Below are 48,466 nucleotides of genomic sequence, written 5' to 3'. Positions count from 1 at the left end.
AGATAATTCCGAGTCGCCAGGTTTTACGACTGCTGCGCAGCCGATCGCAGGCAAGCCAGCTCCTACGGCCTACGGCCAGAATCAAAAACCTCAACCGCACTGCGATCCGCTTCTGCCGAAGGCGTGGGAGTTGGCTTGCCTACGATCTGCCGCGAAGCGGCAGCAACTCCTGTGTAGGCGGTAGGTCAGATAATTCCGAGTCGCCAGGTTTTACGACTGCTGCGCAGCCGATCGCAGGCAAGCCAGCTCCTACGGCCTACGGCCAGAATCAAAAACCTCAACCGCGCCGCGATCCGCTTCTGCCGAAGGCGTGGGAGTTGGCTTGCCTACGATCTGCCGCGAAGCCGCAGCAACTCCTGTGTAGGCGGTAGGTCAGATAATTCCGAGTCGCCAGGTTTTACGACTGCTGCGCAGCCGATCGCAGGCAAGCCAGCTCCTACGGCCTACGGCCAGAATCAAAAACCTCAACCGCACTGCGATCCGCTTCTGCCAAAGGCGTGGGAGTTGGCTTGCCTACGATCTGGCGCGCAGCGGCAGCGAAACCTGCGCATGCGGTATTGAGACTTTTATATCTTTTTAATCTTACGGAAGCCGCAGATCACACCTTTCGGACTGCCTTACAGCAAATGGGGAACCGCGCGTAATGAATATTTCCTTATAAATAAATTACTTACTTCCCCTTGCCCCATAACAGTTTTCCGTATCCCCTCGCCAAAATCCGGCAACAATCCGACGCCAAACATTGAGCGCGCGCGGGTCATTGACACTCAAAAACTTCCCGCCTAGCGTAAGGCCAGTGATCGTTTTCTCCTGCCTGGATCACTGCCGCTGCACTTCAACAAGACCGGACGTATCCAGCCTTTTCAGTCCTGCGCTTTCACAGAACAAATCCTGTACATCGCCACGTTCGGCGACGCTTTCGTATGCCTGGGTTCAGCTGTCGTCTACCTGACGCGTTCACGCGGCCTGCGCCCGTGGCTGCGAAATGATTTCTGCATGCTTGGCCTTGAGGTACTGGAATGACCAATTTATCGATCGAGCCGATCTCGATGACGTCCGGGGTGCCTGCCAGGCCGCGATTTTTCACGCTGTCGCTGCTGCCCCGGCTGGTGGGGTTCAGCGTGTTGTTCTTCATCGTCTGGCTGCTGTTTTCCACCCTGTTCCTGCCGCTGCTGTCCTCGTCCGCCACCCGGGCGATTCTGAATGCGCCGGTGATTCTGCTGACCACGCCCATCGACGGCGTTGTCAGTGCGCTGTCGATCAAGCCCGGCGAGGCGTTCGCCAAGGGGCAGACCATCGCCACGATCGAAAACCCACGGGCCAATCAGGAAACCCTGCTCACCTTACAGACCCGTCGCCTGACGCTGGAGCAACAATTGGCCTCGCTGAAAAGCCAGGCCGAACACGATCAGCAGTTCTACGACGCACTCGACAAAACCAGCCAGCAATACCAGACCGCCTACCACACGCGGCAGCTGTACGCGCAACGGGCGCTGCGGGCGGAAAGCGTGGCGGCCGACGCCCGTTTGCAGGATGCCCAAGCCACGTTGATGCGCAATCAGGAGCTGTTTCGTCAGGGTGCGGTGAGTGAAGCGGCGGTGGCCTCTTCCAAGGCGCAACTGGCGTCGCTGCAAGGGGCAGCCGAATCGATTCGCTCGCAGCTGCGCATCAACAGTGGCGACGTGTCGGCGGCCAGCGAACAGGTGTACCTCGACCCTGATCAACTGCGCATGTTCGACCTGCAAGCGCAGATGACGACGCTGCAACTGAGCCTGGCGAATCAGGCGAAGAACCGCGCCACGCAACAGGAAGAGCTGGACAACCTCAATCAACTGATCGAGACCGAGCAGAACCGGGTCAGGTTGATGGCGGCGTACAACGTGGTGGCCTACGCCCCCGGCACGGTTCAGGAACTGGTCGCCCCGGAAGGCACGTTGGTGCGCGCCGGTGCCACGCTGGTGCGGGCCACCCATTGCAATCAGAGCAACGTGATTGCGGTGTTCCCGGAGCGCATGGCCAGCAAAATCAACCGGGACACGGTGCTGATCGTGGATGTCGCAGGGCTGAATCAGCCGCTCAGGGCGCATGTCGTGCAGCTGCTGTCGAAACCCAGCGACACCCTTTCCGCCAATTACAGCGTGCCCTTCCCGTTCGCCGAGCAAAACGCTGTGTACGTGGTCGGCGCGTTCGATGACAACCTCTCGGAAAACGAACGCGCGCGGACCTGTAATCCGGGCAATTGGGTGACGGCCAAGGTGTCAGGATGAAACGCCTCGGGCTGGCCGGTTGCAGCGTGTGGCTGCTGACGCTGTTCAGCGTTCCGGTGATGGCCGATCAAAGCCGTCCGCAACTGGAACGGTTAACGTGCGCGGCGCTCGACCGTGCCGTGTTGTCCCTCGCCGACGGCCCCGTTTTGCTGGCGAGCTACCCCGCCTTCGAAGGCCATCCTCCCGCGATCATTGCCCTGCGCGGCGTGGCGTTCACTTACGACAACGCGCTGGCGAGCATCGCGCTGTTCGGCTGTGGCAAACCGCAATCGGCGGAGCGTATCGCTGACGCGCTGACGTACGCGGTGGACAACGACCCCGACTATCACGACGGCCGTCTGCGCAACGCCTACGCTGCCGGCTCCGTGAAAACCAGCGGGCCGATTCTGCTGCCCGGTTATTGGAGCCAGGAGCGCAACGCCTGGAATCAGGACGCGTATCAGGTCAGCAGTGCGACCGGCAATCAGGCGTGGGCCGTGCTCGCGCTGCTCGAAGCCTTTCGTCAGACCCAGACACCGCGTTATCTACAGGCCGCCGAAAAAATCCTGCTCTGGACCCAGCGCAACACTTACGACAGCCAGGCCCCGGCAGGCTTCATCGGCGGCTTTTACGGCTACCCGCCGAACCCGGTCCGTCAGGGCTGGAAATCCACCGAACACAACATTGATCTGGCCGCCGCATGGGACGCGCTGAACCGCATCAAGGTCAGCGCCGACAGCGCCACCCAAGCCAGGATCGCCCGGGATTTCGTCGACCGCCAATGGCTCGCCCAGGAAGGACGGTTTCTGATCGGCACCCTCCCCGACGGCCGCACCGCCGAGCATCAGCGCTCGGGGCTGGACGCGCAGATCTGGCCATTGATTGCCGTTCGCCAGCCGCCCGCCGACTGGTCGCGGGTGTTCGGGTTCGTCGACCAGGCCCACCGGTTTGGCGAAGGTTACGGCTTCAGTCGCGACCCCGATGGTCTGTGGACCGAGGGCACCGCGCAGGCCGCAGCGGTCGCGCACCTCACCGGCGCGGCCGACAAGGCCCGCGCATTGTGGCCGGTGCTGATGGCGCAGCAGTCGGCGGATGGATGGCTGTTCGCGACCCCGCAGGATCAGATCAGCACTGGGCTGGCCATCGGCCCGGACTCTACGAGCAACGACTTTTTCTACTACCACCTGCCCCATCTGGGCGCCACGGCCTGGGCGGCGATTGCGGCCAGCGGCGTCAACCCGTTCACCGGCGCACAGGAGGCCAACTGACATGCACGCACTCGATGCCTTGCAACTCTGGCAGTTGAACCTCGGCACGCTGGCGATGGTGGTGCTGTTCGCGGCGCTGACCCACCGCAACCAGTGGTGGGCGCGGGCCGCGTTCGGGCTGGTGACCGGCCTGCTGCTGATCAACTACGTAATCTGGCGATTCCGCGCCACCCTGCCCGACGTTCACTCAGGGTTCGCAGCGCTGTGGTCCTACACCTTTCTGTTCTTCGAAATGCTGGCGATCACCTACACGCTGGTGTCCATTGTCGTGATGCTGGTGCGCACCGATCACACGACCAAAGCGGACGCTGGAGAAGATCGCCTGCGGAGTGCCGGCCCCCATGTGCCCGCAGTGGATGTGTTCATTTGCACGTACAACGAAGGGCTGGACGTGCTGGAAAAAACCATCATCGCGGCGCAAGCGATGGACTACCCCAATTTCAATGTCTGGGTGCTGGACGATACCCGTCGAGACTGGCTGCGCGACTACTGCGCGGAGAGAGGCGTGTATTACGCTCGCCGCGACAACAACGACCACGCCAAGGCGGGCAACCTGAACAACGGCTTGCAACAGTCCGAAGCCTCGACCAACGCGCCGTACATTCTGGTGCTGGACGCGGACTTCGCGCCGCAACAGCCGATCCTGATGCGCACGCTCGGATTGTTCGAGGACCCGAAAGTCGCGCTGGTGCAGACCCCGCAGTTCTATTACAACCCCGACCCGATCCAGCACAACCTGGGCTCGTCGACCTGTTGGGTGGACGAGCAACGGGTGTTCTTCGACGTGTTCCAACCGGCGAAGGATGGGTGGGACGCGGCGTTTTGTGTTGGCACGTCCTTCGTGGTGCGGCGCGATCGGATCAATGAAATTGGCGGCTTTCCTACAGGCTCTGTCTGCGAAGACATCTACACCACCTATCGCCTGTTGCAGCGCGGCTACATCACCCGCTGGCTGAACGAGCGGCTGTCCATCGGCCTGTCAGCGGAAGGGTTGACCGAGTACATCAACCAGCGGGGCCGCTGGTGCCTGGGCACGATTCAGGTGGCGCTGCTGCCCGACGGCCCGTTGCGCGGGCGCGGCTACACGCTCAACGACCGACTGCATTACGTCCATGGTCTGCTGCACTGGTTCTCCAAGCCGTTCATTTTGATGATGCTGGTTTCACCGCTGCTCTACTGGTATTTCGGCATTGCCGGGTTCTACGCGAAGCCGATGGATTTCCTGGCATTCGGCATGCCTGCGCTGATTGCTTTCTGGGGCTACGGGACGTGGGTCACCGACCGGCGCACACTGCCGATTTTCACCGAGGTGACGCAGATCGTGGCCTCGCTGGCGGTGACAGCCACCTTGCTCAGCGCGTTGATTCGCCCGTTCGGACGACCCTTCAAGGTCACGGCCAAGGGGTTGGACCGCTCGCAGACGATGGTCCACTGGAAGCTCTTCGGGTTCTTTTTCTTCCTCACGCTGTTTGCGCAGATCGGCGCGTTCACGGCCATCGCCACGGCGGACACCTTCGACGGCAACGTGCAGTTCAACCTGTGCTGGACGGTGGTGGCGCTGGTGTACAACGTCGCCACGCTGGTGGCCTGTGTCGATCGCCCGAGGCTACATGGCGAAGAGCGTTTCCCGTTTCTCAAGCCCGCCGGGCTGCACTTGAGCGGCCGGATGTTTGCCGGACGCTTGACCGACATTTCCCTAAGCGGCGCGTCTTTCGCCTGTGAATTTTCGGCGCTGATCAGGCCGGGACTGCGGGGCACGGTGTGGGTGAACAAGGTGGGCCGGGTGCCGGTGGAGGTCAAACGCCAGACCGGAGATGGGCGGCTGGGTTTGCAGTTCGTCGATCTGGACGAACCCTTGCGGCAGCGTTTGATTGGCCGGTTGTTCAGTGACGCCAACACCAACGTCGCGGGCCGGGCGAAACCGGGGATCGCCTTCAGCAGCTTGCTGCGGCGTTCGTTGATTGGTGAGAAGCGCCCGCACTTGCTCTCGTATGCCCGTCGCGCACGTCAGCAGCGGGCCGAGCGTCGGCGGCGCCCGATGCCCGGTTTCAAGACCGTCAACCTGCGCCTGCCGGAAGGGCCAGCGCCCAGGGTGTCGGCAACGCGTGGGGAGTTCTGGACATTGCTGCTGGCGCCGTTGCGGGCGCTGTTCGGGATGCGGTTGTAAGGAGCGTCCGGCGACCGCTCTCCACTGGGCCTTCCTTTCGGTCGACTGCACTGCTGCAAACGCGCTTCCCACTGTGGGAGCGAATTCATTCGCGATGCGTCGGTACAGGCGATGGAGATGTGTCGAATGTACCGGCCATTCGCGAATGAATTCGCTCCCACCGTTGAAGCCGAGTCAGGCCTGATGTTTCGCCGTGAGACCGGACCTCGGGGGAATCTGCGCAACACCAAAAATCCCGTCGCCTTTTGAGATTGCAGGTCAAGCCATGTTAACGAGAGCACGCCGATGAACAGCCCACTACGCCTCGCTTTGCTCACCCTTCTGCTCCTGACCGGCTGCTCGCTGGAGCCGACTTACCAGCGCCCCGACCCGCCCATCGATCAGCAATGGCCGAGCAACACGCAAGCGCCGGGCATGAATGATTCGAAGCTGGCCTTTCAGCAGGACTGGCGAACGTTCATCACCGACCCGCGCTTGCGTCAGGTGATCGATCTGGCCTTGTCGAACAACCGTGGCCTGCGTCAGTACGCGGCATCGGTGGCGGAATCCCGCGCCGAATCCGACGGTGCCCACGCTGCGCTGTTCCCCTCAATCGGTCTCAACACCTACGCAGGACGCAGCAAAATCCCACCCTTGGTGCGGACGCAAGGCGGCGGGGTGAGCTCGGGCAGCACAGACAACACCTTTCAGGCCACAGCCGGTTTCACGTCCTATGAGCTGGACCTGTTCGGCCGCCTGCGCAGCCAACGCAACGCCGCTGACGCGCGCTTCGAAGCCACCGAGGCGGATTACCAGACCGCCCGTTTGGGGCTCATCGGCGAAGTCGCCAGCACGTGGTTGAGCCTGAAAGCCAATCAGACGCTGCTCAATCTGGCCCAGTCCACCTTCGATTCCCAGCAGCATTACGGCGAGCTGTTGCGCAGCAGTTTCAACGCGGGTTCCACGGCACGCATCGACGTGCATCAGGGTGACGCGATGACCAACACCGCCGCCGTGCAGGTCAACACGTATCGCATGAAGGTCGCGCAAAACCTCAACGCCTTGCGCGTGCTGGTCGGTCAGCCCGTGCCCGATCAACTGCTGCCGGAGGGCGATCTGGGCGAGACGCTGGCCACCGCCGATGTGCCTGCGGGCTTGCCGTCGAGTCTGATCCAGCGCCGTCCCGACATTCTGTCTGCGGAGGCGTTGTTACGGGCGTCCAACGCGGACATTGGCGCGGCGCGCAGTGCCTATTTCCCGACCCTCTCGTTGACCGGCGCGTTGGGCAGCCTGAGTGGTGACTTCTCGAAACTGCTCACTGGCCCCGCCGAGTTCTGGCAACTGGCGGCGGCCGGGTCGATGACATTGATCGATGGCGGTCAGCGGCGGGCGCTGGTCGATGCCAGCCATGCGCGGTATGACGCCAATACGGCGGCCTACGAAGGGACGGTGCAGAACGCGTTTCGGGAGGCGGCGGATGCCCTGAATGCGCGCCAGGAAATGCTCGCGCAAGTCGCGGCGCAGCAGCGGCTGGTAAAGGATTATCAGGAAGCGTGGCGCCAGTCGCGGTTGCGTTTCGAGGCGGGGCTGGACAGCTATTTTTCGACCATGGACGCGCAACGCTCACTGTTCGCCGCCCAACAGGAATACCTGACGCTGGAACTGGCGCGGGAGGTCAATCAAGTGAATCTGTACAAGGCGCTGGGCGGCGGGTGGACGCCGCCGAAGCTCAATGTGGCGGAGGTGAAGTGACGTTTATCAACTTTCCACGATCTGCGGCTGCTGAAGGCATGGGGGTGGCAACACCGGATTGATTTTTGATTCTGGCCAAAGGCCGTGGGAGTTGGCTTGCCTACGATCTGGCGCGAAGCGGCAGCAAGGCCAGGTACCTCGGTTGTGTCAGGCATACCGTGTGCACAGGGTTTGCTGCCAGTGCCCGGCAGATCGTAGGCAAGCCAACTCCCACGGCCTGCGGCCAGAATCAAAAATATTGATCGCGCCGCAATTTGCTTCTGCCGGAGGCATGGGAGTACCGGGGTGGCGTTCCACCTTGCCTGCGATCTGGCACGAGGCGGCAGCAAAACCGCCGCCTGGCTTTCTATCAGGGTAGAAAAATCCTGAACACCCCACCGCCCAACTCGCCGCCATTGGCAATCTCGATATGCCCCGGCACGCCTTGCCGTTGGTGCTGACGGGCAATGTTGGCGGCGAAGTACAGGCCCAAACCGGTGCTGCCGCTGCTCTGGTTGATGCCGAGCACGTAATCGGTCTGTTTCTCGATCATGTGTTCGGGGAAGCCCGGGCCGTCGTCGTTGACGCTGATGACCAGTTGCTCGCCCACCTGCCCCGCCGTGATCAGCACTTCCTTGCGGGCGTAGCGGACGGCGTTGATCACCACGTTCGACACCACCGAGCCGATCAGCTCGCGGTCGAAAAAACCCGGCAGGCCGAAGTCATCGACCTCGTACCGCGCAACGATGCCACGGCTGGCGAGGACTTCCTGGTGAAACGCCAGTTGCGCTTCGATGAAGTCGTCCAACTCGTGATAATCCGGGCGCAACGGCAGTTGATTAACGCCCAGTTTGTACAGGCCCAGCAGTTGCACGAGCATGCCGTTGAGGTGCGCGAATTCGTAGTCGATCACGCCCTGTTCCGGCGTGCCGCGATGGGCCTCGGGCAGTTGCTTGACCCATTGCCCGTGCGCCTGGATCAACGACGCCAGGGAGTTCTTCATGTCGTGCACGGTGGAGGCGATCACCATGGAAAAATCCAGCCCCGAATCCTCGTCCGTCATTCGCCAAACGCCTTGAGTCGCAGTTTCTGATACCGCTCGTATCGCGGGTCGGTCTCGGGCATCTTGCCCACCATTTTCAGACTGTTCTGACACTCCTTGAGGCTGGCCGCGTCGAGGTTCTGCACGCCCATGTGCAACAGCGACTGGGCCATGTTCAACGCGATACTGATGTTCTTGGGTTGCAGCGCCAGCCCCTGACGGAACAAGTCCTGAGCCTCGCCCAGCTTGCCCGCGCGATAACTGCGAATGCCTTGCATGTTCAGATCGATCGCCGCCTTGCCCGCACCGAGGATTTCCGGGTCGTCGGTCTGCCTGGCGATGTTCTGCATGACAGCCGGATCGTCGCCGTAGATTTCCGCGCAGCTTTTCAAGATCCCGGCACCGGCCGCTTCCTGGCCCAGTTGCTTGAGCTGTGAAGCGACGGCCAACGCCGCATCGGCGCTGAGAAACTGCTCCATGCCGTCGAGCCGTTCCATGGCCTGCGCGGTCAACTTGGCCGCCATTTCCGGATCGGAACTCGCGACACTGGTGGCCTTCATCAAACGCGCCCGCACTTGCAGACCGGCGTCGTTGGTGTGCTCCTTGGCGACGTCGCCCAGGGTCTGGTTGATTTCCACGCGGGTCCGCGCGTCGAAGCCCCGCTCGGCGCCCTTGCTGATCAGCGCCTGCGCAAGACCGAGGTTGGTTTCGGGGTCCTTGAAGCGAGAAAACTGACCTTGCGACACCGCCTGGCGGAACGCACGGGAGGCGCCGTCAAAGTCCTGATTCTCCAACGAGAGCTTGCCCAGCAAACGCTGACGGCGCACGGCATAGGGCGACAGGCGCACGGCTTCTTCGAGCATCTTCTGCGCACGACGATTATCGCCGCTGGCAATCAGCACATCCGCCAGACCGTCGAACAACACCGGCATCGCATTAAAGGTACGAATCGCTTCTTCATAGACCGTTTGCGCTTCGGCATTGCGATTGCGCTTGAACAGCAGCTTGCCCAACGCCGAATACGCCCAGGGTTGCGGGCGGTCAGCGAGGATGGACTTGAGGAACGCTTCCAGCGGCTCGTGCTGGTTCAGGTCGCGCAGTGCGTCGGCCTTGTAGCGCAGGCACAACGGCGCGAAACGCGGGTCCTGTTTGGTCAGGTTGACGCAGGCGGCCAGCACTTCGGCGGGCTTGCCACGGTCTAGGGCCTGGAGGATCGGCTTGAGCAGGTTCTTGCGCTGGACGATTTTTTCCAGACGCTGCGCCAGGCTGGCGCGGTTGAACGGCTTGGTCAGATACGCGTCAGGCTCCCATTCCAGCGCGCTCATGACCATCGCTTGACTGTTTTCAGCGGTGACCATGACGAACACGCTTTCATGGCTGATCAGCCGGTCGGTCATCAGGTCTTCCAGCACCTGCTGGCCGTTTTTCTTGCCGTCACCCAAGTTGAAGTCGTGCAGGATAAAGTCATAGCGCTTTTGCGAGCAGGCCTTGATCGCCTGTTCGCCGTTGTCTGCGGTGTCCACTTCCTTGACGCCCAACTCGCGCAGCATCGACCTGACCGAGCTGCGAAAATCGGAGAAATCATCGACGATCAGAAAGGTTTTTTGGTTCCAGGCCAGCATCGAGATTCCTGTAGCGGGAGATAAATCAGCTCAGAGGCAGCCTCACAAGCATCAACGTCGAAGCACCCTTCACGTGGCGCAGATGATAGCCAACATCAAATTGCCATCAAGCTATTTCACAGGGGCGTTGGCAACTTGCCGTAGGGCAAGAGAGCCCTCGCTTCGGTTATCGGCGGCGCCCAAGTAAAGCTTAGGTGACGCCCGCGATAAAAAGCGACCCTTCCATGACAATGATGCTGCGTGAAACGAATGCATTTGTGACGCAGGTCGTGTGCTTTAAAGCACGCGGGCGTGAAGAAAAGAGTCGGGATAATGGATCCAAACTCGGCAAATTTCGGGGAACGTAAAGTTTCGGCTAGATGTTTCCGGATATGTAAAGTCCCTTCCCTCTCCGCCGATACGCTTGGAAGACGGTGACCCAACCGCGTCTCTTCCTCTCGCCTGAGTATCCCTTCATGTCCTGGCTGACCAACCTGAAACTCAAGTCCAAGCTGTTGCTCGCGTTTAGCCTGTGTGCCCTGATCACCGTGGTGGTGGGTGTGCTAGGTCAGAACGGCATTTCTCGTCTGTACGATTTGTTCAAAAGCACTGTCGAAAACAGCATGCTGTCGGTCACCAAGGTCGATTCGGTGAAGGCCAACGTGATTGCCACCAACCGCGACTTCTTCAAGATCATCGCCCTCAGCGCGCTGAAGGCCAGCCCCGAGGAAGTCAACGCGGTCGTTCAGTCGCTCAAGGAAAACCAGGCGCAGGCAGACACCGATTTCGCGATCTATCGCAAGACCCCTATGGAAGATGACGAAAAGGCAGCGAGCGATGACTTTACTCGCGACTGGCCCGCCTATATGTCGGCGGTTCAAAGTACGCTGAGCGTCATTCAGAGCGGAGACGTCGAACAGGGCGCAAAACTGGCGGCCAGTAACGTCACCCCGACCTACCGCAAAACCATGGGCGAGCTGAAAATCATCATCGAATCCAACGCTCGCCAGGCTCAGGAGTCGGCCCAGGCAGGCGTGGAAACCGACAGCCAGGTGACGTGGATGCTGACCATCGGTTCGCTGATCGCGGTCATTTGCGCCATTTCACTGGGGTTGATCGTGACGCGCATGATCACCCGTCCTATTTATCAATCAGTGGAAAGCGCCTCCCATGTGGCCAACGGCAACCTGACCCACGTCATTGCGTCCGGCGGCCAGGACGAAACCGGGCAGTTGCTCAGGGCCTTGTCGACGATGCAAGGCAGCCTCAAAGGCACCGTGCAACAGATCGCCAGTGCTTCGGATCAACTGGCCTCGGCTGCGGAAGAGTTGACCGCTGTGACTGACGACAGCACCCGTGGGCTGCAACGTCAGAACGACGAAATCCAGCAGGCTGCGACGGCCGTGAACCAGATGACCGCCGCCGTCGAAGAGGTCGCCCGCAACGCCGCCAGCGCTTCGCAGGTCTCGACCCAGACCGCCGACGATGCGGTAAAGGGCCAGCAGCAAGTGCAGCAAGCGGTGGTGGCGATGAACACCATGACCGTCGAGATCAATGATTCGACCCAGCGCGTCGAGGCGCTGGCCGGGCAGATTCGTGACATCACCAAAGTGCTGGACGTGATTCGTGGCATCGCCGAACAGACCAACCTGCTCGCCCTCAACGCGGCCATCGAAGCCGCTCGCGCCGGTGAGCAAGGCCGTGGTTTTGCCGTGGTCGCCGACGAAGTCCGCGCCCTCGCCGCCCGCACACAAGCCTCTACCGGCGAGATCGAATCGATGATCACCCTGGTGCGCAACGGTGCCGATGAAGCAGTGCGCGCCATGGGCAAGAGCCAGGCCATCGCGACCAATACCCAGACGCTCGCCACCGAGGCCGGTTTGGCGCTGGAGCGCATCAGCGAAGGCGTCAGCCAGATCAACGAACGCAATCTGGTGATCGCCAGCGCGGCCGAAGAACAGGCCCAAGTGGCACGGGAAGTTGACCGCAATCTGGTGAACATTCAGGACCTGTCGGCGCAGACCGCCGCTGGCGCGAATCAGACCAATGCGTCGAGCCAGGAACTGTCACGCCTGGCGGTGTCGTTCAACACCATGGTGGGCAAGTTCACGCTCTGACGCGTCAACGACGATTCCTTATGGGAGCGAATTCATTCGCGAAGCAGTTGTACATTCGATGAAGACTTATCGAACGCACAGGCCTCTCGCGAATGAATTCGCTCCTACAGATTCACACCGTGTTCAGTCAGTGTTAGCGGCAAAATTTCATGGATCACAGGTGGCGAAAGCCATTCTTTCGCCACCTGTGACACCTTGGCTCATTGACTAAATCGTCACACGTTTTGTCAGAAATCACATTTCGGGTACAATCGCGGCCCCCTCGCAGATCCCTTGGACCTGATGACCGAGTCCTGCGGGGTGTTTGTTGTTTACTCAAGCTGCTGCATCCCAATGATCTAACAAAAAGCCAGCGCAGAGGGACACAGAACTCAAGGTCTGCCTCATCGACCTTGAACCCTACCCCTCGCCCTCCGAGTGCGAAACCGAGCCTTGCGCCTGTCAGTCCTGACGCGCGCCGAACCGGTCTCGTCTCGACATAAGAGGCAGGCGGATAACGTTCTTTCAATTGGATTGCGTGCAATGATCAAAACGACAGGCAAGGCCCTGCTGGGTCTGGCGATTTCGCTGGGTATGCTTCAGGCACACGCCGCAGAAAGCAAAAAAGTGGACGTGCTGCTGATCGGCGGCGGCATCATGAGTTCGACTCTGGGCGTCTGGCTCAACGAGCTGGAGCCAAGCTGGACCATGGAAATGGTCGAGCGTCTGGACAAAGTCGCCGAAGAAAGCTCCAACGGCTGGAACAACGCCGGTACCGGCCACTCCGGTCTCGCCGAGCTGAACTACACGCCGGAAGACAAAGACGGCAAGGTCAACATCTCCAAGCCATCGAGATCAACGAAGCCTTCCAGGTGACCCGTCAGTTCCTGGCCTGGCAGGTCCGCCAGAGCGTTTTGAAAAACCCGCATTCGTTCATCAACTCCACACCGCACATGAGCTTCGTGTGGGGCGATGACAACATCAAGTTTCTGAAAAAGCGTTACGAAGCCCTGCAGGCGAGCCCGCTGTTCCGCCCGATGCAGTTCTCCGAAGACCACGCGCAGATCGCCAAGTGGGTCCCGCTGATGATGGAAGGGCGTGACCCGAACCAGAAGCTGGCCACTACCTGGACGCCGATCGGCACCGACGTCAACTGGGGTGAAGTCACCCGTCAGTACGTCTCGGCGCTCCAGACTCGCCCGAACTTCAACTTGAAGCTGTCGAGCGAAGTCAACGACATCACTCGCAATGCCGACGGCAGCTGGCACGTCGAGTACAAGAACCTGAAGGACGGCACCAGCAGCGCGACCGACGCCAAGTTCCTGTTCATCGGCGCTGGCGGCGGCGCACTGAAGCTGCTGCAGAAATCCGGCATTCCGGAAGGCCGTGACTACGCAGGCTTCCCGGTTGGCGGTTCGTTCCTGGTCACCGAGAATCAGGACGTTGCCCTGCAACACATGGCCAAGGCCTACGGCATCGCCTCCACCGGCGCGCCGCCCATGTCGGTTCCGCACCTGGACACCCGCGTGCTCGACGGCAAGCGCGTGATCCTGTTTGGCCCGTTCGCGACCTTCTCCACCAAGTTCCTGAAAGAAGGTTCGTACCTGGACCTGTTCAGCAGCATGACTACCCACAACTTCTGGCCGATGACCAAAGTGGGCATCGAGCAGTACCCGCTGGTGGAGTACCTCGCCGGCCAACTGATGCTGTCCGACGACGATCGCTTCAAGGCCTTGCAGGAATACTTCCCGCACGCGAAGAAAGAAGACTGGCGTCTGTGGCAAGCCGGTCAGCGCGTGCAGATCATCAAGCGTGATGCCGAGAAAGGCGGCGTGCTGAAACTGGGTACCGAAGTCGTGTCCTCCCAGGACGGCAGCATCGCCGCACTGTTGGGCGCATCGCCAGGTGCCTCGACCGCCGCGCCGATCATGCTCAACGTGATGGAAAAGGTCTTCAAGGACAAAGTCGCGACGCCTGAATGGCAAGCGAAGATCCGCCAGATCGTGCCGAGCTACGGCACCAAGCTGAACGACTCGCCGGCTGCCGTGCAGCAAGAGTGGAACTACACCGCCGAAGTCCTGCAACTGGACAAGCCGCCGGTCATCGACCAGAGCGTCGGCACGAGCACCGAGCCGAGCAAACCGGCTGAAAGCAAGCCTGCGAACGACATGGCGCTGTAATTTCGCAACGTCGAAATCGCCGCAAATTAAAAGCCACGGGCCTCAAAACCCGTGGCTTTTTTGTGGCCGCCGATCAGATGAAACGAACCCGAATGACAAGCTCAGACCTGCGCCATGCCGCCATCGACGAACACTTCGCTGCCGTTGACGAAGCTGCTGTCTTCGGACGCCAGGAAGGCGACAACCTTCCACTTCTTCATCGCGGCCTGTTCGATTGAGCGGGGTAACCGATGCAGCGAACTCGAAGAAGCCGTGCACTTGCTCTTTCGGCAAATCCGACTCGCTCCACGCCGGGGTGTCGATCACGCCAGGGCTGACAGCGTTGACGCGAATATTCCGGCCTTTCAGGTCGGACGCCCAAGTGCGGGCGAACGAACGGACAGCGGCCTTGCTGGCGCTGTAGAGGCTCCAGTCGCCAAAGCCTTTGCTGGCGACAATCGAAGCGCTGAGGATGATCGAGCTGCCCTCGCCCATCAGCGGCAAGGCGCCCTGCACCGACCAGATCACGCCTTTGACGTTTGTGTTGAGCAGGCCGTCCACGTGCGCCTCGGTCAAGCTGCCCAGTGGGGCTGGCGCTGCGTAACCGGCGTTGGCAAACACGACATCAATGCGTCCGGACTCCTTTTTGATCAGCGCGTAGAGGCGTTCGACGTCGGCGGGCTGGCTGACGTCTCCTTGCACCCCGACGGCCAGCGGGCCGTGCCCGGCTTCGGCGTACGACGCGTTCAGCGACGCCACGGCGCGATCCAGCTCGGCTTTGCGGCGCCCGGTGAGGTAGACACGAGCCGCGCCTTCCGCGAGAAAGGTTTGAGCAACAGCGAGGCCGATGCCTGAGCTGGCGCCGGTGACAACAGCGACTTTGCCGGTGAGGCGGGACATGGTTTTCTCCAAGGGGTCAATGAAATACGTGAGCCCATCTTAGAGATTGCGCCGCATGGCTGAAATGTCATAATTGCCACCTTTATCGCCATCGAGGCATTTGTCATGCACACGGTCGGTTTTATCATCTACCCGGACTTTCAGCTGGTATGCCTGGCCGCCAGTTCGGTATTCGAAGTCGCGGACCGCGTGCTCGGATCGGCGTATTACGAGGTCTCGATCCGTTCGGAAACGGGCGGCACGGTGAAGGGAACGGCGGCGGTCTCGGTGCTGAGCACGCCCTTGGGGGACGACCCGTTCGACAGCGTCATCGTGTGTGGCGGGGCTGCCAGTCCCGAGGCGTCCGCAGCACTGGTTGACTACCTGCGCCGCGCCACGCATACGTCCCGACGCATCGCGTCCATTTGCACGGGCACGTTCATTCTGGCTCAGGCAGGACTGCTGGCGAATCGTCGGGCGACCACGCACTGGATGATGGCGCCCGAACTGGCGCGCCGTTATCCGGACATCAAGGTCGAGGCTGACCGGATCTTCGTGCAGGACGGCCAGATGTGGACGTCCGCCGGGATGAGCGCCGGCATCGATCTGGCACTGGCCATGGTCGAAGAGGATCACGGTCTGGAGGTCGCCCAGACTGTCGCGCGCCAGTTCGTCCTCTATCACCGCCGCGCCGGTGGGCAATCGCAGCATTCGGCGCTGCTGGACCTGGCCCCCAAGTCGGACCGCATACAGAACGCCCTCACCTACGCCCGATCCCACCTCAAGAATCCGTTATCACTGGAAGAGCTCGCCGACGCCGCTCGCTTGAGTTCGCGCCAGTTCAGCCGTGCCTTTCGTGATGAAACAGGCCAGACCCCGGCGAAAGCCGTGGAACGTCTGCGGGTCGAAGCGGCCCGGCAGATGCTGGAACAAGGGCGTCATACCGTCGAGACCATCGCTTATGAAACTGGCTTTGCCGACCGGGAACGCATGCGTCGGGCATTCTTGCGCACCATCGGCCAGCCTCCGCAAACTGTTCGCAGAAATGCAGGCTGACCCAGTCGTTTCATATCTAGGTATAACTTGCCGTTTTGCACTCACCTGCGCATTCTATGGGCATCAAACAGGGGCAGACGCCACCGTGACCTAAAAGGTGCCCTCTATGTCATGGTTCCATTCGTATCAGCGAATTATTCTGCTTTTCGTTTTGTCAGACGCGGTGGTCATTAATGACGCTGTCGATAAAACATAGTCCCGTGCCAGTGAGGCCGTGGATTCAGAAATGAACGGATATCGATTCAAACAATAAATCGGCAGTGACCGGTGCACTTCACCTTTGGCACTGCTGATAGATTCCAAACATTGAGTACTGTGCGTGCCGAACACTTCGATTCGTTTTGCCTGCAATGGTTGTGGCGTTTGCTGCAAGGGCCGGTTGATTCCGCTGACATTGAATGAAACCCGACAATGGCTGGCCCGTGGTCACGACGTCGCTATTGTGCTGGAAGCGTTTAATGAAGAGACCTGGACTGCCGAACCTCAGCAGTTCGCTCACAGCGCTCGGCGCGCCGCCGAAGTCCGCAGTGGCGGCGCGAAGATTCAGGTCGTTGCCGTGTTCACGGCCAATGCGCTCGGCCAATGCCCGAATTTAGGGGCCGACGACCGTTGCGGCATCTACGAAGAACGTCCCCTGGTCTGTCGGATTTACCCCATGGAGATCAATCCATACATTCCCCTGTTACCGCAAAACAAGGCCTGTCCCCCGGAAACCTGGCAGACCGGCGAAGTCATTTTCACGGACCACATTGTCGATGCGACACTCGCCCGGCAAGTGGAGCAATCACGGCAAGCGGACAGGGACGATGCCCAGGCCAAGATTGATATATGCGAATACATGGGACTGACGACGGCCGCCTGGAAGAATAATGCAATGGCGGTTTATCAACCGGCTCGTCATGAATTGATGGCCGCCCTCGACGCCTGCGAAGTTAATACGCATGAGTCGGGGGGCAAAGAATGGTCAGTGCGAGTGAATCAGTCCGGGTTGCGTCAACAGTTGCAGGATGCCCATATCCGCCTCAATGACGACAACGCGTCGAATTATATTTTCCACGAGTTATAAAACGCCCCCGCGCGCCCTCTGACAACAACCGGTCTTATGCGGTTGAGTCAGAGGGCGTTTTGCCTGATGCCAAGCGCGTTATTTGCCGAACGGAAATTCGGGGGCAAACAACTGAACCACGCTCGTCATGTTTTGCTGCCCGTAGCCGTGGTCGATACCAGCGTCAAAGACCTGCCGGGCTGCCTCGATGGTTGGCGCAGCGGCCGGGCTGCCCGCAGCGCCCACCAGGTAACCGAAGTCCTTCTCGATCAGTTCCACCGGGAACTGCGGTTCGAACTTGCCTTCGAGCATCAGGCCCACACTGCGCTGAGAGGCGATACTGGACACCGCGGTAGCCCCGACTGCGTCAAACGCGACTTTAAGGTTCACGCCACTCTTGGCCAGAATGCCGAACAGTTCGGCCATCGCCGTGACCTGAACGCCGAGCATGGCGTTGGTCGTCAACTTGACCAGCGTACCTGCCCCCAGCGGGCCAACGTGCTGAATCGACGATCCCATGTTGCCAAGCACGTCTCGGGCAAACGCCACATCGGCCTCGTCCCCACCGACCAGGAACACCAACTGCGCCGCTTCTGCCTGCGGACGCGAACCGGAGACCGGCGCATCGATGAGGCGAATGCCCGCTTCATTCGCGGCTTCGCCCAGGGCCTTGACCCAGCGCGGCGACAGCGTCGAGCACTCGATGGCCAGGCTGTCAGACGCCATGCCGCCAAAGGCGCCATGCTGCGGATCGAGCCAGACGCGGTCCGACGCGATGTCATCGCGAACCATGCTTAGTACGATCGAAGCGCCCTGCGCAGCTTGCCGTGGTGTCGCCGCCAAGGTGGCCCCTGCGGCGATGAGTGCGTCAGCCGCTTGAGGGCTGCGGTTCCAGACCGTAACGGTGTGTCCTGCCTTGAGCAGATTCGCGGCCATGCGCGAGCCCATGGCTCCCAATCCCAATACTGCGATAGCGGTCATGTCCAATCTCCAGTTTCATGCGGTACAAACGATGACGCCAGCGCCCCTGATCAGGGAGTGCTGGCGCGAGGTGAGCATTCAACGGTGCGTGGAGCCACACGCCGCTGGAGTGCTCAAGAGGATCAGGGCTTGGCGACGAGCACCAGCTTCTGGTTCACGAACTCTTTGATGCCCAATTCGGACAGTTCGCGACCGTAACCGGAGCGTTTCACGCCACCGAACGGCAGTTCAGGCGCTGTGCTTGAGAACGTGTTGATCCAGACAGCACCGGTCTCGATGCGCGAAGCCAGGGACTTGGCACGTTCGATGTCTTTCGAGAAGACCACGCCGGACAGGCCGTAGTTGGAATCGTTGGCCAGTTCGACGATCTCGTCATCGGTTTTGACAACGTAGATCTGAGCCACTGGACCGAAGAATTCTTCGAAGTACGCCGGGTTATCGCGGGTCACGTTGGTGAGAATCGCAGGCTCGAAGAAGTGACCTGGCAGATCCACCACACCGGCACCGTAGTGCAGAGTTGCGCCGTTGGTGACAGCGGCCTTGACCTGTTTGATCAGACCATCGCGAGCGCCGGCCGACGACAGTGGGCCGAGGGTGGTGGTTTCGTCCAGCGGGTCACCAATCTTCACGGCTTTGAAAGCTGCGGTGAGTTTGTTCAGGAACTTGTCAGCCACTTCTTCGCGGACGACGAAGCGCTTGGCACCGATGCACTCCTGCCCGGCGACGTGCAGCCGCGAGAACGTACCGATCTCTACTGCTTTGTCCAGGTCGCTGTCTTCCAGCACCACGAACACGTCGTTACCGCCCATTTCGAGGGTCGATTTCTTCAGGTACTTGCCCGCTGTCGCGGCAATCACGCTACCTGCACCTTCCGAACCGGTCATGGCGGCGCCCTGAACCCGTGGGTCAGCGATCAGGGTGCCGATCTGGTCAGTGGTGACAAACAGGTTGGTCCACGCGCCTTTCGGTGCGCCCGCTTCAGTCACCAGTGCTTCGAAGACACTGGCGCAATGCGGAACAATACTCGCGTGCTTGGCAACGATCGGGTTGCCTGCAGCCATATTAGGAGCCAGTACACGCATCAGTTGATAGAACGGGAAGTTCCAGGGTTCGACGGCAACGAGAACCCCGATAGGGTGGTGTTCGATCCACGCATCGCCCTGGTCGGTCTGGATGCTCACCGGGACCAGGAAGCGCTCTGCGTTGTCGGCATAGAAACGTGCGATCTGTGCCACAACGTGCAGCTCGCCACGGCTTTCGCCGATCAGCTTGCCCATTTCCAGGGTGATGATTCGCGCCAGTTCTTCATTGCGCGCATCGATCAGGTCGGCCAGCTTGCGCAGCACCGCCAGGCGAGGCTGGATGGAGCCTTTGGACCATTCCGATTTGTACAGACGGTGCGCGGACGCCAGGGCGTCTTCGACCTGCGCATCGGTGTGGTTCGGCCAGGTTTTCACCAGTTGATTCGTGGTCGGGTTGATCGTTTGATAAGCCATTGCAAACTCCAATCTTTGAGTAAACGAATCCTCGACGCCGATAAGGTCGGCGCCTTGAGAGGACTGACTGTCGATCTGCTCCGCAAGGAGCTAGGGATGGCTCGATGCCGAAGGGCAGGCCAACGGAGTGACCTCCCTGCGGTTTCGCGAACGAAGAGGCGGTTGGATCAAACGCCGTAACGAGCGCCGGGTTTTGCGTGGCTGAATTTTTTTGAGATCGCGCGGCGACCTTCTTCCCACTGAGTCCAATCCTGAGCATCAGCATCTTGCAGGCCAGGAATGGTGACCAGCTCGCCTTTATCCAGACCGGCCAGAGCGGCGTCTACCAGATCGGTGGCACGCATGGTGTTCGCACCTTCCTTCTGAGGCGCGTAACCGGCAACGTCCCAGAAGTCAGTAGCGGTAGCGCCTGGCAATACGCTCTGGATGCGAACGCCTTTGTCCGCCAGGTCACGTTGCAGGGTGTGACCGAAGCTCAGTACGTAGGATTTCGAAGCGCTGTAGACGCCGTTGAGCATTTCGACGGCGATGCCGACCACCGAGGAAATGTTAACGATGGTGCCTGTGCCACGAGCGACGAAAGCCGGTGCTACTGCATAGGTCAGACGGGTGAGCGCGGTGATGTTCAAGGCGATCATCGCGTCCATTTCTTCAACGTTGTCTTTGAGAATCGAAGCGACGGAACCGACACCGGCGTTGTTGACCAACAGGGTGATGCTGGCGTCTTCACGCAGGACTTTCTCAACCTGTTTCAGCGATTCCTTGTTGGCCAGATCGGCGGCCAACGTCGTGACAGTGCGACCAGGTACCGCGATTTTAGCGGCCACTTCTTTCAGAAGTTTCTCGTTGCGTGCCACCAGTATCAGGTCATAGCCGCGCTTGATCAGACGATCAGCGTAAACAGCGCCGATACCTGCCGAAGCGCCAGTGATCAGTGCGGTGCCTTTAGATGCAGTGCTCATAGTGTTTCTCCAGAAGTTTGTTGGGCCGAAAGAGTCGGTAGAGAAAGAGTACGGCTTACCCCGAAAAGCTGAAATGTCATATATCCAACGTTTTAGGACAAGGTCGTATTGACCGAAAAAGAGGTGTCTGGACGGCTAAAAAGCGCGGGCGCCGTGGGCCGCGCGCATAAAAAAGGGCGCGAATGAACGCGCCCTCTTCTGTTGTATGACCGGCAACGCGGGCGCCGTGAGCCTTAGCCGCCGCGCTGCAACTGGTCAAACACTTCCGCCACAAAACGGTCTGCACTGGTCCCGGTGCCATCCGGCTGGTGGTCAAGACCACCGGGGATCTTGCTGTCGTAAGGGGCCGTGATCTTGGCGGCAATCACGTCTGCGCGGCTGTTCCCGGTCGCGATCAGACGCCTGACGCGTTCTTCCACGGTCACGATCATTTCGCGATAGGCAGCGATGTCGGACCGGTGAAAAACCGTGCCATGGCCTGGCACAAGCAGCGTGTCAGGCCCCGCCAGTTCGGCGGTCTGATCCAGCGCTTCGAGCATGCCCTCCACGGTCCCGCCATTCTCGACGTCGATGTAGGGGTATCCGTAGTTACGGAAGAAGTCGCCCGTCATGATGACGTTGGCGTTCTCAAACCGAACAATGGTGTCGCCCCCTGTGTGGGCGGGTTGCACGGGGATCAGGTCGATGATTTCTCCGTTCATGCGTATCTTGACCGGAGCGCCTGCGCCGTACGTCACCGTAGGCAATCTGGCAAGGCTGTCCGCCGACGTACCCTCTGCCGCAGACGCGAACTGATCGGACAGCTCATTGCGTTCCTCTTCCCGCGCAAACAGCAACGCGCCCGCCTTGACGATGTTGCCGCTGCCGCCGGTGTGATCCCGATGCAAGTGCGTGTTGACCAGGTAGCGAACCGGCTCGGGACTGATCGCCTTGATCGTCGCGAGCAGCTTACCGGAGAGCTGGGCGTAGGACGCATCGACCACCAGCACACCCTGAGGACCGACCAGCACGCCCACTCGGCCACCTGCCGCATCGGGATGAGACGGGTCCATGCCCGGCGACCCCGTCAGCGCGTAAACATTCGGCGCGAGCTGCGTCGTAGTGAAGTTGATTTTGTCGAAATCGATGTGCTGAACAGGCAGCGCCGCCTGGGCTACACCGCAGGTAGTCAATGCCGCGACCGAGGTCAACAGGATGTGTCTTAGCGAGGTCATCTGAATGCTCCGGGGTTGTCGTCTCAGTCCACTGCCTTGGTCATGTCTTCGATCACCTTCTTCGCATCGCCGAACACCATCATGGTCTTGTCCAAGTAGAACAGTTCGTTATCCAGACCGGCATACCCGGCCGCCATCGAACGCTTGTTGACGATGAGGGTGCGCGCCTTGTACGCCTCTAGAATCGGCATACCGGAGATCGGCGAATTCGGGTCGTTCTTGGCCGCCGGGTTGACAACGTCGTTGGCGCCCAGCACGAGCACAACATCGGTCTGGCCGAACTCCATGTTGATGTCGTCCATCTCGTGCACTTGCTCGTACGGCACTTCGGCCTCGGCCAGCAGCACGTTCATGTGGCCAGGCATGCGACCGGCCACCGGGTGAATGGCGTAGCGCACGTCCACCCCTTTCGCGGTCAGCAACGCGGTCAGTTCTTTGAGCGAGTGCTGCGCACGCGCCACCGCCAGGCCGTAACCCGGCACGATCACCACACTCTGGGCATTGCTCAACATGAACGCGGCGTCTTCCGCCGAGCCCGATTTCACCGGACGCTCGACCTGCTCGACATTCGCCGCACCGCCACCGGCCGTGTTACCGAAGCCGCCCAGCAGCACGTTCAGGAACGAGCGGTTCATGGCCTTGCACATGATGTAGGACAGAATCGCGCCCGAAGACCCCACCAGCGAACCGGCGATGATCAGCATCGGGTTGTTCAACGAGAAACCAATGCCCGCTGCCGCCCAACCGGAATAAGAGTTGAGCATGGACACCACGACGGGCATGTCAGCGCCGCCAATGGGGATGATGATGAGCAGGCCCAACGCCAGCGCCGCAAACGTCATCAACACGAACGGCAGCCAGGCTTGGGTCACGACAAACGTCAGGCCCAAGGCCAGTGCAATCAACGCCACGATCAGATTGAACGTGTGCTGAAACGGGAAGCGCACCGGCGCGCCTTTGAACAGCCGGAAGTTGTAGCGACCCGAGAGCTTGCCGAACGCGATGATCGAGCCGGTGAAGGTGATCGCCCCGACAAAGGCACCCAGGAACAGCTCGACCCGGTTGCCTCGGGGAATACCAACGCCCGCCTCGTTCAAGCCGAAGACGTTGGGTTCGGAGACCACCGCGTACGCGATGCACACGGCGGCCAGACCGATCAGCGAATGCATGCCTGCTACCAGCTCAGGCATTTTGGTCATTTCCACTCGCGCGGACACCACCGCACCAACGCCACCGCCCAAGACGAGAGACAGCACCAGCAAGCCCAGGCCCACCTGAATATCACCGCTCCCCGCCGCCCTCGCCTGAAAGAGGATCATGGCCAGCGTGGTGAGCACCGCGATCGTCATCCCGGCCATGCCGAATGCATTACCGATGCGCGCTGTTTTAGGGTTAGAGAGGCCTTTCAATGCCTGAATGAAACACACCGAGGCAATGAGATAGAGCAAGGTAACAATATTCGGACTCATGACTGTGGCGCCTTTTCACGAGGGGTCGGAAGTTTGGGGTCTTTTTTCTTGAACATCTCCAACATCCGGCGGGTGACCAGAAAACCGCCAAAGACATTGATGGACGCCAGGAAAACTCCCAACGCCCCAAACAACTCGCCAACGCCGGATGACGTCAGACCGACGGCCAGCATTGCGCCGACAATGACAATTGCAGAAATGGCATTGGTGACCGCCATTAACGGGGTATGAAGTGCCGGGGTGACATTCCAGACAACGTGGTAGCCCACATAAATGGCGAGCACAAAAATGATCAGATTGATGATGCCGTGATTGACGATTTCCATAATGCGTTACTCGCGAAGTGATTAAAGGGTCCGCAACACCTGACCATCACGGGCAAACAGCGTCGCCGCGACGATATCGTCAGTCGGATCAATAGAAACAGTGGCGTCCGGGCCGGTAATCAACACCAGGAAGTTCAGAAGGTTGCGGGCATACAGTTCGGAAGCGTCGGTGGCCAACAGGGACGGAAAGTTGGTGTGCCCCACCAGGCTGACGCCATGGCGAACGACTACCTGGTCGGCTTCCGTCAGTGGGCAGTTGCCACCGGCGCGGCCCTGGAACTGCGCCCCTCGCCCCGCTGCCAGATCGACGATGATGGAACCCGGCTTCATCTGTTCAACGGTGTGCTCATGAATCAGCGTCGGTGCCGTGCGGCCCGGGATCAGCGCCGTCGAGATGATGATGTCCGCCTGAATGGCGCGCTGATGCACCAGCGCCGACTGGCGCTCCAGCCAGGAGGCCGGCATGGGGCGGGCATAACCGCCGACACCGACAGCCGCTTCCCGCTCCTCGTCCGTTTCGTAAGGCACGTCAAGAAATTTGGCGCCCAGCGACTCGATCTGTTCTTTGGCAGCCGGCCGGACGTCAGAAGCCTCGACCACGGCCCCCAGGCGTTTGGCGGTGGCGATGGCCTGCAAACCTGCCACACCGGCGCCCAATATCAGGACGCGGGCAGCCTTTACGGTCCCGGCTGCGGTCATCAACATCGGCACGAAACGCTGGTACAGGCCCATGGCAAAGAGCGTCGCCTTGTACCCGGCAATGTTGGCCTGAGAGGACAGCACATCCAGACTCTGGGCCCGCGTGGTGCGGGGCGCAGCCTCCAGCGAAAAGGCCGTCAGTCCGGCGTCGGCCAGCGCGCGAATATTGGGCGCATTGAACGGGTCCAGCATCCCGATGACCACCGTGCCCGGTTTCATCAGACGCAGTTCATCACCTTCAGGCGAATGCACTTTCAGCACGGTTTGCGCGCCGAACACGGCATCTGCATCTACGATGATCGCTCCTGCTGCGACATAGGCGCTGTCCGGGAAGTGAGCCGCGGCCCCTGCGCCACTTTCCACCCAGAGCGTATGCCCTGCATTAATGAGCTTTTTTACAGTATCGGGCGTGGCCGCCACTCGTGTTTCATTCGGGCGTATTTCAGCCGGCACTCCAATTTTCATACGCGTGCGCTCTTATCAATAGGGAATGGCTGACCGCCTTCCCGCACTAAGTGGGTAGTTCTTTAATTAACCGTTCATTGCGATACACCGCGTGCCGGCGTATCTGTTGTCCGAAGTATTTCAGGGCTAACTGGAACGACGGCGAAACCGGTAGAACCCATCAGCGTCCACCGAAATGACCCAATCGGCATCTTCCATTTCTGGCGTGGTCATGAATTCATTTCGATCCAGTCCAGCCAGCGCCGCTTTCACGAAGGCATCGGCCTTGGAACAATTACAAGTGCTGATCCCTGAATAAGCAGGCGATTCAATTTCACGCCCGGCGTTGTAAGAAGCCGGCATCACGGTTTGAATTCTGATGCCCTGCCCCACCAGTTCTTTTCTGAGTGACTGTGAATAGGCAAGTACAAATGCCTTTATGCCTTTGTAGACGCTGTCCAGTAAAAACGACTGATCATTCACGTTGTCCGTCACTTGAATAATGGTGCCACCCTGGCGCGCCACCAGCTTTGGAACGAGCGCACTGGTCAACCGGGCAACCGCCGTCACGTTCAGGCCAATGAGGCGCTCCAGAGCGAACGAATCGATCTTCGGGGCCAGCGTCGAGTAATCGATGCTGACGTTATTCACCAATAAAGTGATGCTGGAATCGGTCCGCAGCACGTCTTCAACCGTGGCCAGTCCAGCGGGCAGCGCCAGGTCCGCTTCGACCACCTCGAAATTGCGGCCCGTTCGGGTCGTAAGCCGGGATGCCAATTCGTACAGCGGAGCACGCTGCCGAGCGACCAGGATGACGTCGTAGCCCCGCTCTGCAAGCCGGCAGGCATAACGTTCACCGATCCCTACCGTCGCGTCGGCGATCAGTGCGGTGCCCCTATGTACGGAATCAAGCATCTCATCATCTCTCGTGGGCCTGGCGCATCGCACAGACTGGACCGATGATAAGAATCCGCAGGCGTGTCTTCAATGACAGATATCCAACCTTTTAAGTCGTAAATTCGAAAATCGAGTGCAGGGGTGCAATGAATCGCCCGGCGGCTGGCAAGGTTCGAATAACTGTGAGAGCATGGCGGTAATTTCGCACATACAACCTTTTAGGACACAGCAAGTGTCTGATGGGAGAGCAACGATGATTCGTGTCGGACTCGTGATTTACCCTGGCTTCCAGGTGTTAGGACTCGCCGTCTCAGCTGTATTCGAAACAGCAAATGACATGAATGGTCCTTCTTACGAACTGGTCGTCGTGTCCGAACATGGCGGTATCGTTCGGTCCTCTCTGGGTTTTGGTATGGAAACGACTTCATTCAAGGATGCCCATTACGACACGCTGGTCGTCATCGGCAACAATCGGACGGACAACGTCTCCGATGGGCTGCTGGATTACCTGCGAGCGTCGTTCGCCCGTACGAAACGCGTTACGGCAGTGTGTACCGGTGCGTTTGTCGTCGCCCAGGCGGGGTTGCTGGACGGACGTCGCGCCACGACCCATTGGGCTCATGCCCGCGAATTCCGCTCCGCGTTTCCAGACGTTCACCTTGAAGAAGACCGGATTTTCGTCATCGATGGCACGGTCTGGACATCGGCCGGCATGACTGCAGGGATCGACCTGGCGCTGGCCATTCTGGAAAAGGATCTGGGTACCACGCTGGCCCGCAACGTGGCCAAGAAAATGGTCGTTCACCATCGTCGGTCCGGGGGGCAGTCGCAATTTTCGACGCTGTTGGAACTCGATCCGAAAACCGACCGCATCCAGACCACGCTCGTCTACGCCAAGGAAAACCTGGCGTCGGAATTGTCGGTCGAAGAGTTGGCCGAAATCGCTCACCTCAGCCCTCGGCAATTCAGCCGGATTTTTCGCGAGGAAACCGGGCAATCCCCCGCCAAGGCCATCGAACATCTGCGTGTCGAAGCAGCACGCATCATGATGGAAGAAGGCCGGTACTCCCTCGACATCATTGCCCGCGACTGCGGGTTCGGTGACCGTGAACGCATGAGACGCTCCTTCTTGCGCGCCTTCAATCAGTCCCCTCAAGCGATCAAACGCATCACTGAATCGCAAATGGTCGATCTTTCGACCTGATACCCCTCGCCTGACCTCCCCCCTCGCGATACGGGAGGTAAAACGGGCCGCCCATGACCTCCCGGTCATTTGGGCGCGCCCCCGTCTGCACGTCTGAATTCTGCGGAACGCCGCTCCCCATCACCGTCCTCGCCCTCCGTTGCCCCCCATTGATCAGCGTGCAAAACGAAGCGTTGACAAAAGATGCATATGCAATCAAATTATTTATGTGCATATTCACCTATTCCAACTTAGCCCCGTGTTTACGGTGAATTTTGCCTAATAAATCGCGCGCCTATCCTCCTGACAATTGTCGGTAGGAGCGATTAATCCATCGAATGCGGAGAATAAAAATGCCTTACCTTCAGCTCGACGTGAACGGAACCTTCCCGGTCGAAAAAAAGAAGCAGCTGGCACATGAGATGTGCAAGACCTACTCGGCCATGATGACCGTGGACATCTTGAGAATCAGTGTGGCTATCCGCGAAACCGGTGATGGCGGCGTCTGGAGGACCGTTGACGGCGAGCCTGTGCCGGTCTCCGTGTTGATGTGCGATATCCGCCGCGGCCGCACGCCCGCACTTCGCATGGACGTCGCCAAAGCGCTCTGCCAGCACTGCATCGACATCCTGGGGCTGCGTGAAGACCGCCTGAACGTCGAGTTCACGCAGCACTCGGGCGATGAGATGTATCACCCGACGCTGGGCGGCTACAGCCCGGAGTGGAGCGAAGACGAAGCCGCTGAAGCTGCGCAGTAAGAACGGACCGGCCACGTCCTGCCTTGTGGCCTGAGCGCTTGACGCTGTCGTTATTTCCGGTGTGACGCGCACGCACTCTCCTTCGCGCCGTTCGTGGAGGAGAGGTTTTCGCGTGGCCCCCTACAAAGCTGAAGAGACAATAAAAATGACTATCAGAAAACTGCTGGGCACCTTGTATGTTCAGGTGATCATCGCCATCGTCCTGGGCGTTATCATCGGTCATCTGCGCCCGGACACCGGCGTAGAACTCAAGCCACTGGGCGATGCGTTCATCAAGCTGATCAAGATGGTAATCGGCCCGATCATCTTCTGCACCGTGGTGTCCGGCATCACCAGCATGCACGACATCAAGCAGGTCGGTCGGGTGGGTGGCAAGGCGCTGCTCTACTTCGAAGTGGTGTCCTCGCTGGCGTTGCTCATCGGGCTGATATTCGCCCACCTGCTGCACCCTGGCGCCGGCTTCAACATCGACATCAAAACCCTCGACGCCAGTGCGGTAAGCGGCTTCGTGAATCAGGCCGATCACGGTGAAGGCATCACCGGATTCCTGCTCCATATTATTCCCGTCACCTTTTTCGACGCGTTCGCCAAAGGTGAAATCCTGCCGATTCTGTTGGTGTCGGTCATGTTCGGTATCTCGCTGGTGCTGATTGGCGAGCGCGCCCGCCCACTTGCCGACTCCATCAGCCAGGCTTCCGAAGTCTTCTTCCGGATCGTCGGCATGATCGCGCGAGTCGCGCCGTTGGGCGCGTTCGGCGCCATCGCCTTCACCACCGGCAAATATGGCATCGGCTCGATGCTGCCGTTGCTCAAGCTGATCGGCACGTTCTACCTGACCGCTTTCGTGTTCGTGGCGTGCGTGTTGGGCGCGATCGCCCGGCTGGCGGGGTTCAGCATCTTCAAGCTGCTGGCACACATCAAATCCGAACTGTTGATCGTCCTCGGCACCAGCACCTCGGAATCGGCTCTTCCTCAACTGATCGAGAAACTCGAAGGGCTGGGCTGCTCCAAAGGCGTGGTCGGGATCGTGGTGCCGACCGGCTACACGTTCAACCTGGACGGCACCAACATCTATATGACAATGGCCGTGCTGTTCCTGGCACAGGCCACCAACATCGACCTGACCATCGAACAACAACTCACGCTCTTACTGGTCACCATGCTCACCTCAAAGGGTGCGGGTGCAGTGGTCGGCGCGGGCTTTGTCGCACTCGCGGCCAGCCTGGCGGTAGTACCGACCGTGCCGGTGGCGGCGATGGTGTTGATCCTGGGCGTAGACCGCTTCATGGCCGAATGCCGGTCGCTGACGAACATCATCGGCAACGCAGTAGCGGCAGTGGTCATCGCGGCATGGGAAGGTCAGCTGGATCGCAGCAAGATGGGGCCTATCGCCCTCAAGAAACACCGCGTGCTTCAGGATGAGCCCGTCTAGGCCCTCCAGATACACGTGTTGGATATCCACCCCTGGTGCAACGCCAAGGGTGGCGAAAGCAGCATCAGCGACACCGGTTGAGCGGTCAGTAAGCGAACTTCATTCGGTTCGCTGAGCGCTCAACTATCGACCACTTCCTCTGTCCCTTCCCGCTCGAATGCCTCGGCCAGTTCGTCCGAATAGACGTCCGCCAGCATTTCACGCAGCAGCTCGGCTTTTTCCTTCCCATACAAGCGTTCGAAACGATTGTGGGCAATGGTCCACAAGCGCGTCGTCTCGGCCAGCTTCTCTTTTCCTTTCTCAGTCAGCGTCACACGCCTGACGCGGTTGTCATGGGCGTCGCGAACGATGGCCAGGTAGCCGTCGCGCTCAAGGGGTTTGATGTTGTGGGAAAGCGCCGTGCGGTCAAGCACCAGATCGCTCGCGAGTTCCGACAGGGTCGGGCTGTTCGAGCGGTCAACGTGGGCGAGGAGGGAATGCTGAGTCTGACGCAGGCCACTGGGCGCGAGCACCGCACCGTACAGAGAGGAAATCCGGCGCGTCGCCTTGCGCAACGCAGAACCGTTGCACGTTCTGTGAATGCTGAAGCCTTGATGGGGCCGAAATTGGGTATTCAAGAGGTACCTACAGTCGCGCATGGATGACGGTTTCCATACTACGCCACCGAACGATCTTCGCCCATCCCGGCGACGATCATCCGACGTCTTGCAGGCCGATCAGCCTAACGCACGGAAACCGGCGCCCGCCGTCCGAGGTACGCCACCACGCCTTTTTGACCAGATCAGTCTCAAGGCACCCACCACTGACCATCCCGAACGCTGTACCGGCGGGGATGATCATTCGTGTCCCGGGTCTGCTACAGGACGAGCCGGCCGTCTTCACAACGGTGGCCAGCACCATCTCGTTATCCCGGCACTGATGCTGCCGGATGGCGTCAAGCACAGCGGTGATATCTGACATACGAAACCTCCCCACCGCCTGTCACCGGGAGATGTGCTCAGAGCTCTTTTTTCCGTTCCTGTACGCGTTCAGCCGTGACGGTTCCGCCACTGTCCCCAAAGCGATTGAGGATGAAGGTGCTCACGGCTGCCAGCTCCTGATCGCTGTAGTTTTTGGCGAAATCCGGCATGAAATGATCGCGGGGCATGCCCGGATAGGTGTGGCCTGTCAGCAAGACGCCGAGCAGGTTGGCGGCGGTTTTGTCATTAACGGTTTTGGTGCCCGACAAGGTCGCGACGTCGCTGTTATTGCCTTCGCCCGTCACCTTGTGACAACCCGCACAGGCGTCTGCGAAGATTTTCTGACCCAGCACCCTCTGTGGATCGGTCGTGCTGGATACCGGAGTGGCCGCGCTGCGCGGTGCCGGTCTCGGCACACCGCCCTGTTGCGGTTTCGAATCTTTGAGGTACACCGCAACGGCGCGCACGTCAGCGGGATCAAGCTTGCTGAGACTGTGCTCCACCACTTCAGACATCGGCCCAGCGGCGACGCCGCGACCCGGCTGATAACCATGCGTCAGGTAATGGGTCAGCTCTTCGATGGACCAGCTCCCGACACCCGTTTGCGCATCCGAACTGATGTTGTAAGCACGCCAGCCTTCGATCTCGGCACCACCGAGCGCTTTCGAACTGACCGTCGCCTGCATCAGGTTGCGCGGGGTATGGCACTCACCGCAGTGACCAGGGCCTTCAACCAGATACGCACCCCGGTTCCACTCGGCCGACTTTTCAGGCGTCACGGCAAAACGGGCGTTGTCGAAAAACATCCAGTTCCAGATGGCCATGCCCCAACGCTGGTTGAACGGGAACGCCAGCGTGTCAGGCCGTGATTTCTCGTGAACCGGCGGCAGGCTGAACAGGTACTGCTTAATCGCCAGAATGTCTTCGCGCGGCATCAACGTGTACGAGGTGTAAGGGAAGGCCGGGTAGTAATGCTTGCCGTCCTTGCCCACACCCTGTTGCACGGCGCTGACAAAATCATCATCGGACCAGGTACCGATACCGGTTTCCTTGTCCGAGGTGATGTTGGGGGTAAACAGCGAGCCGAACGGCAGCTTGAACTCACGTCCACCCGCGAACTTCTTCCCGTCCTGAACGGTGTGACAAGCCACGCAGTCCGCGGTGTTGGCGATGTACTCGCCACGCTTGATCACGTCTTCGTCTGCCGCACTTGCCGACAAAACCCAGCCGAGCAGGGACGACGCAATCACATAAGATGCAATGTTTTTCATAGGAACACCTAGACGATGTAGTAGCCGGAACGTTTCAACGGCAGCTGCCGAATCCTTTTGCCAGAAGCGGCATGCAACGCATTGACCAAGGCAGGCGCAATCAACGCCGTGCCCGCCTCCCCTACACCGCCGGGCGATGCCTCGCTGGCGATAATGTGTACTTCGACCGGCGGGGCGTCGCTCATCCTGATCTGCCGGTAGTTGTGGAAGTTGTTCTGCTGGACCCGACCGTCAGCCACGGTGATCTCATTGAACAAGGAGGCCGAGAGGCCAAACAGCGTGCCCCCTTCGATCTGCGCCATGATCGAGGTCGGGTTCGTCACCACCCCGCAGTCAACAGCGCTGACCAGACGGGTGATCCGAATGCCGAACTCCCCAACCATCTCCAGCTCTACCATCGTGGCGACGTAGCTGCCGAACACCGCGCTGACGGAAACGCCGCGGCCCGCCCCTTTTTTCAAAGGCCGGTTCCAGTCACCCTTCTCCGCGACAAGGCTCAGGGCCGCACGGGCGCGAGGATCTTCGCAGACCTGCAAACGGTACTGGACCGGATCGACACCCGCGTTGTGGGCCAGCTCATCGATGAAGCTTTCCAGCGCGTAGGTGCCCCGCAACGGACCCACGCCCCGCCACCAGGACACTGGCAAGACTTTCGCCTCTTCCCGGATGTAACGCAGGGTGTGATGGGTCAGCGCATAGATCGGCTCTTTCGATACCTCGATGACGTCCCGGTCAATGCCAGTCGGTGGCAGCTTACCGGCATAGCGCGCAACGACGGATGAACCGGCAATGCGATGCTCCCAGCCGTTCGGAATCTTGTGTTCGTCCAGCGCGGCGACCAGATGATCCAGGTAGTGAGGGCGGTACATGTCATGAGTCATGTCCTCTTCACGGGACCAGGTCATCTTGATCGGGTACGAGACGTGCTTCGCGATCTGCACCGCTTGAGTGATGAAGTCAAAGTCCAGACGACGTCCGAACGACCCGCCGATCAGTTGGTTATGCACCACGATTTTCTCGGGCGGCAAACCGGTGACCTTCGCAGCCGTCGCTTGCGCCGCCCCCGGCACTTGAGTGCCCACCCAGAGGTCGCAACCGTCAGGGCGAACGTGAACCACACAGGTCATGGGTTCCAGTGGCGAGTGCGACCAGAACGGTTGCTCGTACGTCGCCTCGAAGCGCGAGGAAGCGCCGTCGAGGGCTTTGCGAATGTTGCCTTTTTCGACGGCAACCACACCGTCGGTGGTGATGGCTTTCGCCAGGCCGGCTTCGATGATTTCGGAGTTCATCGACGCGAACTCGCCCAAATCCCATTCGATCTCCAGCGCCTTGAGGCCTTCGAAACAGGCCCAGGTGTGAACGCCGATCACGGCCACCGCGTTGTCGAGTTTGACGACATCGACCACCCCCGGCACGCGCCGGGCAGCCGAATCGTCAACGCTTTTCAGCTTGCCGCCGTACACCGGGCACGCTGAAGTCGAGGCGTAGCGCATCTCAGGAACTGTCAGGTCGATGGTGAATTTGGTCTGACCGTTGACCTTGTGCGGCGTGTCGAGGCGCTGAGCAGGCGACCCGAGCAGCGTGAAGTCCTTCGGCGACTTGAGCGGCACATTGGTTGGCGCAGGAAGCAGCGAAGCTTCGCGCACGAGCTCACCGTAGCCCAGCTTCCGGCCATCGGGCGCAATCACGAAGCCAGCTTTTGCAACGCATTGGCTCGGGGCGATGTTCCAGCGTATGGCGGCGGCCTGGGTCAGGAGGATCCTCGCGGTGGCACCGGCCGCGCGCAACGGATTCCAGACATAACGCGTGGACGTCGATCCACCGGTCGCCTGTCCGTGAAGAATGGTGTCGGCATACAACGCCTCGTTGGGCGGTGCCTCCTGAATCGTGACCTGGCTCAGCGGCACTTCAAGCTCTTCGGCGACCATCATGGCGATGCCGGTCTGAATGCCCTGCCCCATCTCGATTTTTGGCGAGATGACCGTCACATTCCCTTGAATGTCTACACGGACAAATGCGCCGAAACCGTCAGAGTTGTCGCCCAGGCGCGCGTTGGCCACCGTTTCGGCGGCGGCACTGCGCGCCATGGCGACTGGCAGCCAGGCACTGACGGTCAATCCGGCAAACGTTGCCGCCGAACCTTGCAGGAAATGACGGCGCGAGACTGCACCCACAGATGCTTTTGACTTGGCCATGGGGCGCCTCAGCTAAGTGTGATTGTTTTAATAGTGTTGCGAATGCGTGAGTAGGTGGCGCAGCGGCACAAGTTACCCGACATGGCGGTCACAATATCGGACTCACTGGCGTGCGGGTTTTTATGAAGCAGTGCAACAGTGCTCATGATTTGCCCTGACTGACAATAGCCACACTGAACAACTTCGGCCGCGAGCCAGGCCTCTTGCACTTCTTTGCCCACGGCATCATTTTCAATCGCTTCAATGGTAGTGACCGACTTGCCGGCAACTTTCGACACGGGCAATACACACGAACGAACAGGTTGTCCGTCAACGTGAACCGTGCACGCGCCACATTGTGCAATTCCGCACCCGTACTTAGTTCCGGTCAAACCGATGACATCCCGGAGTACCCACAACAAAGGCATCTCTTCCGGCACTTCAACCGATCGTTCAACACCGTTAACTAAAAGCGTTTGCATAGCCGCCTCTCTATATGCCAACGGCCCTTGATTGGCCATCGCGCAAGACATTGAATATCGATTGAACAGACACTGTTGAACCCGGATGACGAATGATCTCCGGTGGAAGTCTCTGGTACGTGGTTCGCCTGCTTACAAGCGCTTCAGCAGCGTGAAGTGCCGGCCACGGGAGCTGTGAGGGACATTACATCCACTGCGCGCGTTTACCTACGTCGGATATCCACCTTTTTCGGACATTTTTTCGGCCGCAATGTCATGTCCGAAAAAGTTGGATAAACGACATGGAGCAATAAGGGGTTCGATCATAACCTGAGCGCAAATCAGGAGAACAACCTGGCTCATTGCGACACCAGTAATTCCCCTGAAACAACTGACCAATCACACTCATTAGGAACTGCATCATGAACGTACTGAAAGTTGGCGGTGCTCTGCTGGCTCTGGGTCTGGCCGTATCGAATGCTTACGCCGCCGAACCGTCCAAGGGCAAAGTGCTGGTTGTCATGTCCAGCGCTAAAATGCTTGATCTTAAAGAAGGCAAGAAGTACGAAACAGGTTACTACCTGAATGAACTGGCCACCCCTTTGAAAGCCATTGTGGATGCCGGTTATACCCCGGTATTCGCTGACCCACAAGGCAATGAGCCTCAGATGGACGCCAGCTCCAACAATGATATGTTCTTCGACAAAGATGCCAGCAAGCGCGAAGAAGCCTTGAAGTTTGTTGCCAGCTTCGACGGTTTGAAACATCCACTGAAACTGTCCGCCGTCGCGGCTAAAGGCACGTCGGAATACAAAGGTCTGTTCATGCCAGGCGGACACGCCCCGATGCAAGACCTGATGAAAGACAAGGATCTGGGCAAGATCCTGACCCAATTCCACAGCACCGGCCGTCCAACCGGCATCATCTGCCACGGCCCTATCGCCCTGCTGGCAGCTGCCCACGACCCGGTTGCTCTGGACAAGGCACTGATTTCCGGTGACGACAACGCAGTGAAATCTCTGGCTAAAGGCTGGCCGTACGCTGGCTACAAAGTCTCCGTCTTCTCCAAAGGCGAAGAGCAGCAGATCGAACCAGGCCAACTGAAAGGTTCGGTACTGTTCTACAACGACGACGCCCTGGCCAAAGCTGGCGCAGTGGTTGATAACGGCGAAGCCTGGAAACCGCACGTCGTTGTAGACCGCGAGCTGGTCACCGCGCAACAACCGTTCTCTGATCATGAATTTGGTCAGAAACTGGTGACTGCACTCAACGCTAAGAGCCACTGAGTCAGTCCATGGTTTTCCTCGATTGATGCCTTTGTTCATGCCATGAATCAGGTGCACCCTCGAACGTATGGTCCTGCGTCAATCCGCCGAAAGAAATGGGGCCTTACCGGACATGCTGCATCAGTGGTTGAACAACATCAGGGGATGGCAACGTGTAACAGAGTTGCCAGGGGCCGGTCGGGTTTCTCGACCGGCCCGTTTTTTTGCCTCTTCTACTTTTTTTTCTTACAAAAAAAATGGCGCGGTACACAGCCCGCACCATTTTGCCCATCGACGAAATCAAGGTTTCGGTGCGTACTGCATCTCGCCATTGCCAAACGACCAGTCTTCACGCTGCACATCGATCAACGTGATGAACACGTCTTCCTTGCGAATGCCGGCGCGTTCGTGAATGCCGTCCGCGATCGCTTTGTAGAACGCCTTCTTGACCTCGATGGAGCGTCCAGCGTTCCAGGTCACCTGAATGAACACGATCTGCGGCGTGTACGTCACGCCCAGGTAACCCTCTTCCGGGTAGATCAATTCTTCTTTGGCATGGCGGGTGACGATCTGATAGAGGTCATTGGCCGGCACGTTGGCGACGCCGGTCATGGCTTCATAAATGACAGCGCCGATGATTTTGACGGTTTCGGCAGAGGTGTCTGCTGCAACATCGATTCTGGCGAGAGGCATGGCATTTCCTTGTTTCAGGCATGAAAGGTTGGGGGTCGTGGCGATACACCGAAAGCGGCGTTTCACTCAAAATAAATGTCTTTCAACATCTATTGAATAGATGTTTTACATCATGTATTTTCCGTTGGCAAGCCTGATGAGCACATGAGTGAGCGGCAGGGCTAATGCCAGAAAAAATCCAAAAAACGCTGAGGAACGACGATGAAATTTGCCAAGGTCTTAGCTGAAGACAATCGCCCTACACCTGCACTGATCGACGACAAGAGTAGACGCTACTGGCCGCTGAACGAGCTTCAGGCCCAGTTTTCAGGAAGCCTGGACGAGCTGATCGCGAATTGGGAAGACGTTGCTGCCGGGCTTGGCGCTCAAGGCGCGGGCAAATCCCTTGAGGGCGTTAAGGTTTTGGCGCCCCTCGCACCTAAGCGAAACATCTTCTGCGTAGGCAAGAATTATCACGAGCACGCGGCTGAGTTCAGCAAATCCGGCTTCGATCACAGTGCAAAAGACGGAGAGATCGCCCCTGAGTTTCCTGTGATTTTCACCAAGACACCGGACTCGGTCATCGGCCATCTGGACCCCATTCCCCCACACGCCGGCGTCACCCAACAACTGGATTACGAGGCGGAACTGGGCGTCATCATCGGCAAAGGCGGCCGCGGGATCTCGAAAGAAAACGCGTACGCCCACGTCTGGGGCTACACCATCATCAACGACGTCACGGCGCGCGATCTGCAAAAAAACCATCGTCAGTGGTTCCTTGGCAAATCCCTCGACGGCTTTTGCCCCATGGGGCCATGGATCGTCACCGCTGATGAATTCAACCCCGAAAACGCCACAATCAAGTGCTGGGTGAATGAAGAGTTGAGGCAGCAGGCGAATGTGAACGCGCTGATTTTCGACATTCCTGCACTGATCGAATGCCTGTCTGCGGGCATCGAGCTCAAGCCTGGCGATGTCATCAGCACCGGAACCCCGGTCGGTGTCGGCATCGGTTTCACCCCGCCGCGTTTTCTTCACCCGGGTGATAACGTTCGCATCGAAATCGAAGGCATCGGCACACTCGAAAACCGCATCGACCAGGACTGACGTCCGAGCGCCATCCTGCGCCATCCTGCGCCCTCTGGCACTTGCCGCGTCGAAACGGCCAGCGAGCGCCAAAGGGTCAGCCTTTAAGCCCTCAAATCGGCACCGCTCATTCCTCAGCACCCGCACCCGGGCGATCGAGAAGATCCGCTCGTGGGCGCCGACTCAGACGCCAGATCAATACCGCTGACGTCCCCGCAATCAGTGCAGCGATCATCAACGCCAGGGAAAACCCCGATGCGCTGCTCAGTCGAGCAGCCAGGAGTGCAGACGCGTGCACCGAAGGATCGATGGAAGGCCCTGCGCTCCGCCCATTTCCTGTGAGCACCTGATCCAGAAACTGATGGGCTTCAGCCGTATTCAACCCCAACGACCGCGCCGGTCCTACTTCGAACACGGCATGGGCATGTTGCGCCAGTGCGGCGCCCAGAACGCCAACCGCCAGGACGATACTGGCAAAACGAGTGGACTGGGCAATGCCGGAGACCATCCCGGTATTTTCGGGTGGGGCCGCTCCCATGATGGCTCGCTGGGTAGTGCCGTTGAGCATTCCTGCTCCGAACCCGATCAGCGACATTCCAAGCGCTACCCACAGGTAATGGGAAGAGGTCACCAGACAGGCAGTGAGGATATTGCCAGCGCAAACAGTCGCCAATCCGACCGTCAGAAGCCAGTGCGCCGACCTGTCACGCCCAATGAAATTGCCCGCGTGCGGGCCTATGACCATCGCAACCGCGAACGGCAGCATCGAAACACCTGCCATCAACGGGCTCAGGTCGAACCAGGTCTGCAGATACAGCGGGAAAAAACTCAACAACACCTGTGCAGAGGCGGAATACCCGAACATGCCAATCACACCCGCCGAGAAACGAGGATTCCTGAACAAACGAAACTCCACCATCGGCTGCTGCCGGGTCGTTTGGATCAGAATGAACAGTACGAACAGCGCGAGGCTCACACTGAATTTGGCGAGCGTGAGAAAGCTAAACAAGCCATCTCCATTCACAGAGATAAGCCCCCAGATCAGCAGCGCCAGGGCGAGAGGAAATGTCACGCTGCCCATCACATCGATCGGCCGGCGAACCGCAGCTTTCGATTCGGGTATCCAGCGAATCACGCTATACGCAATGAGTGTCCCGAGCGGCACGTTGATCAGGAAAATCGCCTTCCAACCGATCAATTGAGTGATGAACCCTCCCAGCAGCGGCGAGAGGCAGATCGTCAACCCCATGCATGTGCCCCAGATTTCCCATGCGCGTGCAGCCACCGGGCGTTGCGCGAAAGCATTGCCGATGATGGCCAGCGCCGACGTGAGCTGAAAAGCCGCGCCCACCCCTTGAAATGCTCGCGCGATGTTCAACGCGGTGATCGTTCCGGCCAGCCCGCACGCCACCGACGAGACACAGAAAATCGCCAATCCGGTGAGCAAAATGCGCCGCCTGCCAAACCGGTCTGCAAAGCCGCCGGCAGGCAACAGACACGAGGCAAACGTGATCATGTAGGCACTGATCACCCACTCCAGTGACTGGAAAGATGCGGTGAAACTGTCGGAAATCGACGGCAAGACCAACGCGACCATGTTGGCGTCCATGACCACCAGCACACACAGCGTGGTAGCGATCAAGAGCAGTCGCCAGTCTGCCGCTGTCCAGCGACTGACGTCTTGGTTATGTGCATTCATGTGCAACCCCACGCTGTGCCCGTGATGACCACGCAACGGTTGCGAGATCTCTGGAAACCAAAATAGATGAGCATTAAAATCTATTCAATAAATTTTAATGATCATCTATTGGCAGCAATGAGCGCGACTATGATTGCACCTTGAACGCATCGAAATGGTTCACTCAGGTTCAATTCAACACCGGTCTTTTGCTCACCATGACAGTGAGCGAACTCTTATATATGATGCCTAAAATCTATTTACGCGTGAGGAGAGGTTTCCATGCCCAGAGTTTCCCGGCAGCAAACTGAATTGAACCGTGTCGCCATCACCGAAACAGCCGCCCGGCTCTACCGTGAGCGCGGATTGAACGGCGTCAGCGTCGCAGAAGTCATGAACGAGGCAGGCCTCACCCATGGCGGTTTTTATGGACACTTCGAATCCAAAGAGGCACTGGCGACGGAAGCCTGCGCTCACGCATTCGAGCAGTCAGCGATTGCCTGGAAAGAAAAGATCGCCAGCCACCGTAAAAAACGGAAAGCCCGAAAGGCGATCGTCGATCACTACCTCGCGTCGTCCAAGCGCGACACTGCCGCGGACACCTGCCCTGTTGTGGCATTCTCGGGTGACATGTCCCACGAAGATAAACAGTCAGCGCTTCATCAGACGTACATCAAGGGGCTAGGCGTATTGATGGACGCTTATCTTTCCACCGTTGAACCCGGCGCCTCACCGCAAGATGAAACCGCCAGGCGTCAGGCCGCGCTGGTCGAATACTCACTGATGGTAGGCGCCATGACCCTCGCGCGCGCCACGGGCAAAACGGCCCTGTCGGACGAGATCCTGAAATCCGCGCGCACGTTCCTGAACTCGGACATTTCAGCGGTCGAGAGCCTGAGCGAAGTGAAAGGGGTCGAATAAGAAGCAAACAGGCGATTTCGCCGATCGCTGATGAGAGTGGTGTCCCAGGCGGGGTTCGAACCTGCAACCTTCCCCTTAGGAGGGGGATGCTCTATCCAATTGAGCTACTGAGACACTGTACCGACGCTCTGAACGGCGCCAGCGGGACGGCGAGCATGTTAACGGCAAGCCCTTGTTTTGTCATGTCGTCATTGCCGTTTTGGGCTGTAGGCCGCCGGGGATTTGGCTGGCGACGAGTGTTCATCATGCAAATTGCAATGACGCAAAATGACATCATTGCAAAGTGCAACCCAGGCACAACTCCATTTCTATTTAACTCATTGATTTTATTAGTTTTAATTTAACAATTCGCTTGGCATGCAGACTGCATTCTCACTCTCGTGCAATCCCCTTCATACACAACTCCAAACGAAGGTAAACGAGATGAACATGACTCTCTCCCTGTTGAATGCTGCGGCTCTGGTCGCATTGGTGGCTTTCCACTTCCAGGCTGACGGCAGCAAAACCGAGAGCGTCGCGGTTCAGGCTCAACCGCATTACCTCGTTAAACAGACCCCACGATTCGCCGTCATGCCAGCGCAACGGTCTGACGCCATGCTGGCCAACGATACTGACGAAGCCATTCCGGTTGATCGGTCTCAACGCTGGGTTTTTTGAGCGCACGAGGCGTGACTGGGGTTTGCCGATCCGTTTATTGAACAGAGAAAAGCCATGTCAAAAGCAGCACTGTCCTTTCTGATTCTCGCCATCATGGGCGTCGCGGCGGATCAACTGCTTCCTTCATCAATGGAAGCGCTTGGAACGGTTGCCAAGGTGGCCGCCGGCACGTTTGCCACGCTGTTCCTCGCCGCGCTGGTGGTGGGACGCCGCATCAAGTTCGACCCGGTACTGCGTCAGGCCAACGGCGGGCGTTGAAGCCACGCCCAGTGTCCATCGCCTCTTCCCCTCGCGCCCGTTGACGCTTTGCCAAAAGACCCTTCGTCTCTTTCTCGGCATCATTCTCGAAATTTCTTACAGACGCTTCTACGCTGAAGACAGATAGCCATCATTGCGGAAACCCGCGTAGTCTGTGGCTGGCGGTCGGATGAGTGGTATCCGGGAACTTTGCTAACCAGAACGCATTTCGGATAATTGGTGCTGGCTAAACGCCTTTATCTAGTTCAATATTTGTCACAGATTTGACGCCAAGGTTCCGACGTATTGATGCATGATGACGGACCTTTATGCTGGCAGGTTGAACATTTCGCCGAAATGACAGTCAGACGATGACATCTCGCGGCCAAATGCATGAACCGCCTCCCCTTTGAACTAAATCGGTTAAATATATGAGCCCTATGAAACAGGCCAATTATTCCAGTCGCACAGCTGACAAGTTCGTTGTCCGTCTCCCGGAAGGTATGCGCGAGCGTATTGCGGAAGTCTCCAAAGACAACCATCGCAGCATGAACTCTGAAATTATTGCGCGTCTCGAACAAAGCCTGATTCAAGAAGGCGCACTGGGCGACGAGCCTAAGCTGCGTCTCGACAGCCCGGAGCTGTCATTGCATGAACGTGAGCTGCTGCAGCGCTTCCGCCAACTTGCTCACCGCCAGCAAAACGCTCTGGTTTCGCTGATTGCTCACGACACCAGCCTGGCCGCCGACGACGAATAAGTCCGAAGCGTCAGAGACTCAAAAGCCAGCATTCAGCTGGCTTTTTTTGTGGGCGTCATCGATGGGAGCCCGCCGATTTCAGGATAAAAAAAACCGCCCTTGAAGGCGGTTTTTTTATGAGGCTGGCTTAGAGCAAAAACACTGTCGCCAGCCCAAGAAAGATGAAGAAACCGCCACTGTCAGTCATCGCGGTGATCATCACGCTGGAGCCCATCGCCGGGTCACGTCCCAGTTTGGCCAGTGTCATCGGGATCAGCACGCCCATGAACGCCGCGAGCAGCAAGTTCAACGTCATCGCTGCGGTCATGACCACGCCCAGCGACCAGCTGTGGTAAAGCAGGTAGGCCACGATACCGATAACCCCGCCCCACACCAGACCGTTGACCAGGGCCACGCCCAGTTCCTTGCGCATCAAACGCGAGGTGTTGCCCGTGCTGACCTGATCCAGCGCCATCGCCCGTACGATCATGGTGATGGTCTGGTTGCCAGAGTTACCGCCAATACCCGCCACGATCGGCATCAAGGCCGCCAGCGCCACCAGCCTCTCGATCGAGCCTTCGAACAAGCCGATCACGCGGGAAGCGATGAAGGCCGTGATCAGGTTAACCGCCAGCCAGGACCAGCGGTTGCGCAGCGAGCGCCACACCGAGGCGAAGATGTCTTCTTCCTCGCGCAGACCTGCCATGTTCAATACTTCGGTTTCGCTCTCTTCACGAATCAGATCGACCATTTCATCAATGGTCAGACGGCCAATCAGCTTGCCGTTCTTGTCCACGACCGGCGAGGAAATCAAGTCGTAGCGCTCGAAGGCCTGAGCCGCCTCGTAAGCATCGCCGTCCGGGTGAAAACTCACCGGGTCACTGGCCATGACGTCCGACACTTGTTTTTCAGGGTCGTTGACCAACAGGCGCTTGATGGGGAGTACGCCTTTCAGCACGCCGTCGTAATCCACCACGAAGAGTTTGTCGGTATGGCCCGGCAGCTCTTTCAGTCGACGCAGGTAACGCAGAACGACTTCGAGGCTGACGTCTTCGCGAATGGTGACCATCTCGAAGTCCATCAGCGCGCCGACCTGTTCCTCATGGTAGGACAACGCCGAACGAACGCGCTCGCGTTGCTGGCTGTCGAGGGCTTCCATCAGCTCATGGACGACATCCCGGGGCAGCTCGGGCGCCAGGTCCGCGAGCTCGTCCGCGTCCATTTCCTTGGCGGCAGCGAGCAACTCATGATCGTCCATGTCGGCGATCAGCGTCTCACGAACGGAGTCGGACACTTCGAGAAGAATGTCGCCGTCGCGCTCGGCCTTCACCAGTTGCCAGACCGTCAGACGGTCTTCAACCGGAAGAGCTTCGAGAATATAGGCGACGTCGGCAGAGTGCAGATCATCGAGCTTGCGTTGCAGCTCAACGAGGTTTTGGCGATGGACCAGGTTCTCAACGCGATCCTGGTGCTGGCCTTCCTGGCGATGAGTCAGGTCTTCGACGATGCGCTGACGTTGCAGCAGGTCGACGACTTGTGCGAGGCGATCCTGAAGGCTTTCCTGCGTTTTTTTTACTTCGATTTCGGTCATAGGCGAACTCCACTCCCAGCAGTGGACCGCGCCGGAAGATCAATCAGTCGATTCGTGATTGGTACAGCTTAATTCTGAGTTGCTACTGGGTAAGTCCATGGAGGTATTCCACAAGCCCCGGCGGGGCTGACGGGCGCAATCATACACCCCTTGCCGGGTCTTCATGTTAAAAATTCAACGCGGAACAAGCGCTTGCAACACAATGTTAAGCATTGTCCGAGTCGTTATTGCTACGACGTCACATCAAGAGAAGAAAACACGCTCGCCAGTCAAATTTCATCTGGCTAGGCTTTCTTGACACCCGTCAAGGAGGACGTCGACATGCCGTTGGACATCCGCAACACCCTTATTGCTGCCTTGCTGATCGCGCCCGCCTGCACATGGGCAACGACGGTCAACCGTTGCGAGGACGATAACGGACGTATCACGTTTACAACCCTCGGCTGCCCCACCGGCCAAAACCCGACGACACATGAGGTTCACAGCCCGCTTCCTGGAACCGTTCAAGCGCCCCCTTCCAGACACGCTGGCTCAGTAAAGAATCAGACCAACGCCGAACTGGTGATTGTCGGTCAACGAGACGACGGTTGCGGCAACGTGTTGAGCGCGGAGCAACGCCGCAAGGCCATCATCAATCAACAGACGCCGGCAGGCATGACCAAACGGGATGTGGAAAGCCTTCTCGGCAAGCCCGATAAAATCATAGGCCGCAACGCCGAGGTGCGTTATGTGTATGAAGAAAAGAAAGGTCGAAGCCGGCAGGTGACGTTCGATGAGCACGGCTGCGTGAAAGGTACGCGACAAAAAGGCAAGGCAGGAACATAAACCTTGGAAAGCAAAAAGCCCGCATTTACATGCGGGCTTTTCGTTTTATGGTGCACTCGACAGGATTCGAACCTGTGACCGCTCGGTTCGTAGCCGAGTACTCTATCCAGCTGAGCTACGAGTGCAAATGGCGCTTGATGAACCAGATCACCTCTGGTCACTGCATTTTACTTCTGGAAGTGAGTGGTACTTCCGAAGACCTGTTGAAGCCAGGCTCTTTCTTAAAGTCGCCGTTTGTATCACTACAAACAACGCTTAAATGGTGCACTCGACAGGATTCGAACCTGTGACCGCTCGGTTCGTAGCCGAGTACTCTATCCAGCTGAGCTACGAGTGCATTTGTTGCCGCGCATTATAGGCCGTCAAATCTTTTGGTCAAGAACTTTTTTCTAGTAAATTCAACAACTTACCGATCAAGCCAGATTACAACGTACTACGCAAATAATGGCGGAGAACGGGGGATTCGAACCCCCGACACCCTTTTGAGGTGTACTCCCTTAGCAGGGGAGCGCCTTCGGCCACTCGGCCAGCTCTCCGCAACACGGGGCGTATAATAACCACCCTTTTCCCCGTTTGCAAACCAAAAATTCAATAAAAATTAATGGCTTGGTTCCTGGTCCTTCTCTTTCTTGATGCGCAGGTAAATCTCTTCCCGGTGAACAGCCACTTCCTTGGGCGCGTTGACCCCAATTCGTACTTGATTACCTTTAACGCCGAGTACAGTTACGGTGATTTCACCGTCACCGATTATCAGGCTCTCCGCGCACCGACGGGTCAAAATCAGCATACCTATCTCCTCAACCTGAATTCAGGGACAACAGTCTGCACAACCATAAAGGCATTGGCCCGCACCAGAAGAGGCAACGGGCCAGTGTCGTGAGTATTGACTAGCGTCGGAAAAAAAACAGCTTTCTCGCGCACATCAGAAACACGAAGGGCGCGGAGTCGTCCGCGCCCTTCGGCAAAACCCTTACTCGCCCTTGCGGGGTGCGTCGAGCTCGAACGCCGTGTGCAGCGCACGAACCGCCAGTTCCAGGTACTTCTCCTCAATGACCACCGATACCTTGATTTCGGATGTGGAGATCATCTGGATGTTGATGGTTTCCTTCGCCAGCGCTTCGAACATGCGGCTCGCAACGCCTGCGTGGGAACGCATGCCCACGCCGACGATGGAGACCTTGGCAATCTTGGTGTCGCCGATCACTTCGCGCGCGCCGATTTCCTTGGCGGTATTCTGCAAGACGCTCAGCGCCTGCTCGTACTCGTTGCGGTGCACGGTGAAGGTGAAGTCGGTGGTGTTATCGTGCGCAACATTCTGCACGATCATGTCGACTTCGATGTTCGCGGCACTGATCGGGCCGAGGATCTTGAAGGCAACACCCGGGGTGTCTGGCACGCCACGGATTGTCAGCTTGGCTTCGTCACGGTTGAAGGCGATGCCCGAAATGATCGGCTGTTCCATGGATTCCTCTTCATCGATGGTAATGAGGGTACCCGGACCCTCCTTGAAGCTGTGCAGCACGCGCAGCGGAACGTTGTACTTGCCGGCGAACTCCACCGAGCGGATCTGCAACACTTTCGAGCCCAGGCTGGCCATTTCCAGCATTTCTTCGAAGGTGATCTTTTCCAGACGCTGTGCTTGAGGCACTACACGCGGGTCGGTGGTGTAAACGCCATCGACGTCAGTGTAAATCTGGCACTCATCGGCCTTCAGCGCAGCAGCCAACGCCACACCCGTGGTGTCCGAACCACCGCGACCCAAGGTCGTGATGTTGCCGTTTTCGTCGACGCCCTGGAAACCGGCGACGACGACAACGCGACCTTCTTTCAGATCAGCACGAATCTTCTGATCGTCGATCTGCAGAATACGCGCCTTGTTGTGCGCGTTGTCGGTAAGGATGCGCACCTGATTACCGGTGTAGGACACCGCCGGCACGCCACGCTTGATCAGCGCCATGGCCAGCAAGGCAATCGTCACCTGCTCACCGGTGGAGACAATGACGTCCAGCTCACGCGGAACCGGCTGGTCGCTGATCTGCTTGGCCAGGTCGATCAGGCGGTTGGTTTCGCCGCTCATCGCGGACAGCACCACCACCAGATCATCGCCCGCCTCGCGGAATTTCTTGATTTTGTCGGCCACCTGCTCGATGCGCTCGATCGAGCCCACGGAGGTGCCGCCAAATTTTTGTACGATTAAAGCCATCTCAAAGCCGCCTCAGCCCATGACGGGCCCCCGTTAAACATTCAAACCGCGTAGCGCCGCCCTCTCCTTCTAATGAAGAAAAGGGCGGTGGGTCGACTTAAATTCCCTGTTCGGCGAACGGAACCGCCAGCGCGAGCGCCGCGTCCAGCCCGGCAGCGTCAACGCCGCCACCTTGTGCCATATCAGGACGACCGCCGCCTTTACCGCCTACAGCGGCAGCCGCTTGCTTCATCAAATCACCGGCTTTGAGTTGGCCAGTCAGGTCCTTGGTGACACCCGCCACCAGCACGACCTTGTCTTCATGCACACCGCCGAGCAGGATCACTGCGCGACCGAGTTTGTTCTTCAACTGATCCACCAGCGCCAGCAGCGCTTTGCCATCCTGACCGTCGAGACGGGCAGCGAGGACCTTGGCACCTTTGACGTCCACCGCTGCGGCCGACAGATCGTCGCCCGCAGCGCTGGCCGCCTTGGCCTGCAGTTGTTCCAGCTGTTTTTCCAGCAGACGGTTGCGCTCCAGCACAGCCGTCAGTTTGTCCACCAGATTGTCGCGATTGCCTTTGACCAGGTTCGCGGCTTCCTTCAATTGCTCTTCAGCGGTGTTCAGGTACGCCAGCGCCACAGCGCCGGTGACCGCTTCGATACGACGCACACCCGAAGCCACGCCGCCTTCGCTGATGATCTTGAACAGTGCGATGTCGCCGGTGCGGTTAGCGTGAATCCCGCCGCACAGCTCGACGGAGAAATCACCGCCCATGCTCAGCACGCGAACGCTGTCGCCGTACTTCTCGCCGAACAGCGCCATGGCGCCCTTCTTCTTGGCGGTTTCGATGTCGGTTTCTTCGGTCTCGACGGCGGTGTTCTTGCGAACCTCGGCGTTGACGATGTCTTCCAGCGCCTTGATCTGCTCAGGCTTGATGGCTTCGAAGTGGCTAAAGTCGAAGCGCAGGCGCTGACTGTCAACCAGCGAGCCTTTCTGCTGGACGTGATCGCCCAACACTTGACGCAGCGCGGCGTGCAGCAAGTGCGTGGCCGAGTGATTCAGGGAGGTGGCTTGACGCACTTCGCCAGCGACCTGGGTGCTCAGCGTGGTGCCGACGGTCAGGCTGCCCGACACTTGCACACCGTGGTGCAGGAACGCGCCGCCGGTCTTGGTGGTGTCGCTCACGTCGAAACGGATGCCGTTGGCAGTCAGGTAACCGCTGTCGCCGATCTGGCCGCCGGACTCGGCGTAGAACGGGGTCTGATCGAGGATCACAACGCCTTCTTCGCCTTCGTTCAACTGCTGAACCGACTGACCTTCCTTGTAGATGGCCACGACCTTGGCGTCGCCCGCCGTGGCCGAATAACCGGTGAATTCGGTCGGCACATCAACCTTGACCAGGCTGTTGTAGTCCATGCCGAAAGCGCTGGCCGAACGGGCGCGCTCACGCTGGGCGTCCATCTCGCGCTCGAAACCGGCCTCGTCGAGGGTCAGGTTACGTTCACGGGCGATGTCGCCGGTCAGGTCCATCGGGAAGCCGTAAGTGTCGTACAGCTTGAACACGACGTCGCCCGGGACGACGGTGCCTTTCAGCTCGGCCAGGTCCTGTTCGAGGATTTTCAGGCCCTGCTCCAGGGTCTTGGCGAATTGCTCTTCTTCCGCTTTCAGTACGCGCTCGATGTGCGCCTGTTGGGATTTCAGCTCAGGGAAGGCTTCGCCCATCTCGGCGACCAGCGCAGCCACGATCTGGTAGAAGAAGCTGCCCTTGGCGCCCAGCTTGTTGCCGTGACGGCAGGCGCGACGAATGATGCGGCGCAGCACGTAGCCACGGCCTTCGTTGGACGGCAGCACGCCGTCAGCGATCAGGAAGCCGCAGGAACGGATGTGGTCGGCGACGACTTTCAGCGATGGCTGAGCGTCATTGGTGCAACCGATGGCCTGGGCGGCAGCGGCCAGCAGGCTCTGGAACAGGTCGATCTCGTAGTTCGAATGCACATGTTGCAGGACGGCGCTGATCCGCTCCAGGCCCATGCCGGTGTCGACCGACGGCGCTGGCAGCGGGTGCAGCACGCCATCGGCAGTGCGGTTGAACTGCATGAAGACGTTGTTCCAGATCTCGATGTAACGGTCGCCGTCTTCTTCCGGCGAGCCCGGCGGCCCACCCCAGATGTCGGCGCCGTGGTCGTAGAAGATCTCGGTGCAAGGACCGCACGGGCCGGTATCGCCCATGGTCCAGAAGTTGTCAGACGCGTAAGGCGCGCCTTTGTTGTCGCCGATGCGAACCATGCGCTCGGCCGGCACGCCGACTTCCTTGGTCCAGATGTCATAGGCTTCATCGTCGGTCGCGTAGACCGTGACCCAGAGCTTGTCCTTCGGCAGTTTCAACACGCCGGTCAGGAAGGTCCAGGCGAAGGTGATCGCATCGCGCTTGAAGTAGTCGCCGAAGCTGAAGTTACCCAGCATTTCGAAGAAGGTGTGGTGACGTGCGGTGTACCCGACGTTTTCCAGGTCGTTGTGTTTGCCACCGGCGCGCACGCACTTCTGGCTACTGACCGCACGGGTATAGGCCCGTTTTTCCTGCCCCAGGAAGCAATCCTTGAACTGGTTCATGCCTGC

Annotated in this window: 38 protein-coding genes, 4 tRNA genes and 2 pseudogenes (1 of these 44 cut by a window edge); 18 read left to right on the top strand and 26 right to left on the bottom strand. The window is 59.0% G+C overall.

What is annotated here, in order from left to right; translation table 11 throughout:
* Positions 1-1,019: 1,019 nt before the first annotated feature.
* From ACIQAL_RS02925 to ACIQAL_RS02910, 4 genes are all read left to right on the top strand, one after another.
* Positions 1,020-2,267 carry an HlyD family secretion protein gene (locus ACIQAL_RS02925; protein ID WP_401142170.1) on the top strand — a complete coding sequence of 416 codons (1,248 nt, stop codon included), beginning with the start codon at positions 1,020-1,022 and terminating at the stop codon, positions 2,265-2,267.
* On the top strand, positions 2,264-3,514 hold the full coding sequence (locus ACIQAL_RS02920) for a hypothetical protein (RefSeq protein ID WP_401142167.1): 1,251 nt from the start codon (positions 2,264-2,266) through the stop codon (positions 3,512-3,514). The genes ACIQAL_RS02925 and ACIQAL_RS02920 overlap by 4 nt, the downstream gene beginning before the upstream one ends.
* Position 3,515: 1 nt before the next feature.
* Positions 3,516-5,681, top strand: coding sequence for a glycosyltransferase family 2 protein (locus ACIQAL_RS02915; RefSeq protein ID WP_401142164.1), 2,166 nt, complete (start codon positions 3,516-3,518; stop codon positions 5,679-5,681).
* Positions 5,682-5,966: 285 nt separating this feature from the next.
* Positions 5,967-7,412, top strand: a complete 1,446-nt coding sequence (locus tag ACIQAL_RS02910; RefSeq protein ID WP_401142162.1) for an efflux transporter outer membrane subunit — start codon at positions 5,967-5,969, stop codon at positions 7,410-7,412.
* Positions 7,413-7,761: 349 nt separating this feature from the next.
* Here the strand turns inward: ACIQAL_RS02910 and ACIQAL_RS02905 are convergent, their stop codons facing one another.
* Both ACIQAL_RS02905 and ACIQAL_RS02900 read right to left on the bottom strand, forming a co-directional pair.
* Complete coding sequence (locus ACIQAL_RS02905; RefSeq protein WP_401142159.1) at positions 7,762-8,454, bottom strand: sensor histidine kinase; 693 nt, start codon at positions 8,452-8,454, stop codon at positions 7,762-7,764.
* Complete coding sequence (locus ACIQAL_RS02900; protein WP_401142157.1) at positions 8,451-10,055, bottom strand: response regulator; 1,605 nt, start codon at positions 10,053-10,055, stop codon at positions 8,451-8,453. The genes ACIQAL_RS02905 and ACIQAL_RS02900 overlap by 4 nt, the downstream gene beginning before the upstream one ends.
* 455 nt (positions 10,056-10,510) lie before the next feature.
* Here ACIQAL_RS02900 and ACIQAL_RS02895 point away from each other — a divergent pair, with 455 nt between their 5' ends.
* A complete protein-coding gene (locus ACIQAL_RS02895; protein WP_401142154.1) occupies positions 10,511-12,151 on the top strand; it encodes a methyl-accepting chemotaxis protein in 1,641 nt (546 codons plus the stop codon).
* Positions 12,152-12,673: 522 nt separating this feature from the next.
* Positions 12,674-14,310, top strand: a pseudogene (mqo, locus tag ACIQAL_RS02890) (malate dehydrogenase (quinone)).
* Between the two features lie 173 nt (positions 14,311-14,483).
* Here mqo and ACIQAL_RS02885 read toward each other — a convergent pair.
* Positions 14,484-15,189 (bottom strand): annotated as a pseudogene (locus tag ACIQAL_RS02885) (SDR family NAD(P)-dependent oxidoreductase); the annotation flags it as partial.
* Positions 15,190-15,294: 105 nt separating this feature from the next.
* Between ACIQAL_RS02885 and ACIQAL_RS02880 the strand changes: the two are divergent.
* A complete protein-coding gene (locus tag ACIQAL_RS02880; protein ID WP_401142151.1) occupies positions 15,295-16,224 on the top strand; it encodes a GlxA family transcriptional regulator in 930 nt (309 codons plus the stop codon).
* Between the two features lie 319 nt (positions 16,225-16,543).
* On the top strand, positions 16,544-17,290 hold the full coding sequence (locus ACIQAL_RS02875; protein WP_401142149.1) for a YkgJ family cysteine cluster protein: 747 nt from the start codon (positions 16,544-16,546) through the stop codon (positions 17,288-17,290).
* 78 nt (positions 17,291-17,368) lie between these two features.
* On the opposite strand, the gene ACIQAL_RS02870 is transcribed toward ACIQAL_RS02875, so the two are convergent.
* From ACIQAL_RS02870 to ACIQAL_RS02835, 8 genes are all read right to left on the bottom strand, one after another.
* Entirely contained in the window at positions 17,369-18,250 is an 882-nt protein-coding gene (locus ACIQAL_RS02870) for an NAD(P)-dependent oxidoreductase (protein WP_401142147.1), read from the bottom strand.
* A 122-nt stretch (positions 18,251-18,372) separates the two neighbouring features.
* On the bottom strand, positions 18,373-19,746 hold the full coding sequence (locus ACIQAL_RS02865) for an NAD-dependent succinate-semialdehyde dehydrogenase (protein ID WP_401142145.1): 1,374 nt from the start codon (positions 19,744-19,746) through the stop codon (positions 18,373-18,375).
* A 167-nt stretch (positions 19,747-19,913) separates the two neighbouring features.
* Complete coding sequence (locus ACIQAL_RS02860; protein ID WP_401142142.1) at positions 19,914-20,708, bottom strand: SDR family NAD(P)-dependent oxidoreductase; 795 nt, start codon at positions 20,706-20,708, stop codon at positions 19,914-19,916.
* 233 nt (positions 20,709-20,941) lie between these two features.
* A complete protein-coding gene (locus ACIQAL_RS02855; protein ID WP_401142140.1) occupies positions 20,942-21,922 on the bottom strand; it encodes an MBL fold metallo-hydrolase in 981 nt (326 codons plus the stop codon).
* Positions 21,923-21,945: 23 nt separating this feature from the next.
* The gene (locus ACIQAL_RS02850) at positions 21,946-23,391 is read right to left on the bottom strand and encodes an NAD(P)(+) transhydrogenase (Re/Si-specific) subunit beta (RefSeq protein WP_401142137.1); all 1,446 of its coding nucleotides are present in this window, start codon (positions 23,389-23,391) and stop codon (positions 21,946-21,948) included.
* The gene (locus tag ACIQAL_RS02845) at positions 23,388-23,717 is read right to left on the bottom strand and encodes an NAD(P) transhydrogenase subunit alpha (RefSeq protein WP_401142135.1); all 330 of its coding nucleotides are present in this window, start codon (positions 23,715-23,717) and stop codon (positions 23,388-23,390) included. The genes ACIQAL_RS02850 and ACIQAL_RS02845 overlap by 4 nt, the downstream gene beginning before the upstream one ends.
* Before the next feature lie 21 nt (positions 23,718-23,738).
* On the bottom strand, positions 23,739-24,881 hold the full coding sequence (locus ACIQAL_RS02840) for a Re/Si-specific NAD(P)(+) transhydrogenase subunit alpha (RefSeq protein ID WP_401142133.1): 1,143 nt from the start codon (positions 24,879-24,881) through the stop codon (positions 23,739-23,741).
* Positions 24,882-25,007: 126 nt separating this feature from the next.
* Entirely contained in the window at positions 25,008-25,775 is a 768-nt protein-coding gene (locus tag ACIQAL_RS02835; protein WP_401142130.1) for an SDR family NAD(P)-dependent oxidoreductase, read from the bottom strand.
* Between the two features lie 235 nt (positions 25,776-26,010).
* On the opposite strand from ACIQAL_RS02835, the gene ACIQAL_RS02830 reads away from it, so the two are divergent.
* The 3 genes from ACIQAL_RS02830 (at position 26,011) to dctA (ending at position 29,130) form a co-directional block, all read left to right on the top strand.
* Entirely contained in the window at positions 26,011-26,961 is a 951-nt protein-coding gene (locus ACIQAL_RS02830) for a GlxA family transcriptional regulator (protein ID WP_401142127.1), read from the top strand.
* 332 nt (positions 26,962-27,293) lie between these two features.
* Positions 27,294-27,698: a hypothetical protein gene (locus ACIQAL_RS02825; protein WP_401142125.1), complete on the top strand. Its 405-nt coding sequence runs from the start codon at positions 27,294-27,296 to the stop codon at positions 27,696-27,698.
* Positions 27,699-27,843: 145 nt separating this feature from the next.
* Positions 27,844-29,130, top strand: a complete 1,287-nt coding sequence (gene dctA / locus ACIQAL_RS02820) for a C4-dicarboxylate transporter DctA (protein WP_401142123.1) — start codon at positions 27,844-27,846, stop codon at positions 29,128-29,130.
* Positions 29,131-29,249: 119 nt separating this feature from the next.
* On the opposite strand, the gene ACIQAL_RS02815 is transcribed toward dctA, so the two are convergent.
* From ACIQAL_RS02815 to ACIQAL_RS02795, 5 genes are all read right to left on the bottom strand, one after another.
* Complete coding sequence (locus tag ACIQAL_RS02815) at positions 29,250-29,747, bottom strand: MarR family winged helix-turn-helix transcriptional regulator (protein ID WP_401142120.1); 498 nt, start codon at positions 29,745-29,747, stop codon at positions 29,250-29,252.
* Positions 29,748-29,823: 76 nt separating this feature from the next.
* Positions 29,824-30,030, bottom strand: a complete 207-nt coding sequence (locus ACIQAL_RS02810) for an XdhC family protein (protein ID WP_401142397.1) — start codon at positions 30,028-30,030, stop codon at positions 29,824-29,826.
* A gap of 97 nt (positions 30,031-30,127) precedes the next feature.
* Positions 30,128-31,360: a c-type cytochrome gene (locus ACIQAL_RS02805; protein WP_401142117.1), complete on the bottom strand. Its 1,233-nt coding sequence runs from the start codon at positions 31,358-31,360 to the stop codon at positions 30,128-30,130.
* Positions 31,361-31,368: 8 nt separating this feature from the next.
* Complete coding sequence (locus ACIQAL_RS02800; RefSeq protein ID WP_401142115.1) at positions 31,369-33,555, bottom strand: molybdopterin cofactor-binding domain-containing protein; 2,187 nt, start codon at positions 33,553-33,555, stop codon at positions 31,369-31,371.
* Between the two features lie 8 nt (positions 33,556-33,563).
* Complete coding sequence (locus tag ACIQAL_RS02795) at positions 33,564-34,016, bottom strand: (2Fe-2S)-binding protein (protein ID WP_401142112.1); 453 nt, start codon at positions 34,014-34,016, stop codon at positions 33,564-33,566.
* Positions 34,017-34,417: 401 nt separating this feature from the next.
* Between ACIQAL_RS02795 and ACIQAL_RS02790 the strand changes: the two genes are divergently transcribed.
* Complete coding sequence (locus ACIQAL_RS02790; protein ID WP_401142109.1) at positions 34,418-35,281, top strand: type 1 glutamine amidotransferase domain-containing protein; 864 nt, start codon at positions 34,418-34,420, stop codon at positions 35,279-35,281.
* A gap of 279 nt (positions 35,282-35,560) precedes the next feature.
* On the opposite strand, the gene ACIQAL_RS02785 is transcribed toward ACIQAL_RS02790, so the two are convergent.
* On the bottom strand, positions 35,561-35,953 hold the full coding sequence (locus tag ACIQAL_RS02785) for a tautomerase family protein (protein ID WP_401142107.1): 393 nt from the start codon (positions 35,951-35,953) through the stop codon (positions 35,561-35,563).
* 201 nt (positions 35,954-36,154) lie between these two features.
* Between ACIQAL_RS02785 and ACIQAL_RS02780 the strand changes: the two genes are divergently transcribed.
* The gene (locus tag ACIQAL_RS02780; RefSeq protein ID WP_401142104.1) at positions 36,155-37,039 is read left to right on the top strand and encodes a fumarylacetoacetate hydrolase family protein; all 885 of its coding nucleotides are present in this window, start codon (positions 36,155-36,157) and stop codon (positions 37,037-37,039) included.
* Between the two features lie 106 nt (positions 37,040-37,145).
* On the opposite strand, the gene ACIQAL_RS02775 is transcribed toward ACIQAL_RS02780, so the two are convergent.
* On the bottom strand, positions 37,146-38,627 hold the full coding sequence (locus ACIQAL_RS02775) for an MFS transporter (RefSeq protein ID WP_401142102.1): 1,482 nt from the start codon (positions 38,625-38,627) through the stop codon (positions 37,146-37,148).
* 351 nt (positions 38,628-38,978) lie between these two features.
* Here ACIQAL_RS02775 and ACIQAL_RS02770 point away from each other — a divergent pair, with 351 nt between their 5' ends.
* Positions 38,979-39,617 (top strand): TetR/AcrR family transcriptional regulator, encoded by a 639-nt coding sequence (locus tag ACIQAL_RS02770; protein ID WP_401142099.1) that lies wholly within the window; start codon positions 38,979-38,981, stop codon positions 39,615-39,617.
* Between the two features lie 37 nt (positions 39,618-39,654).
* Here ACIQAL_RS02770 and ACIQAL_RS02765 read toward each other — a convergent pair.
* Positions 39,655-39,731 (bottom strand) — tRNA-Arg (locus ACIQAL_RS02765).
* A 315-nt stretch (positions 39,732-40,046) separates the two neighbouring features.
* Between ACIQAL_RS02765 and ACIQAL_RS02760 the strand changes: the two genes are divergently transcribed.
* The 3 genes from ACIQAL_RS02760 to ACIQAL_RS02750 all read left to right on the top strand — a co-directional run bounded on the left by ACIQAL_RS02760 (position 40,047) and on the right by ACIQAL_RS02750 (position 41,269).
* Positions 40,047-40,274, top strand: coding sequence for a hypothetical protein (locus ACIQAL_RS02760; RefSeq protein WP_256665030.1), 228 nt, complete (start codon positions 40,047-40,049; stop codon positions 40,272-40,274).
* Between the two features lie 54 nt (positions 40,275-40,328).
* Positions 40,329-40,532, top strand: coding sequence for a PA3371 family protein (locus ACIQAL_RS02755; protein WP_401142096.1), 204 nt, complete (start codon positions 40,329-40,331; stop codon positions 40,530-40,532).
* A gap of 410 nt (positions 40,533-40,942) precedes the next feature.
* A complete protein-coding gene (locus ACIQAL_RS02750) occupies positions 40,943-41,269 on the top strand; it encodes an Arc family DNA-binding protein (RefSeq protein ID WP_110947489.1) in 327 nt (108 codons plus the stop codon).
* 127 nt (positions 41,270-41,396) lie between these two features.
* On the opposite strand, the gene mgtE is transcribed toward ACIQAL_RS02750, so the two are convergent.
* Positions 41,397-42,839, bottom strand: a complete 1,443-nt coding sequence (mgtE, locus tag ACIQAL_RS02745; RefSeq protein ID WP_401142093.1) for a magnesium transporter — start codon at positions 42,837-42,839, stop codon at positions 41,397-41,399.
* 321 nt (positions 42,840-43,160) lie between these two features.
* On the opposite strand from mgtE, the gene ACIQAL_RS02740 reads away from it, so the two are divergent.
* Positions 43,161-43,664 carry a DUF4124 domain-containing protein gene (locus tag ACIQAL_RS02740; RefSeq protein ID WP_401142091.1) on the top strand — a complete coding sequence of 168 codons (504 nt, stop codon included), beginning with the start codon at positions 43,161-43,163 and terminating at the stop codon, positions 43,662-43,664.
* 48 nt (positions 43,665-43,712) lie between these two features.
* On the opposite strand, the gene ACIQAL_RS02735 is transcribed toward ACIQAL_RS02740, so the two are convergent.
* The 6 genes from ACIQAL_RS02735 to alaS form a co-directional block, all read right to left on the bottom strand.
* Positions 43,713-43,789 (bottom strand) — tRNA-Arg (locus ACIQAL_RS02735).
* Positions 43,790-43,924: 135 nt separating this feature from the next.
* Positions 43,925-44,001 (bottom strand) — tRNA-Arg (locus ACIQAL_RS02730).
* A 108-nt stretch (positions 44,002-44,109) separates the two neighbouring features.
* A tRNA-Ser gene (locus ACIQAL_RS02725) sits at positions 44,110-44,200 on the bottom strand.
* Positions 44,201-44,262: 62 nt separating this feature from the next.
* Positions 44,263-44,451, bottom strand: a complete 189-nt coding sequence (gene csrA / locus ACIQAL_RS02720) for a carbon storage regulator CsrA (protein WP_020290522.1) — start codon at positions 44,449-44,451, stop codon at positions 44,263-44,265.
* Positions 44,452-44,634: 183 nt separating this feature from the next.
* Positions 44,635-45,867, bottom strand: coding sequence for an aspartate kinase (locus ACIQAL_RS02715; protein ID WP_401142087.1), 1,233 nt, complete (start codon positions 45,865-45,867; stop codon positions 44,635-44,637).
* 97 nt (positions 45,868-45,964) lie between these two features.
* A protein-coding gene (gene alaS, locus ACIQAL_RS02710) for an alanine--tRNA ligase (protein ID WP_401142085.1) crosses the window boundary here: on the bottom strand, positions 45,965-48,466 show its 3' portion. It continues 117 nt past the right edge of the window; only the last 2,502 of its 2,619 coding nucleotides appear in the window; its start codon lies beyond the right edge, outside the window; its stop codon occupies positions 45,965-45,967.

The sequence above is a fragment of the Pseudomonas sp. NPDC088368 genome (assembly GCF_044753445.1).
In the GTDB taxonomy this organism is placed as follows: Bacteria; Pseudomonadota; Gammaproteobacteria; order Pseudomonadales; family Pseudomonadaceae; genus Aquipseudomonas; species Aquipseudomonas bambusae.
The sequence above is the reverse complement of the archived record's forward strand: the minus strand, read 5'-3'. Positions and strand labels throughout refer to the sequence as shown.

Coding starts and splice junctions, on each gene's coding strand:
- ACIQAL_RS02925 (WP_401142170.1), top strand. CDS start 1,020: ATGACCAATTTATCGATCGAGCCGATCTCGATGACGTCCGGGGTGCCT.
- ACIQAL_RS02920 (WP_401142167.1), top strand. CDS start 2,264: ATGAAACGCCTCGGGCTGGCCGGTTGCAGCGTGTGGCTGCTGACGCTG.
- ACIQAL_RS02915 (WP_401142164.1), top strand. CDS start 3,516: ATGCACGCACTCGATGCCTTGCAACTCTGGCAGTTGAACCTCGGCACG.
- ACIQAL_RS02910 (WP_401142162.1), top strand. CDS start 5,967: ATGAACAGCCCACTACGCCTCGCTTTGCTCACCCTTCTGCTCCTGACC.
- ACIQAL_RS02905 (WP_401142159.1), bottom strand. CDS start 8,454: ATGACGGACGAGGATTCGGGGCTGGATTTTTCCATGGTGATCGCCTCC.
- ACIQAL_RS02900 (WP_401142157.1), bottom strand. CDS start 10,055: ATGCTGGCCTGGAACCAAAAAACCTTTCTGATCGTCGATGATTTCTCC.
- ACIQAL_RS02895 (WP_401142154.1), top strand. CDS start 10,511: ATGTCCTGGCTGACCAACCTGAAACTCAAGTCCAAGCTGTTGCTCGCG.
- ACIQAL_RS02880 (WP_401142151.1), top strand. CDS start 15,295: ATGCACACGGTCGGTTTTATCATCTACCCGGACTTTCAGCTGGTATGC.
- ACIQAL_RS02870 (WP_401142147.1), bottom strand. CDS start 18,250: ATGACCGCTATCGCAGTATTGGGATTGGGAGCCATGGGCTCGCGCATG.
- ACIQAL_RS02865 (WP_401142145.1), bottom strand. CDS start 19,746: ATGGCTTATCAAACGATCAACCCGACCACGAATCAACTGGTGAAAACC.
- ACIQAL_RS02860 (WP_401142142.1), bottom strand. CDS start 20,708: ATGAGCACTGCATCTAAAGGCACCGCACTGATCACTGGCGCTTCGGCA.
- ACIQAL_RS02855 (WP_401142140.1), bottom strand. CDS start 21,922: ATGACCTCGCTAAGACACATCCTGTTGACCTCGGTCGCGGCATTGACT.
- ACIQAL_RS02850 (WP_401142137.1), bottom strand. CDS start 23,391: ATGAGTCCGAATATTGTTACCTTGCTCTATCTCATTGCCTCGGTGTGT.
- ACIQAL_RS02845 (WP_401142135.1), bottom strand. CDS start 23,717: ATGGAAATCGTCAATCACGGCATCATCAATCTGATCATTTTTGTGCTC.
- ACIQAL_RS02840 (WP_401142133.1), bottom strand. CDS start 24,881: ATGAAAATTGGAGTGCCGGCTGAAATACGCCCGAATGAAACACGAGTG.
- ACIQAL_RS02835 (WP_401142130.1), bottom strand. CDS start 25,775: ATGCTTGATTCCGTACATAGGGGCACCGCACTGATCGCCGACGCGACG.
- ACIQAL_RS02830 (WP_401142127.1), top strand. CDS start 26,011: ATGATTCGTGTCGGACTCGTGATTTACCCTGGCTTCCAGGTGTTAGGA.
- ACIQAL_RS02825 (WP_401142125.1), top strand. CDS start 27,294: ATGCCTTACCTTCAGCTCGACGTGAACGGAACCTTCCCGGTCGAAAAA.
- dctA (WP_401142123.1), top strand. CDS start 27,844: ATGACTATCAGAAAACTGCTGGGCACCTTGTATGTTCAGGTGATCATC.
- ACIQAL_RS02810 (WP_401142397.1), bottom strand. CDS start 30,030: ATGGTGCTGGCCACCGTTGTGAAGACGGCCGGCTCGTCCTGTAGCAGA.
- ACIQAL_RS02805 (WP_401142117.1), bottom strand. CDS start 31,360: ATGAAAAACATTGCATCTTATGTGATTGCGTCGTCCCTGCTCGGCTGG.
- ACIQAL_RS02800 (WP_401142115.1), bottom strand. CDS start 33,555: ATGGCCAAGTCAAAAGCATCTGTGGGTGCAGTCTCGCGCCGTCATTTC.
- ACIQAL_RS02795 (WP_401142112.1), bottom strand. CDS start 34,016: ATGCAAACGCTTTTAGTTAACGGTGTTGAACGATCGGTTGAAGTGCCG.
- ACIQAL_RS02790 (WP_401142109.1), top strand. CDS start 34,418: ATGAACGTACTGAAAGTTGGCGGTGCTCTGCTGGCTCTGGGTCTGGCC.
- ACIQAL_RS02785 (WP_401142107.1), bottom strand. CDS start 35,953: ATGCCTCTCGCCAGAATCGATGTTGCAGCAGACACCTCTGCCGAAACC.
- ACIQAL_RS02780 (WP_401142104.1), top strand. CDS start 36,155: ATGAAATTTGCCAAGGTCTTAGCTGAAGACAATCGCCCTACACCTGCA.
- ACIQAL_RS02775 (WP_401142102.1), bottom strand. CDS start 38,627: ATGGACGCCAACATGGTCGCGTTGGTCTTGCCGTCGATTTCCGACAGT.
- ACIQAL_RS02770 (WP_401142099.1), top strand. CDS start 38,979: ATGCCCAGAGTTTCCCGGCAGCAAACTGAATTGAACCGTGTCGCCATC.
- ACIQAL_RS02760 (WP_256665030.1), top strand. CDS start 40,047: ATGACTCTCTCCCTGTTGAATGCTGCGGCTCTGGTCGCATTGGTGGCT.
- ACIQAL_RS02755 (WP_401142096.1), top strand. CDS start 40,329: ATGTCAAAAGCAGCACTGTCCTTTCTGATTCTCGCCATCATGGGCGTC.
- ACIQAL_RS02750 (WP_110947489.1), top strand. CDS start 40,943: ATGAGCCCTATGAAACAGGCCAATTATTCCAGTCGCACAGCTGACAAG.
- mgtE (WP_401142093.1), bottom strand. CDS start 42,839: ATGACCGAAATCGAAGTAAAAAAAACGCAGGAAAGCCTTCAGGATCGC.
- ACIQAL_RS02740 (WP_401142091.1), top strand. CDS start 43,161: ATGCCGTTGGACATCCGCAACACCCTTATTGCTGCCTTGCTGATCGCG.
- csrA (WP_020290522.1), bottom strand. CDS start 44,451: ATGCTGATTTTGACCCGTCGGTGCGCGGAGAGCCTGATAATCGGTGAC.
- ACIQAL_RS02715 (WP_401142087.1), bottom strand. CDS start 45,867: ATGGCTTTAATCGTACAAAAATTTGGCGGCACCTCCGTGGGCTCGATC.